The organism is uncultured Novosphingobium sp., assembly GCF_964277725.1.
GTDB classification, from domain to species: domain Bacteria; phylum Pseudomonadota; class Alphaproteobacteria; order Sphingomonadales; family Sphingomonadaceae; genus Novosphingobium; species Novosphingobium fluoreni.
On the sequence record NZ_CAXYKL010000102.1, the window covers coordinates 1 to 57,671 of the forward strand.

A 57,671-nucleotide genomic window follows, 5' to 3' on the forward strand; every position below is an offset into this window, starting at 1 on the left:
AATATTTACGACGGCGTTCCGTGCGGGTGATGACCTCGATCCGGCCCATCTCCTGACCTCCTTATGGAGTCCAGAAGGAGACTCCTATCGGCCCTCCCTCGCCAACGGGGCCGGAAGGCGCAACGCGCCGGAGACCGGACGCTTACGAGCGTTCAAAGGTAACAAGCGAGCGCTACAGGATAACGCATGGCTTGGGACAAACGAGCCCGCTAAGCACGCGGCTTATATCGCCTGGAGAAGGAATGGCGCGCCGGTCTGCTGACGGCAAGACCCGCGCGCCCTTGTGTCTCAAATCAGAATTCGATCTCCAACGTACCTTGGATTTGACGCGGTTGCTGACGCACGCCCCAGTTCAAGTTGGTATCGGTAACGATGTTTTTATTATTGAGAAGATTCAAAGCAGCGAGGCTCAACTTTGCCTTCACAGGCCCCAGCGGCAAATCGCTGAGAGTCACGCGGCTATTCCACACGTTATCCTGGGAACGCAACGTCACCTGACCCACGTTGTAGACCGGTGCCTTATGATATGGCGTGGTATAATTCCAGTCCAGGTGAAGCGCGAGTTCCATGTCACCCACTGGCACGCTGTAGTCGCCGGCCAAGCCGATGATCCACCGCGGCATGAAGGTCAGGAAGCGCCGGTCGCATGTCGGACCGCAGTTGTAGGGCGGTTCCTTGCCGCTCTGGATGGAGCCCGAAGCCGTGAACTTCAGGCCGTCCAATGGGTTGGCCACTGTCTCGACTTCGATCCCGCGCAACTTGCTGGTACCGGGGATATTCTTGGTATCGATGATCGACGGGTTGATCGGATCAACCACGTTGGTCTGGCGATCCTTCACCCAGCTATGCCATGCCGCGATGTTGAATTGCACGTGACGATCGAAAAGCTGAGACTTCAGGCCAAGCTCGACCTGCCGGTTTGTTTCCGCATTGAACGGCGTAAATGCGGGCGACGTTATGGCAATGCCGCCAGCTCGAAATGCCTGGGCGTACCGCGCGTAAAGGTTGAAGTCGGAGTTGGGCTGATAGGCGATGGTGAACGCCGGATCGAAGCGAGACTCGGTAACCGGCGAAGTATAGCGCGGTGGGCTGAGGATAACGCCGTTCAGCGCATCGCGCCGTGCCACTTTTTCGTCGTCCGTATAACGTAGACCCAGTGTCAGCTTCAACTGATCATCCAGTATAGCTGGCGTATATGTCGCTTGCCCGAAGATCGCGAAAGATGTCGCCCGAGCCGAAGCCTGCGTGGCGCCGCCTGCAAGGATAAAGGGTTCGACGGCCACCGGCGGATTAGTACCGTTGTAGACGATCGAAAACATGGTGGTTCGGCGATCAATGACCTTCTCACGGAAATAGAATGCGCCGATAGCGTATTCCAAGCGCGGCAATGAGCCGATCAATTGGATTTCCTGGCTGAACGCCTTGCTGCTGACAAAGCCCTGCCCGATAATGCCAGACACCCGGCGTGTCGGGCTGAGCGTGACGAGGGTGTTCGCACCGTTCAGCGTGTTTGCGCCGTCTTCGGTTACCTTGCGGTAAGCGGTGATGGATTTGACCTGAAGGTTGTCGCTCACGTCATAAGTGGTCGTCAGCGCGTGACCCTGAATGCGGGTCTTGAAGCCACCCACCCAAAGCGGGATCCAGCTTTCCCGAACCCTCGACGGGTCGACCTGGCGCGCGCCCAACGGTAAGCCGATACGATAGATATATTCCTGCGTATAATCCAGCTTGGTATTGTCATAAGAATACTGGGCGCTGAAATCACTGCTTGGTGTCCAGCGCACCTGAACGCGGCCACCGATATTGTCCTGCTCGCCGAAATCACGGTGGCGGCTCAGCGTCTGGCCTGGGGCAAGCGCCTTGTTTTTCACAAAGCCATCAAAGTCGGTCTTCACGCCATCGACGCGGATCGCGATATTCGCGAATTCGGGAAGGTTCAGGCGTACGTACTCCTCGCGCATACCAAAGCTGCCGATCGTGGCGCCGATACGGCCGCCGAACTCTCCGGTCGGACCTGCCGAGGTGATCGACAAGGCACCGCCCTCGGCATTCCGGCCAAAAAGCGTGCCCTGCGGGCCACGCAGGACTTCGATACGCTCCGGATCGATAATCTTGCTGGTCAGGCCCTGCGGGCGCGGGATGTAAACACCGTCGATATAAAGGGCGGTTCCTTGTTCGCGTGTTGCCTCCGTCTGCGCGGAGGTGGAGATGCCGCGGATAACGATTGCGGGCTGGCCGCTGCCCGCTTGTCGGCTGATGCGCAGACCCGCCAGCGCCGTTGTCTCGAGACTGGCAACGCTTTGAATGCCACGCGTCTGGAGTTCTGCTGCCGACAACGCCGAAATCGAAATCGGCACATCCTGCAAACGCTCGCTGCGCTTTTGAGCGGTTACGACGATATCAATATTGTCCGCATCATTTGTCTGCGCAGCGGCGACACCGCTGGTGCATGCGATAGCTGCAACGATCGCGATGGACGAAACCCACATGATTGGCGGAATTGTAGCAGAAAAACGTGTCATATGCCCTCCCCTGGGTGCCGGCTTCGGCGCTGTTTATCGCGAGGGGATGCGCGTTTCACGGCCAGGCCTATGCAAGCGGCACCAAAGGTGGGTGACGCAGCGCAAAAAGCATATCATTCAAACGGCTTGGCCAAAGTCGACGGGTGTTACGCCAACTTCCCATCCTCCTCCGTATCCCGGCGCTTCAGTCCGGTGATTTTGGAAATATGCCTTACTTGGTGCTTGGCGAGAATGGGCAATATCGTCATCATCGGGGGGTAAAACGGGAGAGTGCCATGGCGCGGCCTATCGCAGTGCTAGCTCTGCAGGGATCATTGATGACGAGCATCGGATTGTTTCTCGATTGCTTTCATCTCGTGCAAAACGAGGCGAGCGCCGTGCTTGGCGAGCGAGAGATGGTGAGCATGACTTCGCCTATCCAGTTACTTGGCATGCAGGATGGCCCCGTCAGGTTGCGGGGGGGGGCACACCATCATGGCAGCACAGATCAGCAACACGGACTTGCCGCGTCACGTTCATCTGCCGGACTTCGACCCCGCAGGTGAAGGAGCGGAATTTATCGACGACCAGGCCGCGATCATTCGATGGCTACAGGCTCAGAACGCAGCAGGTTGCACCTTTTCAGCGACGGGCGAATCCATCCGCCTGCTGGCGATGGCCGGTTTGTTGAAAGAAGGGCCGGTCGTCCTGCCCAGAAGGCTCGTGCCATGGTTCCGTGCCAATCATCCTCAAGTGCGGGTGGAACCATTCGCTCCGTTCATTGATCAGGACGGCATTGCCACATGCGGGAGCGTGGCCGGAGAAGCCTCGATGTTGCTGCGGCTGATCGACCGCATGATCGCGCCCTGGGTGGCCCATTCCGTAGGGGCGCATCTGGGTGTCCGTACCGAGCCAGGACCGACGGGCGCCAGCGATGATATCGTCACGACGGCGCAAGTCTGGATTGGACGCAATTCGACGGCAGACGTTAGGTTCTCCACGTTGGCGGCCAACTTGGGTATCAGCCAATCTACGCTGACGCGGCGATTTCGCGAGCAATTGGGAATGACGCCGGGCACATACCTTCAGAAAATCAGGGTGGATGCGGCCATTCAGCAATTGGTGCATACCCGAAGGCCGATCGGCCAGATTGCGAATATCGTGGGGTATGACGATATCAAGTCCTTCCGCGCCGTTTTTCGCGCCCGCACTGGCTCAAGCCCCAAGCAATATCGCGTTGCCTATGGGGCTGAGCCGCCAAAACCGCCGTCATGACATTCTCGACATGGACCAGTGTTTGCGCGATGGTCATCCCGAAGTGCAGGGAGAGACATAATGAGCGATGAGACTTCAAAGACCATGTTCAGCGGCGGTATGGATTGGCTCGAGGATCATCGTCGTCGATATCTGTCTTCAGGCGGCAGTGACGGACATATCATCGACCTCAGCTTCAGTGGCGGTCGCGCGTTCTCACCGCACTTATTGATCCGGTATATTGGACGAAAGACTGGGCGGACCTTCATCACTCCGCTTTTCTACGGTGTCATTGGCGGCGAGGTGGTGATCGCCGCCTCGAAAGCGGGTGCGGACCATCATCCCTCTTGGTATCTCAATCTCATCGCCGATGACGCCATCTGCTTCCAGATCGCCACGCAGGCTTTTTGTGCCACCTGGCGCGAACCGGAGGACGAGGAGAGGGAGCGGATATGGAACTTCATGACGTTCAACAACCCGCCCTTCGCGCAATATCAGGCGACTACGCAGCGCCTTATCCCGTTAGTCTTGATGCGCGCCGTGGAGCCGATCGCTCCTTTTACCGAAGCTGATCTGAACTGATCAGAGCTAAGACAGTGCACCAAGCCCGTCATAGGGTTGAGGAAGCGAAGCGGTGTCGAAGTAATCGCGCCATGCCACGATCTTGCCGTTACGCACCTCAAACGCGCCCATGACGGGAGTGGTGAAGAAGACATTCCCGTGTCCATCAACCATGTCATCCACGCGTTCGGTCAGCACCATGTGACCAGCACAAGCGATCGCACTCGTCCGAACATGCATGATTCCGCCGCCAGTTGTGCGATCGTAATGTCTCGCAAATTCGAGAATTTCGTCGATACCAACCGATTTTGACATGCCGATATTCTCGTAGACGGAATCATCGGAAAAGTACTCTTGCACACCTCGCTCCCAACCTCCGGGGGTGTCCCAAGTCGCCAAGAAAGCCTCAACGATGGCGATTTGGTCTGACATCATCTTGCTCCAGGGGCGAGTTCAGGCAGAAAAGGCAGCTTTTTCTGTCAAAATCGGCGCAACCGAACGTGGTGATCGACCTGATATGCTTTGCGGAAACTTCGAGCTCAAGATGAATGATGCGACAGCCCAGCGCCCTATTCAACCTGTAGGCGGTGTTCTTTGTGCGCCAGCAAAACAAGTGACGCTATCAGAGGCCCCTAATATCGGGCCTGGTTTGCATCAACCGCATCGCGAATTTTCTGCCGACACGTTATGCCATAAAATCCGGGGCGATGGGGCGGACACCATCTTGCCGCTATAAGCCCGCAAAGACATTTATGATCTGTCGACGGGGTGGGAGCCTAGGTAATTGGCCCAGCCTCCCGCCGCGCTCTATGCCTCAATTTGCCGGTACGCTTTCGAAGAACGCCTTACCCTCTTCGGTCGGATATACGTATTCGAGGTAATGACCCAATTCGGGCGCATCGACGTAGGCAAAGCGTACGATATCGGCCTGGCCGCCGAAGATGACGGGCTTGTTCTCCCGCTCAAGTAACGCCTCCATCTTCGCCCACTCAGCATCGTCGTGGATATAATACCCAAAGTGATGCAGGTGTATGGCGAACTCGCCCGTTTTTGGCAGCCAATCGGTATATAGCGGCATGTCCGTGCCCACCGCTTGAATCACTTCGATCTGGTGTCCTCTCACCCATGCAAGGCCGATCTCCATGCCTCCTCCAGGGGCAAAGGACGTCCATTCATGCACGCCATAGCGCTCGCCCAACACCTGCCTCGCACGAGCGAGGTCGGTAGTGACATAGGCGGTCTGGAATAACTCGAAGGCCAAAGACCCGTTGATCAGGGGGGTCTGAGGCGGCCGGACAACATTGACAGTCATAATAACTATCCTTCACCCAATCCAGCGCGGACCTGGTCCGCAGTGATACCATAATCTTCCAGCTTGTAACTATGAGCGCCATGCTTGTCAGCGGGATTGGCTGCCAACCATTTCACCATGGCGGTGGCAACTTCATCGCTCAATGTCAGTCCGAAGTGTTCGTAGATATTGCGCACGGTCTGCATCGGATCGCGATGGAAGTCCAAATGATTGATATCGAGGATCTGGCCTTCCTGACGCTTTTCGCGTGTTGCATCGGTAGCCTTTTTTGCCTGTGTCCAATAGGCCAGTTCGCGCCTGCCGATCATCTCGAGATGGGGATCATCGTAGAACATCTGACGCGGACCGGCCAGGACGCTTCCCAGCGAGCCCAAAGACTTTACCGGGTCACGATGGGTGATGACCACGCGGGCATCGGGAAACGCTGTAAACAATTCGTCAAGATGGCCGAAATGCCCCGGGTTCTTCAGTAGCCAAGTACGATCATCATTCAATCCAATCAGTCGGATGGTATCTGCCAAACGCTGATAAAGCGGCGTTTCATCTTGAGACTGGAACCAGGCATCATACTCGGGAACGATATAGATCGATGTGAAGCGGTTCGCGATGAAATCCAGGCGCAGGATTTCGAGGCATTCATCAACCTCGTCAGCAACGATATCGTGAGACACACGCAACTGCGGCACCATCTCGAAGAGCTTTTCTAGCGCTGCCAAGGCATTCTGGTACCCCTGCTCCTGCGGCCACTTGGCCCGGGACGGGCGCGGCTTGGGCCACGATGTGAGCCAGTGATCCAGTCCTTGGAATTGCGGATCAACTGAAAGCAACTTGTGCAGCGCCGTGGTTCCTGTGCGCGGGATCCCGCAAATCACGAGCGGTCGATCAATTTTGCGCGTGCGCCATTCGGGATTTTTCTTCCACTCGTCTTCCCGTATCAACCGGCCGACCAGAGCGACGATCAGATCGTCGCGCAATGCAGCCCTCCCGTTTTCCGTCAAAAGCGGAGAAGAAAGATGGTCTGCCAACATTGCCAGGGGCTTGCGAAAGCCATCTGGGCCAAAATCAGTCAACCCGGTTCGGCGCGACGCCTCGGCGCACAACTCATCAACCGTGAGGCTATTTTGCACTGTATCGTCTTGCATCATTCTTTACCACTTTGTCCGCATCTGCAAAGACCGTGCGCGCGCTCTGATCCGCGCATCGCGTTCCTGCGCATCAATTACCGGTGTATCGGATGGAAGGTGATCGCGCACTTCGGCAAGCTTCACTTTCTTGAGGGTTGGCACAGGGTGCGACGAGCACTTATACCAACGCCCAACCATAGTACCCTGCAAACGCCCGACGGTATCCAGCCAATTCGGAACACCGGGATCGTCGACGGAAATCACGGCACGAAACTTTCCATCGCTATCGAGATGCGCCTGGTGGCCATTCAAGTGACTTTGCCGCCAGACGTATTCCAGCGTGTTCCAGATTTCGTCGTTAAGCTGGATGTTCCAGTACGGTGCGGTGTCTGGGATCTCTGTCTCCAATATCAGCGCCTCGCCGGGCTCTATCTGGAACATTCCCCACCAATATTGTTGAACGCGAATGCCGCCCAGCTCGGAGAATCCATGATGCTCGATACGGTTTACAATACCCCTATCGCGAATCTGATCCTGATATCGCAACCATTGGCGGGAATGACGCTCCGCATATTCGGCCAGCCCCATTAGGCGTGATTCGACCTGCTCCGCCGATGGTCGCGGCTTGAGAGGCGATACATCCAGCCGTTCGATGGCCAGTCGCGGATCCCGCTCGTTCTGCCAATCGTAGGCACGACGGCGGATCAGGAAGCCGTTTGTTTCCGCCGGCATGCACAGCCATTGGCCGTCATAGCCCTCAGGCCGCTCCGCGCTGAAGAGGCATTCGAAGGTTCCATCCTCCGCGAAGGTCAAGCACTCATCCAGATCGTACTCGGCCGTTTGTCCACCTGGCGTTTCCGTCGTACCGATGACGTCACGGCCAAGCGTGACGGTCAGAAGCCGGATCGTCCCGCGCTCGCCTGAAAGGCGATACACACCCGAGCCATCCACCTCGGTACGGACATAGGTGTCATCGGGATTGGGTTGAAGTCGCAGCACGTTGTTATAGTTTGGGGTGAAATCGGGATGATCGGCAGTGGCGCCCTGATAGAGGAAATAGCCTTGCACGATATTCATGAAGAACTGATCGTGAAGGTCTGCGCGAAGTTGAGCATCTCCAGGATTCCACGTCGTACCTTCAAGCGCGGCACCTTTGCCGATCGCATCAAGGTAGGACTGTAATGTCTGCGTCATGCCACTCTCCATTATCAACGCATAATTTTCACGAGGTCCGGCAAAAATTTTTGTCAGCTTTTTTCAACTTCGTCTAACTAAAAGACAAAGCTGGCGACCATGGCCATCCCGTGACGGCTCTTTTGATTTGGCGACTTGGCGGGCTCGTCAGATCCCGCGAACATCTCCCGTTCCAGACGTGGTCTAGTCAATTTTGAAACCTGATCCGCCGAAAATTGATGGTTGGTTGCACCGACCCGCCCCGGAATCAGCGGCATCCGCAGTCCGGATTCGACGTCAAGAATGAGCACCCGCCCGAACCGAGGCGGGTGCTCCTGATGATCAAAACTTGAAAGTAACCTCAGCGCCATAGGTCCTTGGCGCTCCGTAGACACCGGTATCGATACCGACACTATCCTGGAAAGGGATGGCGCTGTCTACGTAGCGCTTGTTGAACAGGTTCCGGCCGAAGACGGCAGCCGTAAAGCCGGAGCCGGAGATATTGCCCAGTTCGATACGGCCATTGACAAGGGCATAACCCTTTTGACCGAAAACGGTGTCGGTTGGCAGGAAAGGCACCGCTCCTGGTGCCAAGCGCCGAATCAACTGAGCGCGATTCTGAAAATCCTCACTGAAGAAGACCTTTGATTGATAGTAGACATTAGCCGTGATGCTAAGCTGTCCGATATCTCCCACATCCGGCGTCAGGATGAGATTGGCGTTGATCTGATGCTTGGGCTGATACTTGAATTGCCGATCAGAAAAGTCATCGGGCTGAGCAGATACGCCGCCAACGGTGGTTAGCGTGGCATAATTCTTGTATTCGGCCTTCACGTAAGCGTAGTTGAAGTTCAGTTCTACAAGTCGTTCGTATCGCAGGCCAAGTTCGGCTTCGCCGCCGTAGATATTTGCCTTTGCGGCATTCTGGGTCACAGTTCCGACATTGCCGTCAGATTGCAGGACAGAAACGCCCTTCTGCACGTCATTGTACCACTGGTAGTAGCCAGCAAGATTGGCAGTCAGGCGAAGTCCGCCACCCAGATTTGAACTTTGCTTGATGCCAAGCTCCAGATCTTTCACCGTCTCCGGTTTGAAGGACTGTTGGGCGGCGTCGACAGTGGCGGCGCGAAGATTGAACCCGCCTGCACGATAGCTGTAGCGATGGGTAAGATAGACCAGCGTATCTTCACCAAACTTGTGATCGATGCTGACGAGATAGCTTGGCTTGGAGAACGACTTCTCAACATCGACGAAGCAGGCATTGGCCGGCAATGGAACACCGGCGTTGTCTCTGAAACTGCAGACTGTCAGTGGGAAGTTACCGTTGGTGAGCGTGGCTTCACGTTTATCGGTCGTGTAGCGCAGGCCTGCAGTCAGGTTCAGGCTGTCTGTCAGCTTGTAAGACGCCTGAGCAAACGCGGAAAAGCTCGTGTTGTTGACAGACCCGTACACCGTGGAGGGCTGTCCGAAGGTGATGTTGCCTGCCCCAAACCGGGGAATGCCGGCGCCATCCAGGCCTTTGAGAACATAATAGTATGCCCCGAAGATGTAGTTCAGGCGATCGTCGAAAGCTCTACCCTGGAGTTGGGCCTCTTCCGAGTACGTCTTGGTGTAAGTTGCGCCGGCAGAATCGAGCACAGGCACCAGCGTGCCATCGAAGTCGTTCGATGTTTCGTCCTTGGCACGGCGGTAGGAGAAGATATTCTTGAATGTGAGGTTGTCGTCGAGTTCGATCGTATCCGTATGGATGACACCGGTCACGCGCGTGCGGGCAAATTGCGTTCCACGACCATCCTCGGAATCATAGACGCTTCGTGTCTTTGCGCGCGCGTAGGCATCGGACATCGCCTGACCGAAGACGAAACCGGCGGCACCCGCCGGGCTGGGGGTGTCCAGCAGGGTGAATGCGACACCGCCGTTATCCGAACGCGAGTGGTAGACGGTTGTCATTGTGCGCAACCAGTCCGTGGGATCGATCGCTGCGGTGAAGCGCAGATTGAGCTCGTCACGATCGAACAGTCGCTGGCCAGCATTGGCGCCTGCAACGATACGACCGTATCCGTCACTTTTGGTATAGTCCAGCGCGGCTCGCAAACGGATCTGCTCGTTGACAGGCACGTTAAGCACGGCCGTGGCGGTCTTCGTGTCAAAATTGCCGTAGCCCAGCCGGACGCTGCCCTCGAACTCGTTGGTGGGCTTGGCGGTGGTGAACAAGACCGCGCCGCCTGTTGTGTTCCGTCCGAACAAGGTGCCTTGCGGCCCCTTCAACACCTGTACGTTCTCAAGATCGAACATACCCAAGTTGCTGCCCTGCATCGGTGACAGCACTGCTTCGTCCATATAGACGGTGATCGGCTGATCTTGGGTGAGAAGCGTGTCATCTGCACGTTGACCGCGGATCATGTAGACAGGGGTTGCAGCTCGGCCAGCGGAGTATGTGACCTGGAGGCCGGGAACGGCTTGTCGCAAATCGACAACTGTCCGCAAGCCGAGAGAATCCAGTTTGCCACCTTGCACGGCGGTGATGGCAACTGGAACGTCTTGGAGGCGTTCGCTAACGCGGCGTGCCGTGACGACGATATCGTCAGAAACCGGGGCCGGGGCGTCGGCAGGCTGTGGTGTGGCGTCTTGTGCCAGAGCTGGCATCGCCGAAGTACAGGCAATAACACTGGCGGCAGCTAGTAACCGATATGCCGTCACAAATCTCTCCCTAAGCTCGTACGCCTTTTCGCAAGGCTTTACGGTTCCAAGAGCCCGTTAGTGCCCGGAGGGAGTCGGCGCAACACGATGGGAGAGTGGCGATCGTGAATCCACCATATGATTTACGAGAGGGGGATAAGGAGCAGGTTTGCGCGCGACATTCTAGATGCTGCCACCGGAGTACGCAGAGGCGTGGCATCGGAAAATTTCAGACCTGATTGATCCGTGACCAATCAAATCCTGTCAGCGCTCGCGTTGACCTGATCTTATCAAAAAGAGCGGCCGCTCACCTTTGAGCAAGCCGCTCCTTTTTACAGACGAAGCCGATTAGCCGCGACTTTGTCCAAGGACATAACGTTCCAGGACTTGGTGGAAGTTCACGACTTCCAACTCCTGAACCGGGTTTGGTCGCGCGTATTCGAACTTGCTGGATTTCATTCCGGCCTGCACTTCGGTCATGTTGGCGATGTCCTGATCGAGGATCAGGCAAACACTTTCCGACGCCGGATCAGTTATGATGCGCGTTTCGACTTTGGGGGCCGTGCCGGGGGCGAAGCGCTTAAGCGACCAGATTTCGAATGTGCATTTGTCCGGGTTGTCGGGCTCCACGTGGTCAGGGCGCGCGCGGTAAAAGAGCGCGCCGTCGAACCACGGCAAGGTGACGCAATTGGGGAAGATGTGCCAATCGGCACCCGCGCGGCCGAGCGCTTCGTAGTCGAGCTTCTCAGGATAGCCTGCACCATCCTCGTTCGCGGCCTGGCGGCCTAGTTCCACCGCCGTCCCGAACACGGTCATCGCGTCGGCGTCAGCGGGCAGGATGTCCATGATCTTCTTGGCAGCATGATAATCACGATCAGTAAAGATCGCATTGAGGTCCTCTTCCATCTGACGGAAGAACTCCAACACTCCGGGGCGGGAATCAGGATTGGCTTCCATCTTCAAGCGCGGGGAAGGCGTGCCCAGAGGCGTCGGATCCTGCCAGTAGCCGAAATGGGAATGCTTCCCTTGCACGGCGCTGACCGTGTAGTCATTGCCCTGCACCGGCAGCAGTTGCGGGTGAGTGGCGGCGACATGGTAGCCCTCCATGAACGCTTCTAGCGCGACCTTCCAGTTCACCGGGAGGCGCAGCTCCACCTTCCAGCGGTAGCTTAGCTTATCGAATTCGAAGGGATCGAGATATTCCGGGATCGTCTCGAGATATTCAGCGAGAGTTTCGCCCTCTTCCTGCATGTTGATCCAGACGAAGCCCCCCCATGTGTCGACGCGGACAGGCCACAGATCCAGCCGTTCGTCGTCCAGGCCGCCCTGCCAATCCTTCTCATCCTGGACGGCGACATTCTTGCCCTCCAAATTGAAGGTCCAGCCATGGTACTTGCAGCGAAACTGACTGGCGCGGCCACAGCCGTCCGCCAAGCGCCGGCCACGATGCGGGCAGACGTTATGATAGGCGACGATGCCTGTCCTGCCACGAGCCACGACGATCGATTCCCGCGCCACGTTGTACGTTATGAAATCGCCGACGTTCGGAATTTCCTCTTCTCGGCAAGCGACCTGCCAGACTTTGCCCCAAAGCTGCTCATTCTCTGCCTTGGCAAAATCGGACGAGATATAATTCTTTGCGGAGATCCGAGGGATGGCGGGCGCGGGCTTTATCTGTGTGGCCATGATCAGCTTATCCTCGGTATCGGTTGCGCCCGATGAAGCGGGCTTGATCTTTAAATTATGTAGTGGTTGCTCGACGATATAGGTCGAGAGGGCAAAGCCGCAACACTATGGCACCTTCCGTGTCGATGGCCGATCGACTTGCCGACTAACTACTCACCCACGAGCAATGGCGTGGTCGCCGTCAGGATCGAAGAATCGATTATGCTCATAACGGTCTTTTTTAATTTGAGCCAAACCGGCTGCCTTGCAATGCCCTCCAGGGGTGAGGGCGAAGAAATCACGAGGTGAATTTCGTGTCGATCGGCTTGCCCGTCAAAAGAGCGTGCCAGATGATCAATGTTCCGGCCAGGCGAAGGATGGAAGACGATGGCAGATACAACTCCAAACGATCTTGCCGAGCGGTTGGACCGAATGGAGTCGGTCGATGCAATCCGCCAGCTCGCGTCCAAATACGCTCTTGCGGTCGATATGCGCGATACCGACGCCATCGTGAACCTTTACGTAGAAGATACGAAGGTGTCTCGAGAGCAATACGGTCGATCGGCGCTAAAGGCCTCTTTCGGCAGGGTACTCCGGGGTTTCCGCGCCAGCGTTCATCACATCGGTGGCCACGTCATTGAATTTGACGATAGCGAGAATGCTCACGGGATCGTGTATTGCCGGTGCGAGCATGAAATCGATGACAAATGGGTGCCGGTATACCTCTACTATCTCGACACCTATCGGCGCGACGGCGGCCGCTGGTATTTCAAGCGGCGCAATCCAAGCGAGCTTTACGGTGCGGACGTGCTGGAGCGACCGAGGGCGGGTATCGTCCAGTGGCCGGGGGTTGGAGAGCGGCGAGGTTCCTGGCACGGACATTTTCCGTCTTGGGAAACGTTTTGGAACACAACGCCAAATGCAGAGACACCACTGGTCGCTGCTGAACCGCCCCCAGAGGGTTTTATCGATGCCATGCGGCGGGGCAACCGCCGTGTGCTGCCGATGGATTTCAGTTTCAGCGGCTAATGACCTCGTACCGGGGGCACGGGATCATTAGCCGCTAATCGATCAGTCGCCGGTGAAGACAGGCGGGCGTTTCTCCAGGAAAGCATCGACGGCTTCGGCGTGGTCCTGCGTCTCGTGAGCGATCGCCTGGAATGCTGCCGACAGTTCCAGAACATCTGACAAGCGCTGGTTCTGTGCCTCTCGCAGCAAGCGCTTTGTCATGCGCAGCGCACGCGCGGGGTTAGTGGCAATTTTCTCGCCGAGTGCCACGGCTTCGTCGATCAACTTGTCTGCAGGGACGGCGCGCGAGATAAGGCCCATTGCGATTGCTTCATCCGTGCCGAACGTCTCACCGGTGAAAAACAGCTCGGCGGCCTTCGCGTAGCCGACCGCGCGCGACAACGCCCAGGCGCCGCCGTCACCCGGCACGATACCGACCTTAATGAAACTTGCCGCGAACTTCGCATTTTCGGCAGCGATCCGCATGTCGCATAGCGCGGCCAGATCCAATCCCAGTCCGATGGCGTGGCCGTTGACCGCGGCGATCATCGGCAATTCGCAGTCATAGAGCGCTTTTGCCACCTTGTGCACTCCGCGGCGATAGTTGGCGCGGGTGTCATCCGGCGTAGCGAGCCGGCCGATGCCCGTTCGCTCTTTCATGGCCTTCAGGTTTCCGCCGGCGCTGAAAGCCCGCCCACTGCCAGTGATAACCACCGCGCTGATTGCGCTGTCACGCTCAAGATCGGTCAGAGCGTCAACGATGGAAAAGCAATCTTCCAGCGAGGCGAGGGCGTTGAGTGTATCTGGCCGGTTGAAAGTCAAAATGGCGACTTTGCCGCGGCGTTCGATCTTTGCGAATTTTTCCATGGCGGGCAAATGATCCTTGACCAAAGGGAGGGTGATTGGGATTTTGTCAGGCCATGCCTGCAAGCGTTAGCGGCGTCATTCCCTGCGGCATGTACACTGAGCATTTATTACGTTTGGAATGATCCCGCCCAACCGTCCCCTTACCCAAGCCGTTCGAACGCATGGGGCCGGCGCGCCTCATCAAGCTGGCGTCAGGGAAGGGGCGAATAGCGATAAGGTGTATCGTTTCGGCCGCATTTCTGTTGCGAATGATCCGGCGCTAGACCGCTGATTTGCGCGACTCACTTGACGAAAACCGAACAACTGTTAGGAGTCAAATATAAGGAGAGGCTGGAAATGCAGCTTAACAGGTTGTCACGCGCACTTGGCGAACATCATGTTGTAGGATGTGAGGATGAGGACACCGATCGGGTTGTGAAATCCGCTGGTCGAGTGCTGCGCATCCTTGAGCTTTTCGACGTCCTGAAGCGCGAGGCTCTGGTCTCGGAAGTGTCCGAATTGTTGGAGTTTCCGCAATCGAGCACCTCTGTTCTGTTGCGCAGCATGGTGATCCTTGGGTATCTGTATTTCAATCCGGACACTCGTGCTTTCGGTCCGACGACGCGCGTTGCGCTGATGGGCAGCTGGATCAACGGTCCTATGATCAGTGACGGCACGCTGACGCGCCTGATCGACGGCGTCAACAAGCGGACGGGTCAGGCAGTTGTGCTGGCGGTGCGCAATCGGATCTGGTCGGAATACATCCACGTCGCGCAGGCGACCGATCCGCTGCGGATGTTCGTGGTGAAGGGCTCGCGCCGGCCATTGGTCTGCTCCGGTACCGGCTTGTCACTTCTGGCTGAGCTTCCGGACAGCGATATCAAGCGTATCGCGCTCCGCTACAATGCTGAGGCTGACGAGAATGTTTGCCTCAACACGCTGCTGGAACAGGTCAATCATACGCGCGCTCGCGGCTGGGCCTCCAGCTATGATACAGTCACTCCCGGAGGCGGCATGATCGCAATGCGCCTGCCGCAATTTCTCAACGACGAACGGATCGTCTTGGGCATCGCCGGTCTCACTAGCGTGCTGCGCGAAAATGAAGATCGGTTCGTCCTCGCGATGCAGGAAGAAATTGCCGAGAATATCGCGGGCGCCCGAATGGAGCCGCCGCAGCTTCTGGCGGTTTGATCACATCTGATCTGATGCGACAAAGCCGGATCGTAAAAGGGCCATCGGCAAAAATGTCGATTGCCCTTTTACGTTCCGGCTTTTGTCGGTGTCGATGGGTCTCATAGGGCGAACCATCTCCTTCCCGTCTCCATCGGATGCATTGCCTTTTGGGTACTTTCATCATGTGACCTTAGGCCTCGAGAGGGCTAAGGCTATTGCAGCACCTGCCGTCCCGGCCGCCTTTGCAAATAATATGTAGCCGCCTCCGCGGAGTGGGCCGGAATGCCCGTGTGCATCTTCCAGGTAACCGCGAACGCCTGCGCAGCGCATTTTCTGCCCGACTGATTGGTTAGTGCACGTTCGATCGTCGCCCGCCCGGCCTAATCACACCGATGATTTGTCGGCGCCGCGTCGGAGACGAGGTGGTGCGTCCGTCCGCCATTTGTTAGTCGGATTGCCCGGCTGACCAACTGCATTCAGCCTGGTCTAGGACCCCCGCCCAGCCAGAGGTGCGATTTGAAGTTCCGTTTCGACGAGAGTGATGAACAATTTCGCCAGATGATACGTCAGCGGATCGCGCAAATCCTGCCGGCCGACATCAGCGACCGGCATCGCCGCGTCTTGTCCAACTCTTCTTATCTGGAAGACCAACGGCGCTGGTTCGCGATCCTGGACGCGGAGGGCTGGTCTGTTCCGGCATGGCCGGTGGAGTTCGGCGGAACTGATTGGACCGCATTGCAGCGCTTCATCTTCGAAGACGAGATGTATGCCGCCGATGCGCCGGAGTTTCACTGGATTGGGTCGCACATGGTGGGCCCTGTGCTCTACACCTTCGGCTCCGAAGCGCAGCGCGAACGTTTTCTCCCGCCCATCCGCAATGGCCAGGAGGTCTGGGCGCAGGGCTTTTCCGAACCAAGCGCTGGATCCGATCTGGCCTCGTTGCGTACGAATGCCCGGCGAGATGGCGACGATTACGTGGTCAATGGTTCCAAGATCTGGACCAGCGGCGCGTTCGAGGCGGATTGGCTTTTCTGCCTGGTCAAGACCGACACACAGGGCAAGCCACAGCGCGGCGTTTCGTGTCTCATGATCGATCTGAAGTCACCCGGCATCACAGTTCGTCAGATCCGTCAGATCAACAACGAAGGGCATCTGTGCGAAGTTTTTCTCGACGACGTGCGGGTGCCGGTTGAGAACCTCGTGGGTGAGGAAGGCAAGGGCTGGACTTACGCCAAGTTCCTGCTTGATCACGAACGCACGACCAGTTCCTTCATCTTCTGGATCAAGCGTGAGCTGACACGCGCTCGCGAGCTGGGACAGGCGGTCTTCCGGAACGGTCGGCCATTGATCGAAGACCCCGAATGGTCGCGGCGGCTTGCCGTTGTCGGTGCGGAGATCGAGGCGCACGAATGGTCCGTCCTTCGCGTATTGTCTGAAGAGCCGTCGAACTTTCCTATCACTGCGGCGGCATCTGTTCTCAAGGTCAAGGGATCGGAGCTTCAGCAGACCATTACCGGTCTTCAGGTCGATGCACTGGGCACGCAGTCACTGCGGGATTACGGCGATGTGCGGCTGGATGCATCTACGGACCCGATTTGGCCGGACCTGTATCAAGGACGGACGAGCCGGGCGATGATAACGCGGGCATCGACTATTTATGGCGGCGCGCAGCAGATCCAGAAAAATCTCCTGGCAAAGCTTGCGCTGGGACTTTGAGTAAACAAGATGGATTTTGAACTCAGCGAATTGCAGCAGATGATCGTGGACAGCGCGCAGCGTCTGATCACCGCTGAGACGGGTCTTGAGCAATGGCGCGCGCGCCGCGAGCTTCCCGATGGAGTCAACGCGCAGTTTTGGGCGAAGATGGCTGAGCTGGGCTGGATGGCGCTGGCCGTGCCGGAAGATGCCGGCGGTCTTGGCAGCCCGATGGAAGATGTCGCGCTATTGATGATCGAGCTGGGCAAGGGGCTGGTGACGGAGCCGCTGATCAGCACCGGCATCCTGGCCGCTCACATTTTCGATAGCGGCCTTGAAGGCGATGGGCGGGAAACATGGCTGGCTCAGATTGCAGCTGGCGAGGCCCAAATCGCGCTGGCCTATGAGGAGCCGCAGTCGGTGAATGCCGCCGGCACCAAGGCGCGTCGCGATGGCGCCGGCTTCGTCCTTGAAGGCCAGAAGATCATGGCGTTCGATGCGCCGTCTGCCGACCATCTGCTGGTGACGGCGGATTTTGATGGGAAACCGGCTATCTTTATGGTGCCGTCAGAGTGCGCGGGCATGAGCATGAAGGCTTATGCGCTGATCGATGGCAGCCGCGCGGCGGACCTTACCTTTTCGGCAGTGGCCCTACCCGCTGACGCGATGATCGCCAGCGGGGAACGCGCTGAGATGATCTTGGGCGAGGCGCTGGATCGGGCGCGGGTGGCCACGATCGCGCAAGCCGTGGGAGTGATGGAGGTCGCGCTTCTGACCGTAGCCGATTATGCCAAGGAACGTCAGCAATTCGGCCAGCCGATCGGAAAATTCCAGGCGATCCAGCACCTTGCATCGGACATGTTCGTCTCTGCGTATCAGGCGCGATCCTCGCTCTATGCTGCTCTGCGTGATATTGAGGGAAGCGCTACAGTGCGCGCGCGCGCGGTGTCGGTTGCAAAGGTAGTGTCGGGAATGGCCGGGCAGACCGTGTCGAGGAACGGCATTCAGATCCATGGCGGCTATGGCGTGACCGATGAGTATGCGATCAGCCATTACTATCGCCGCTTGCTGGTACTCGAAAAACAATATGGTGGAATCGATGCCCATGCGGCGCTGCTGGCGGATGTCGAACGGCAGGGCGATCCGACGCATCGGACAGCCGAGACGGTTTGAACAGGGAGAAGACGGATGACGCGACCAGCCTCGACGGGGCCGCTGGCCGGCCTGAAGGTCATCGACATGACGCGGGTGATCGCCGGACCGTTTGGAGGCCAGATATTGGGCGATCTCGGGGCGGACGTGATCAAGATCGAGCGACGCGGCGAGGGCGATGACTGTCGCCGCGTCGGTCCACCCTGGATACGCGAACCCAACGAAGAGGCGCCGGGGGAATCCACCTATTTTCAGTCCGCCAACCGGAACAAGCGCTCGCTGTCGGTCGACTTTGCCAAGGAGGAGGGGCAAGCGCTTATCCGCCGGATCGCCTCAGACGCGGACATTCTGATCGAGAATTATCGCACAGGCACGCTGGGCAGGTACGGCCTGGGCTATGAGCAGATGCGTGCCGTCAATCCTCGGTTGATCTATTGCTCCATCACGGGTTTTGGACAGGAAGGGCCCTATAGCGGCCGATCAGGCTATGACTTCCTGATCCAAGGCATGGCCGGCCTGATGAGCGTGACTGGCTATCCCGATGGCGAGCCGGGTGCCGGGCCGCTGCGCGTAGGTATCCCGGTCGCGGACATCTTGGCAGGCCTTAATGCCGTGATCGGCGTGCTGGCGGCAGTCGAACATCGACATAAAACCGGCGAGGGGCAGCACATCGACATCTCATTGTTCGATGCCCAGGCCGCGGCGCTGCTTAATTCCGCGTCCTCCTGGATGAACGCGGGTACCAAATTGGGCCGTACGGGAAATGATCACCCCAGCGCCGCACCCTACGGGGTTTACGAGGTGGACGATGGCCATATCATTGTAGCGACCTTCAACGATCGCGAGTTCAATCGACTGGCCGGCGTGTTGGGGCATCCCGAATGGATCACCGACCCGCGTTTCGCCCGTAATGGGGATCGCGTACGCAATCGACCCGAGCTCAAGGCCGCTGTGACGGAGGCGCTGAGGGGAAAGACCCGCGTAGAGTGGGTGAAGATCCTCAACGATGCCACGGTTTCTGCAGGACCGATCAACGACATAGAAGACATGGAGAACGATGAACACGCGATCGCGCGCAACTTGTTCTTCTCGATGCCGTCGCCAGAGTTCGGCGATGTGAAGATGATCGCATCGCCCTTCCGCATGTCCGGGTCGCCGCCAGATTATCGCATCTCGCCACCTAGCATCGGCGAGCACAACGACGAAATCCTGGCGGAAGCCGGCCTCACGGAACAGGAATGTGCCGCCCTGCGCGAAAAGTGCGTGATCTGAAATCAAGAGGCCGGCGGACGCGTTGTGCCGCCGGCCTCTTTGGTTGTTTTTGAGGCTCAGAACGTCACGACGATCTTTCCGCCGCCGGCGTTGGCATCCATCGTCTGCATCGCCTCCTGCACCTTTTCGATTCCATCATAGACCGTGCCAATCGGAACGGCGAGCTTGCCACTGCCGACCAGCGCCAACAGCCCTTCGATCGCCCGGTTGAAGGCGATCGGCTGTCCCTTCATGCCCATGGCGGCCGAACCGGAATACTGCAGGGTGGAAAAAATGTGCAGCTTGGGCTGCTTGTGGAACCACAACGGCCAACTGATCGTGACGGGGCTTGGATCGAGATAGCCGAACATCAGCCAGTACGCATTCATGGCGCAGGATTTCAAAAGCTCTTCGGTGATCGACCCGCCCACGCAATCATAGACGATATCGGCGCCTTTGCCGCCGGTGATTTCGGCCACTCGCTCGGACAGGCTCTCCTCGGCGGTGGCGACTACGGCGTCGGCACCCAATTCCATCAACCGAGCCCTGCTGGCGCTGCTACGGCTAGTGGCTATAACTTGGGCACCCATAAGCTTGGCCAGCAGTACTGCGCTGTTACCATTGGCACTGGTGGCCCCTGATACCAGCACCGTCATGCCCGGGCGCAGGCCTGCCGCCTCGATCAGTCCCAGCATTTGCGTCAGGTGCGTGAAGATGAAGGACGCCCCTTCCGCATCGCTGAGACAATCGGGAGTATGAACCAGAGCTTCGGCAGCCACAATCGTGTGCTCGGCAAAGTGGGCGTAGGTGAGTGGATGTGGCAGGTTGCTAACGCGATCACCGGGCTTGAACCCGCTGACGCCTTCGCCCACTGCATCGACGATTCCGCAAAATTCCGCTCCGACGCGGCTGGGTAGCGCAGGAGTGAAGAAACCCGCGGTGATCCAAAGGAGATCGGATCGGTTCATCCCGACCGCCTTGGGCTTTACGCGCACCTCGCCCGGACCCGGCTGGGGGATCGGCAGAGTTTCCAAGACGAGCGATTTCGGGCCCTTCGTCTCATGAATGCGCCATGTTCGGCTGGTCATGAATCTTCCTTTCCAGGCAAGCGCGCAGTTCACGCGATGCTGGGGCGTTGTCGCGCAGGCGAATGTGGGGGGCAACAACGCGGGCACACAATTCACGAATATAGTAAAACCAAAGCCCATGCGTTGGAGCGCTTTGCACGCTCGGCCCCAGGACGCATGTTGAGCCAATGCCGATGGGTCCCTGCGCGCAGCCGTGGCCGACCACCGCCGTTCGGGGGAAAAGCGAACTTACCCTTGCCACTCACAGCCGGCCCCACTTTAAAAAAAGTTGTGATGCCTCTGCGATAGGCGCATCGGATCATAAAAAAGCAGGAGAGATACGATGAGCCTGGAACACAACAAAGCCGTGGTCGTCGACTTTTTCGACAAGATCGATCGCGGCGATATTGATGATGCCTTTGCCATGATGACGGATGATGCGACCTGGTGGTTTCCGTCCGACGCGCCGGGGGGCATCACCATGGCAAAGGCGCAGATGTACGCCGCCGTTCAAGCTTTCAGCAAAGTCTTCAAGACCTCGCCCAAACTTGAGCGCGGCCGCATCACCGCTGAAGGTGACCGGGTTTGCCTGGAGCAGGTGTCTCGCGGGGGGGAGACTCATGGTGGGGCGACATATGCCAACGACTATCATCTTCTGATCACCCTGCGTGACGGCAAGGTATGCGAGGTTCGAGAGTATATGAACCCCATGCTGGGAGCGGCGCTCATGGCCGAGATGCAGGCGGCGAACTGATGCCGGAAAATGGCGCCGCGCAGGAGGTGGAGGCGCTGGTCCGCCGCTATATCGAACTTTTTAATGCCGATGACTTCGTCGCGGCGTTCGAGTGTTATCGCATGCCGTTCACGTGGTTGTTCGGCAAGCGAGCCGTTACCGTCAACTCGCGTGACGAATTCCTGGCGATGATGACCGCGACCAAAGCCGCCTTGGTGGCAAGTGGGCTGGGCAGCAGCCGCATCCTCGACATAACCGTACGGATGATGGACGAATACGTGGCGCTTGCAGGGACCGAAGTCGTGCGCAACCGGGCCGATGGAACCGAGATGGAAACGATCGGCGGGACCTATCTCGTTCATGACGACGGGTCAGGCTGGCGTTTTGTGGGCCAAGGCAGCCACTCCCCCGATGCGATCGCGCCTGCGCGGGACTTATGAGTATGGCCACCGGAATCCAGCTGACAGCTGCGCCGGTCGGGATCCCTGCACGCGACGATTTCGACTTTGCTCGATATGACGTGCCTCCTCCGGGGGACGGCGAACTCAGCATTCGGGCGTTGATGGTCTCGGTCGACCCCTACCTGATGATGCCGATCCGCTCGGGCGGCTTTCCCGACGGACGGGTGCGTAGCCGCATCATCGCTCGGGTGGAGACATCGCGGGCGCCTGGTTTTGCCCCCGGGGACCTTGTACTTGGCTTCGCCCGGTGGCAGGATCGAGACTGCGTAGCGGCGGCTGACATGCGACGACTGGATCCCGCCGTGCCGCTCAGCGCGTATCTGGGCATAGCGGGCCATTCCGGCTTCACTGCCATGGTCGGCATGAATCTCCTCGATCCTCAGCCTGGCCAGACAGTGGTTGTCAGTTCCGCTGCGGGCATGGTCGGCCTGGTGGCGTGCCAGCTGGCAAAACGCGCAGGCGCCCGCGTGGTAGCTATCGCCGGTGGCGGCAAGGCGGAACGCGTCGCGCACCTGTACGGGTTGGCGGCAGGCATTGACCATAGTGCCCCCGATTTTCCGGTGTTGTTGGCGTCCGCCTGTCCAAACGGCGTCGACCGCCATTTCGAGAATGTGGGCGCAAAGATACTTGATCCCGTACTCGAACTAGCGAACGATACCGCGCGTATCGCACTGTGTGGCCTGATTCAGCATTACGGCGATGATGGGCCGATCTGCTTGAGCCATTTTCGCAAGATACTGTTGAAGGGGGTCAGCATCCTGCCTTTCAGCATCTACCGCCACGAAGAGGACTATCCGGCGGCGTTGCGCGATCTTGAGGCAATGATACTTTCAGGCGCGCTGCACGCACCGGAAACGATCCACGATGGCTTCGATGCGATACCCGACGCCTTCCTGGCGATGCTGGCTGGTCATGGTATCGGCAAGCATCTTGTGAAGGTGGCCGATTGATCGGGCGGATGGCTTGGCTACATCGAAGGATCGCATTGCGTGAGCCGCCGGGTTCCAAGCGATCCGCCTCGTTGGCGTACTGCAAATCATCGATGTGATCTTCCGGCCGAGCCGGCTGTTTTCACCGTTATGTGTGAGAATAGAGACTAATAGCGTAGGCTATTGCCTGACAATCAAAGGGAAGAGGGACAAACATGACCGTCGATTTCACCGGCAGAACTGTAATCGTGACGGGAGCGGGCGGTGGCCTGGGCCGCGGTTATGCGCTTGATATCGCCCGGCGCGGCGGCAACGTCGTGGTCAACGATCTGGGCGGCAATGTGGTGGGCGACGCCGGTACTTCCGAGATGGCGGACAAGGTGGTGGCGCAAATTCGCGCTGAGGGCGGCAATGCCGTGGCCAACTATGCAAGCGTGGCCACGCGTGAAGGTGCGCAGAGTATAGCGCAGACTGCGCTGGACTCTTTCGGTCGGATCGATGCGCTGATCAACAACGCCGGTAATCTGCGCAACGCGTGGTTTGACGAAGTCAGCGAAGCCGACAGAGATTCCCTGATCTCCACGCATCTGCTCGGCACCTGGAACGTGACGCAGGCCGTGTGGCCCCACATGAAGAAGGCGGGCTATGGGCGCATCGTGTTCACGGCGTCTGCTGTCGCGGCTTTTGGCAACCAGACCCAGGCGGCTTATGGCGCTGCCAAGGGCGGCATCATCGGCTTGATGAATGTCTTGGTCCAGGAGGGGCTGCCACACAACATCTTGTGCAATGGCCTGTTGCCCAACGCCGATAGCCGGATGGGCGAGCAGATGAAGCCCGAGGAGATGGCGCCGGTCTATCCGCACGTCATGAAGATCGGACCGCACACCATCGTGCCCGAATATGTCGTCGCCCCGGTCGTCTACATGGCGAGCGAGGCATGCACCACCACGCATGATCTGTATTCCGTGATGGGCCGGCGCGTCGCCCGCGCGTTTGTGGGTGTCACCGAGGGATGGATTAATTCCGCCGACGCGCCCGCAACGGCGGAAGAGATCGCTGCCAACATCGACACTATTCGCGACCAGACCCGCGGAGTCCATATCCCCGCCAGCTTGATCGACGAATTCCGAATGGTAGGCGAACAAGTGGAAGCAGCAGGCAAGGCCTGAATAACGGTGCCGTCAGTCTGGGCGGTGTACTTGTGGAAGGGCGGCGTGAAGGCGCCGCCCGATCTTCAAAAATATTGCCTGCACGCACCCATCACGGCGAAGTGATTGACCAATCGCCGCGATGGGCGGCCAGCCTCCAGGCCAAGGTACGCCGGACGGCTTCAGCGCATGCGTCAGCGGGCTGAGAGGCGGCTGGCTTGGGCAATCATGGCTGTGATTCCCGGATTCAAGCCCAAGTCGGCGAGCGATTACCCCTGCAAAATTGGCGCGGGTTAAGGCAGACGGGCCGCTCGCCATTACCTGGAGTCTCCTGTTGCAGACGTTCATCGCCAGCCCTGTACCTTGGCCGGACAATGCGACCGCATTGCGTGCAACTGTGCGCGACTTGGTTGCCAGCCATCCCAATCCTGCCGATCCGGCCGACCGTGCGAACAGCTGGTGCGTTGCCGACCCCGCGTTCAGCCGCAAACTAGGAGAAGCGGGCCTGATCGGGATGATCTGGCCCAAAGCCTACGGTGGGCATGAACGGTCGAGCCTCGAGCGCTATGTCGTCCTGGAAGAGCTTCTAGCGGCCGGGGCGCCAGTGGGGGCGCATTGGATGGCCGATCGTCAGCACGGTGGCATGTTGCTTCGCTATGGCACAGAGGATGAACGTCAACGCTGGGTGCCTGGCATGGCGCGCGGCGAGATATATTCGTGCATCGGCCTGTCCGAGCCCAATGCCGGCTCGGATCTGGCATCGGTTCGCACCATGGCGCGGCGTAAAGGTGATCGCTGGATCATCGACGGGCAGAAAGTGTGGACTACGGGCGCGCATTTTTCTCACGTCATGATCGCACTCGTGCGTTCTGAGGAAGGGTCGGAGCGCAACGCAGGTCTCAGCCAGTTCGTCATCCCCATGGATGCGCCGGGCGTCACGGTGAAGCCGATCATCGATCTCACCGGCGGGCACGATTTCAACGAGGTATTCTTCGACAGCGTCGAACTGCCCGAAACCGCTCTGGTCGGAGAAGAGGGGCAGGGCTGGCGCCAGGCGACGGCAGAACTTTCGCTCGAGCGGTCGGGGCCCGAACGCTATCTGTCCTCAACGGCACTGCTGCTGGAATTGATCCGCCATGTCGGGCCGAACGCTTCTTCCGAGGTGCGTGATCTGATCGGCCGCTTGACGGCGGATTTGTGGACGTTGCGGATGATGTCGGCATCTGTAGCCGCAAGACTGGCGGCGGGCGAAGACCCTGCCTTGGAGGCGACGATCGTCAAGGATTTGGGCAACAGCTTCGAACAAGCGATGCCCACCTTGGTGCAGGCCAGCATTGAGCTAGACATGGCCGATCCCGCACCGATCGGTCGCATACTGGGTCATCTGCTTCAGGTTTCGCCCTCCTTCTCGCTGCGTGGCGGCACCAGCGAAATCCTCAAAGGTATCATCGCGCGGGGGCTTGGCCTGAGATGAACGAACAACAAACGATGTTAAGCGACATGGTCGATGGCCTGTTTGCCGAACTGGGCGACAGTGCAACCGTTGCCCAATCGTGGGATAGGGTCCACGAACTGGGACTCGCCTCGTTGCTGCTCGGCGAGGATCAGGACGGCTTTGGTGGAAGCTGGGACGATGCAAGAGTCGTATTCCGTCTTGCAGGCTATCATGCACTGGCACTGCCGGTGGTTGAAGCCGCGCTGGCGCGTCATGTCGCGGCACCGTTGGGCTTGGACGGCCGGGGAACGATCGCCAGCGCAAGTCACGGCGAACTCACCAATGGCTCTTTCACCGGCCGTATCCCCGGCGCCGTCGCTAGCGAGGGGGCGGCATACATCGTCGCTCCGGCTCCGAACGGAGGTGCGCTGATATTGCTTACATCGGATGGCTCATGCGAACCCCATGACAGTCTCGCCGGGGAGGCTCGCGAAGTCTGGACATTCCAAGGCGCGTCAGCCGATCACGCGGAGGCCGACATTTTGCGGCTGGGGGCATTTGCCCGCACCGCTCAGATCGCCGGGGCACTTGATGGCGCGCTGTCGCTGTCTGTTGGCTACGTGAACGAGCGCAAGCAGTTCGACCGGCCTTTGGCCAAGTTCCAGGCCGTGCAACAGAACCTGGCGACCTTCGCCGGCGAGGCTGCTGCCGCAAATTGCGCCGCCGTGGGTGCCGCCCAGGCTTTGGATCGCGGGGAGGGTACCTTCGAGGTCGCCGTTGCCAAGCTGCGCGCCAATCGCGCGGCTGGAACAGGCGCATCCATCGCGCATCAGGCACATGGTGCGATAGGCTTTACGCACGAATACAATCTGCATCCGCTGACGCGCAGGCTGTGGACGTGGCGGTCAGAGTTTGGGGGCGACAGCTTCTGGGCGGCTGTGGTGGGCGCGCACGTGACGACCGCTGGTGCCGAGCGTTTTTGGCCGGACCTGACGGCGCTTACCGATTAAGCGGGGTTATCCCGCGCCATCGGCAAGGGCAGGGCGCGCATAATTGATGCGCGCCATGAACGTCAGTGTGCGCCACTCGTCGCATATTACCTGACGCTGTGAGAGGTAGTCATCAGTATAGGCAATGGAGCGAGTGAAAGCTTGCGCGTGCTCCTGCGTGTCAAACCAAAGCTCCGTCACGGCATCATAATTATAGCCGGGCTGCCGATCGGTCACGATATTCACAACTGCACGTGGACTGCCTTGCGCCATCGTGCCGTGGACCTTCATTAGTTTCTTGGCGAAAGCTTCCATATCGAGCGTGCGGTCACGCTTCAGGAATAGGATCAGGCAATAAGGGCGCATCGGACCCTCCACCACCACATGCTCCTGCGTGGTCAGCGAGAAATGCCGGACATAGCCGTCAAACGTCGCCAACTCGTCGGGTAGCACCAGTTCCAGCACTTCATCGCTTTGCCACGGAATAGATGCGAAGGCGGGATCGACAAGTGTCAGCAGGTTGACGCCATCGTAGTCCAGCGTGGCGCGCGGCACGACCTCTCGGTCATACAGATTGATGCACTGTGCGACTTGGGCAAAACCAGGCCGTATCGAAGGCATGGATCCGGCCAACAGGGAGTGTTGGCGCCAACGGCCGGGAAATTCATCCCGGCTAAGGCGAGGGTTCCGCCGCGCCAGATAGACAACCTTGGTAATCGGCTGACCTGTCATAACCCTCTCCCCATTGTTCGTGATCGGCGTTCAGGCGGTCTTTTCTGCCTCGCCTTCGGTCCACCCGGAAGCATAAGTCGAAAGAGTGCCGCCAAAGCGACGGCGACGTGATGCCATGGGGCCGCGCACATGGACCGGCAGAAGCTCAAAATCAGGATCTTCGCCCAGCTTCTGCGCCGCGTCTATCGCCCAGTTGGGATTGTAAAGCATCTCGCGGCCGAGCGCGATGATGTCAGCTGCGCCTTCCTGCAGGATCGCTTCGGCTTGCTGTGCGTGGATGATGTGGCCCACGGCCATGGTGGTGATGCCCGTGTCGGCGCGCAATTGCCGGGCATAGGGCACCTGATATCCAAACTCATCGGCGTTGACGCCTGGAATATCGCGCATGTCGTCTCTCAGGCCGCCGCTGCTGCAATCGATTACGTCAACACCAAGGGCCTTCAGCTTTGCGACTAGCGGAATGATCTGTTCCAATCCGACGCCCGCCTGATCCTCGCAAGATAGTCTTACGAATAGTGGCTTGTCCTCAGGCATCTGCGCGCGCACCGCTTCAGCCACCTCCAGCATGAGCCGCTGGCGATTTTCCTCGCTGCCGCCGTAGCGGTCGGTGCGCTGGTTCGCGATGGGAGAGAGGAAGGCGTGCAACAGATACCCGTGCGCACCGTGAAGCTCGACAGTGTCGAAGCCGGCCTCCATGGCGCGGCGCGCGGCCGAGGCGAAAGCATCAATCACGCCGGGGATCTCATCCAGTTCCAGCGCTCGCGGCATGATCTTGTCCGGACCATGCTGGATAGCACTGGGTGCGACCGCTTCGTCGGGAACGGTGCTGGAAGCGCTGCGTTTACGACCCGTGTGACCTAACTGGATGCCGATCGCCGCACCGTGGCTATGTGCGAAATCCACAATCGGGCGAAACAGCGGCACTACAGCGTCGTCCCATAGCCCCAGATCGCCGATGGTCCCGCGCCCGCGCCGCTCCACCTTCGTCGATTCCATCATGATCAGGCCCACCCCACCGATGGCGAAGCGGCCGATGTGGACATGGTGCCAAGCCGTGGGCTCGCCCTCGACAGCAGCAGCCTGCAGCATCGGCGCGACAGCGATGCGGTTGCGTAGCGTCAGTCCACGCAAAGTTAGAGGAGAAAACAGTATCGACATAGTATTTAGCGCCTTTTTTCGTGGAGGTGACAGCGGGCGCCTTCAGGCGTCCTTCCCCCTTTGCCTTCCATCGCCAGTCGCTTCAGCAGCTTGCCAGGTGCCCAGCGTGGGCCGTTCCGTTCCGCCGCCGCCACCGCCGCGTCGTAGATCTTGTCCAATCCCACCTGCTCACCCCAGAACATCGGCCCGCCCTTGTGCGAAGGAAAACCGTATCCGTTGACCCAGGCGACATCGATATCGCCGGCGCGCAGCGCCGTACCGTCTTCGATCTCCTTGGCCCCCTCGTTCACCAGGGGCGCGAAAAGGCGGAACTCGATTTCCTCATCGGTGAAAGTGCGCCGCTCAATACCCAGTTCGTTGGCGACATCCTCGATGATCTGCGTGGTTTCGGGATCGGGGGACTTGTCACGCCCTTCGTAACGATAAAAACCTTTGCCGGTTTTCATCCCGCAGCGCCCCTGCTCCACCAGTCGCTCCAGTATCGGAGAGAAACGCTCGCCCGGCGGCAGTTTCTTCAGCCGTTCCTTGCGGACCAACACGCCAATATCGAGGCCGCTCATGTCGCGCATGGAGATCGGCCCCATGGGCATTCCAAATTTCTCGGCGACCCGGTCGATTTGCTCCGGCGTCGCACCTTGCTCCATCAGGAACCCCGCTTCGCCGGTATAATACTGCAGCATCCGGTTGCCGATAAACCCGTCGCAATTGCCGGCCAGCACCACGTTCTTGCCCAGCGTCTTGCCCAGATCCATGACCGTGGCGATGACTTCGTCGGATGTTCGAGCCCCTCGGATGTTTTCCTGGAGCTTCATGACGTTGGCGGGCGAGAAGAAATGAACGCCGATCACATCTTCGGGCCGCTCCGTCACGGCGGCGATCTGATCGATATCAAGCGAGGACGTGTTGGTCGCCAGGATCGCACCCGGCTTCATCACCGCATCCAACCGAGTGAAAATGTCTTTCTTCAAGTCCATCTTCTCGAAAACAGCTTCCACGACAATGTCGGCCTGCGCAAAATCCGCGTAATTTATAGCGGTCGAGATGCGCGCGAGCGCTTCGTCCATTTTGCCTTGCGCCATCGAGCCGCGGCTGACCGAAATCTCGTAGTTCTTGCGGATCGTCGCCATGCCCTTGGCCAAAGCTTCGTCGCTGATGTCGGCCAAGGTCACCGGAATGCCGGCATTGGCAAAAACCATGGCGATGCCGCCGCCCATTGTGCCAGCACCAATCACCGCAGCCGACCGGATCGGCTTTGCAACTGCTTTGAGGCCCGGAACTTTTCGCGCCTCCCGCTCTGCAAAAAAGTAATGCATCAGGGCAGGGCGTTGATCACTGGCGTACAACTCGGCGAATTTTTCCGTCTCGAATGCCAGGCCTTGCGCGGCGGAGCTGCTGCAGGCCGCCTCGACGCAATCGATTATGGCCATGGGCGCGATCTTGCCTCGCGCCTTTTTGCCAACAGTAGCGCGAGCCCGGGCAAATACAGACGGGTCGACGCCGGTAATCTTGTCGTCCCGCTGGGTAACCGGCATGAAGCTACGACCCGAAGCCACCACATCGCGGGCAAACGCCACGGCCCCGGTGCGGGCATCGTCAACCACAGCATCGATCAGGCCCATTTCCAACGCTTTGTCCGCTGAAATGTGCTTGCCGGTCGTCATGATATCGATAGCCGCATCGACCCCAGTCAGGCGTGGAACGCGCTGCGTCCCTCCGGCGCCTGGGAGAATACCCAGATTAACCTCGGGCAAACCGACCTTCGCGGATGCGACTGCGACGCGGGCGTGGCAAGTTAGCGCCAGTTCGAGCCCACCACCCAGCGCCGTCCCGTGGATCGCAGCGATCACTGGTTTGGGAAAGTCTTCCAGGATATTCTGAATGTCCTGGATCGAAGGGCTGGCCTTGCTCTTGTCCGTGCCGAATTCGGTGATGTCGGCGCCGGCGATGAAGGTCTTGCCACCGCCCATGATCACGACGGCGCGGACGGCCTCGTCGCCCCGTGCGCGTTCCAGCGTTTCGGCCAGGCCTGTGCGCACCGCCAAGCTTGCGGTGTTAACAGGTGGATAATCCACCGTCAGCACAGCCACTTCGCCATCGACCTGGTAACTCACCGCGCTCATACGTTCTCCGATCACCCGCACGCTCCCGATCCATGGCGCCAAGTAACGTGTGGAGCGTGGGCAGCAATGCGATAGCGGCAATATCGCCCCGCACCGATGGTGCACAGCGCTCATCGGCCGATCGGACATCATATGGGTAATTTGCCCGTGCAAGCCGTGATGGTTTGTTATCCGAGATGGCTCAACCGCTGTTACCTCGCGGCCGCCTTGGTGATCCAAGCTAACGCGATCCGTGCGATCTTCGCTTGCAGTTGCCTTGAGTGGCCGCCTTCCACTTGTCATGCCATTCCAGCCGATCCCACAGAAGCGGATCGAAGACCCAGCGAAAGCCTGGCCCTTGTGGATCGTCGGCCGCAAGCCGTTGCAGAGAATGGCGCGCGATCCACTCGAGGTAGAACGGATTGGGGCAGGGCTGCGGCGGCGCAAGCCGAAACCGCGCGAGAGCCTCCGCCAATGTGCGATAGACGCGACGGTTGGGTGAGGGTGGAAATCGCATCATCTCGCGCTGATGCTCGATGATCGTATCAAAGAGGATCGCGCCTGCCAGAGCCATGCCATGATGCTGGCCCAAAGGCAGCATCGGCCTCCCACCATAGCTGTGCGCAGCAATCACGGGTGGCCTTGCATTGAGAAAATCCGCCGCCTTTGCCGCCGCTCAAGCCTCGCGCGCATGGGCGGGGTCGTTGGCCGCATCCTGCCAAACCGTGTTAGGGGCGCCTACATGTATTCGTTGGTTAGAAAGGCCACGCTATTTAGCCATGATTGGATAGAGACAAGTTTTGTTGCAGCAAACTGCCAAGCTTCACGATGTTACAAAATTGCCGCGGACTAGCTTTTTTGGTGTTTCTACTTGGCAAATCATAACCATAATCATCCCTCCGCAGCCTCCCTACGGATTGTGGTGCGGGAAGGCTGTGCATAGAGGGCGTGGCAGAAGAGGAAGAGGAAGAGGAACGGGACGCAAAATGCGCCCTGTTCGCTCTACTGTCGTCCTGGTTTGAAAGGTGGAGGATATTTCGCGCATGGACCGTTCCCTTTTATTTTCCGGCGTCAGCGCCATCACCATGCTGGTGTGTGCTCCGGCCGCGTTCGCGCAGGAGGCTACTGCTCAGGACGCTCAGAGTGGGATCAACGACATCGTCGTAACCGCGCGTAAGACGAACGAAAACCTTCAGTCCGTCCCGATCGCGATCACGGCGCTCAGCGGTGATGCGCTGCAAACCAAGACGGTGCAAAGCGTTACCGATCTTCAATTCAACGTACCGGGCCTCGTCAACTTCCCAGAGCCCCAGGGCGGGGCACCCAGCTTCGCTATTCGCGGTACCCGCCAGCAGGGCATCACAGGGTCGCAGGGCGGCGTCGCCGTCTATCTGGGCTATGTTCCGCTCATCTCCAGCGTGCCGATCAAAAACGCCAATTTCGATATGCAGTCGGTTCAGGTGCTGAAGGGTCCGCAGGGCACGTTGTTCGGCAAGAACACCACGGGCGGCGCAATCATCTTCACGCCAAATGCGCCCAGCGATCGGTTCGAGGGGATGGCGACCTCCCAGTATGGCAACTGGAATCGCAAGGACTTCACCGGCATGGTCAACGTGCCGGTTGCAGAGGGTGTGGGCCTGCGTGTCGCTGGGCGCATTGTCGCGCGTGACGGTTGGTTGAAGAATATCGAGCCCGGTCAACGCGATCTGAATAACGAGAAGAACCAGTCCATTCGCGTTTCGCTGCGCTTGCAGCCGACCGACACGCTCACGAACGACACGGTCTTCGATTACTATCATCAGAACGAGCGGGCCAATCAGGCGGGTATTCTGGACGCGACTCTGGGCCTGGATGGCGCTTTGCGTTTCGGCAACGGCAAGACGGTTCGTAATCCCGCCTACGCCTCCTTCGCACCTTGCGACGTGCTGTATTCCGATTGTTCGGCCCAGTTCGCCGAGCAGAATGCGATTGGCTACAAGAAGGTGCGGCGTACCTTCCCCATCTATGTGAAGGGTGACTGGTGGGGCGTTTCCAACACCACCACGCTGGAGCTTGGCTCGGTCACGCTGCGCAATATCTTCGGATACCGCGATGATCATTTGGAAAACAGTGAGGATGACGACGGCACGACCAATCCGGCTCTCGATGGCTTCAACGAGCTGAAGTCAAAGCAGTACACGAACGAGCTAGATATTATTGGCAAGCTGTTCAATGATCGTCTCGATTATACCGTTGGACTCTATTACTCGGATTACAAGGGCGACCAGTTCCTCAACTATATCGCGATTGGCGATTCTCCGACCCGCAACCCGTTTGGTGTCCTGCCGCCGTCTGGGGCGATCTCGCCGAACCTGACGGACAGCATGTATCGGACCAAGAGCTACGCTGCGTTCGGACAGATCAACTACCAGATCGATGACAAGCTGACATTGACGCTGGGCGCGCGCTACACGCATGAGAAGCTCAATTACGCGTTGCAGCAGTTCTCCGGTACGCCGCTGACGTGCACCACGCCGATCTACGCACAGACTGACGCGGCGGGTAATGTCACGGAAGACTACGATGCTGGCCAATGTCGCGTGTTCCGTGACACATCGTTCAACAGCTTCATCTTCAACGGCAGCTTGAACTTCAAGGTCGATACCCGCACGCTTATCTACGTGAACGCGTCGAAGGGCTATCAGGCGGGTGGCTTCAACGCGCAGATCCGGGAGCCGGAATTCCATACCTTCTCACCCGAGACGGTCATGAGCTTCGAGGCGGGCGTCAAGAAAGACTGGTTCCTGTCTGGCACGCCGCTGCGCACGAACCTGGCGCTGTTCTACTCGAAGTACGACAATCAACAGCGCTCCTTGAACGGCTCCTATAGCGACAACCGCTCATGGGTCGCCGTATTCAATGCGGCATCGTCCACCGTATGGGGAGGCGAGATCGAGATGAACGTCAACCCGACTGATCGTCTGCAACTGTCGGGCTTCTATAGCTACGTGAATGCCAAGTACGACACCTTCACGGCACCGATCGTAGGTGGCAGGGTTCCTCAGACCACCGATCTGTCGGGCTTCCCGCTGACATCGACGCCCAAGCACACCCTCAACGCCAGCGCGATCTACACGATCCCCGTGGGTGGAAACGATGGTGGCCTGCGCCTGACCGGATCCTATTACTATCGTTCAGGCGTCAACACCGACGATCTGTACTTCCTGGACGACACCACCAGGATCCCGGGCTACGGCTTGGTGAATGGCCGTATCGATCTGGTAAAGACGCTTCCTTTCGACATCGGCTTCTGGATGAACAACGTGCTGAACAAGAAGTACGTTTTGTTTAAGACACAGCAGCTGGCCAACTATGGCACTGCGCGCGCCGGCTACGGCGAGCCACGCAGCTACGGCCTGCAGGCGACGTATCGCTGGTAACCAGCTAGACGTTGCAGGTCATGTGAAAGACCGTCGTTGCGCCCAAGCGTGACGGCGGTCTTCGCTTTTTTAGATACGCCAAGAAGGGCGATGATGCGCCCGTTCATAGATTGGGGGCAACTCTGTCCTCGCGGCATCTGCTCACAAAACGTGGACGTGGTTCGCCTCCTCATAAATAGTCACGTAGAGCGTGGGGGCTTGGACGGCTAACTCTCCAAATGGCAATATACTTCCACAGGGTGGCGCGGGAGGCTGTTGTTAAAGGAGAGCGATGATGAAAATCGGGTCCCATCTGCCGCCAGCACGGCTTCGCCGTATAACGGATTGGCCACGCGAGCGGGAAATTTTTCCAAGCGACGTCTCCTTCCCGAATGAGGAAGGAGCTATCCAATGACCATCGCGAACAACAAAGGTTTCGGTTCCGATCAGCCTCTGCAACTCGTCCAGCACATCGTGAAAGGCGAACTTGCCGATGGTGCCGAAGAGGTTTATGCGGGCCGGACACCGTTCGCCACACCGAAGATCGACATGGGCAGCCTCGTTTGGTCGCGGATGGAGCCTTGCCCGGCTGCTGATGTAGGCATCACGGAAATTCTCGATATTCTCGAGCGGACGGGCGAGGCTTTACGTGCCGACGTCGACGGCCACATCGCCGTTGCGCTCGACCGAATGACAGGCTCCTGCAGGCTGGAGCGGCGGATCATCGAAAACCTCTACGATGATTTGCCCGCCATGTTTTCGGACAAAGCGGGCATCACCTACATGCTCAAGCGTGAGCTTGGATCGCTGGAGATTCTCGACGGTTGGCAGCGTGAGGTGCTGACGAACGGCAAAGTGATCAAGGTTCGCGCTTTCCCCCCGCGTATCCTGCACGTCCTGGCAGGGAACGTACCCATGGTGGCTGCCGGAGCGATTATCAAAGGCGCGCTTACGAAGGGCGTGCACCTTCTTAAGATGCCGACAAACGACCTGCATACTGCGCCCGCGATCCTGCGTACGATGGTGCGCATGCCATCCGCTCCTGAGATCCTTCACGGCGGTTTATTGGCGCGGTGGAGACGAGCGGGTGGAGGGTGCCATCTGTCGCCCGCAGTATCTCGATAAGATAGCGGCTTGGGGCGGCGAACGCGCGATTACCGGTATCAAAAAGTATGCCGGGCCGGGGCTGGAACTCATCACCTTCGATTTCAAGACGTCGATTTCTTTGATCGGGCACGAGGTGTTTGAGAGCGCAGAAACTTTTGAGGAAGCCGCGGAGCTTGCGGAAATCGATGTTTCCAACTTCGACCAAAGCGCCTGCGTGTGCTCCCGCTTCATCTTCATCGAAGGCAGCGTGAATGATGTCGATCGTTTCTGCGCGGCGCTGCACGGAAACATGCTGAAGGAAGGCGCTATACCGCTGCCAAGTGCGCGCCGGTCCCATCCGCGCTGCGCGAGGAGATCGAGGCTTTCGCGATGCTTGAGCCGGACTATCGCGTTTGGGGTAGGTATGACGGTTCGGGAATTGTGGTGCGTTCCGACGAACCAGTGGAATTTCATCCCGACGGCAAGATCGTCAACGTTGTGCGCGTGGCCAGGCTCGCTGACGCCGTGCGCCACGTCGACCGCAGGTGTCTACCCCTTCGTTCGCAAAGTCGAATTGCGCGATCGGCTGGCAAATGCCGGTGCTCAACGGATCGTCAATCTGGGTATGGCGATGTCATTCGGCACGGGTGCGCCGCATGACGGCTTTTATGCGATGCAACGGTACATGAAGTGGATTAGCGACGAAGGTGAGCCGTGACCGAAGCGGGCATTCCCGCAGATTGTTCCGATAATCTCGGTTGAAAACATAATCTGAAGGTTAGGGTGGAGCCAGCAAGCCGCCACCCTAACCTTCGAAACCTAAGATTTAGAAATCAATACTTGCTTGCAGGCCATACTGCCTCGGCGTTTGTAAAGATTGAAAACCATTGTTTGTATCAAAAGTTACGTTGTCATTGTCAAAGATGTTTTCGACATAAGCGGCGATATTGGCGCGAACTCCGCCAAGGTCGATACCGTTCAAGCCGATACGCGCATTTGCCAAGCTAACCTTCGATGCGGGCCATACCTCACCCGGAAATGCCTTGGGCGAAGTATGATAAGCTGACAGTCGCTTGTAATCAGCATGGATAAAGCCTTCGACGTCTCCCATCACGGGTCTGGCGTAGTCGATACTTGCACCAAGGCTGGTCTTAGGCAGGAATACGATCGCCGTTCGATTACAGCCACCGCATTCGTAGGCGGGTTGCTTGCCATCCATGAGTGCGAGATTGCCCGAAATCGTCAACCCTTCGGTAGGTACGACGGTGGCCTCCGCTTCGAAGCCCCATAGCCGAGTCGTGCCAGGCACATTGACGATGTCCTGTAATGTCGGGTCGTTTGGAGGCGTGACGTTGATCTGCTGATCCGAGACCCAGCTATGATATGCCGCCATATTCAGGCGAAGCCGGCGATCAAACAGTTCACTCTTGAAACCAAGCTCAACCTGCTTGTTGATTTCCGCGCCGAAAGTGGAAAACGTTTCGGATCGGACGGTCGCGCCACCATCCCGGAAGGCCTGAGCATATCGAACATACACGTTGACTGCCGGGGTGAAGTCGTAGGCTACCGTCAAAGCTGGATCGAGACGCGAAACACTGGGGATTTGTCGCAGGATGGGATCTGCGAGGACGGTGCTATTGAAGACCGTACGAACGCCCGACTTGGTTGCTTCGGTATAGCGCAGGCCGGGCGTTACTTTGAGTTTGCCATCGAGCGCACTGGGAGTCCACGTGGCTTGAGCGAAGGCGGCAAAAGTGCTTGAACGAACGCTTTGAAAACGCCGGTCACCCAACGGGATTGGCTGAATACTGTAAGGAGTACGGCCGGGCTCTGCTCGGATCGAGACCAAGTTTTCGCGGCTATCATCCGCTTTTTCCCGGAAGTAGAAGGCGCCAAATACATAGTTGAAATCCCCTGCCGTCCCCAGCAGCTGAACTTCTTGGCTGAATGATTTGCTCTTCACTAGCGACTTTCCGTAAAGGCCGGAAAGAAGTGTGCCCGGAATGTCGTTCGGGAAGAAGGACGGCAGTGCGACGAAGCTCTGCAGGTTGACGCCGCCGTCTTCCTTAACGCCTCGTACCGATGTAATAGATTTGACCGTGACGTAATCTGATACGTCATAAGTCAAAGTGCCGACAACGCCCTTAGCCTTCGATTTGATATATGGCAGAAAGTACGAAAACGGCGTTCTCTTGACATAATTTCCCAACTCAGCCGCTGGCAGGAGCAACGTCGGCGAGTCAAAATGGAAATAAGAGGCGGTCTGTTTAAGGTCGCTGTAATCAGCGGCAACAACGGCTCTGAAAACGTCAGACGGCTCCCAGAGTACTTGGCCGCGAACGCCCCAGCTGTTCTCCTCGCCGAAATTGCGCCGCTGGCTTTTCCTTAAAATCGCGGCAGTCGTCTGATCGTCGGGACCATTTTTCGTGAATCCGTCAGACTTTGTATAATATCCGTCAATCTTCGTGGAAATCGTGCCTAGCTTGGGCGTGTTGATATGGGCGTATACTTTCTTTCGCCCGAAATTGGCAAGTGTTCCGCCAATAGATCCCTCAAATTCTCCGGTAGGCTGCTTCGTCACAATCGAGAGGGCACCACCTTCGGCGTTACGGCCAAACAGCGTTCCCTGGGGACCACGGAGAATTTCCACACGCTCGATGTCCAGGATTTCCGATCCCAGGCCAACGGAACGGGGAATGTAGACACCATCCACGTAGACCGCGACAGGCGCTTCAATCGTAGCCGACGAAGGATCCTGAGTAGAGATACCGCGAATATTGAGCGATAGAGTAGGGCTGCCGACGAACGCCGTGGAGACCAGGCCAGGCACGGCAAGCTTGGTGAAATTGGTAATTGATGTGACGTTCTGCTTTTCCAGATCGGCAGATCCGAAAGCGGTGATCGCGATCGGCACATCTTGAAGGCGTTCTGCTCGCTTTTGGGCCGTCACAACGATGTCTGCCACACCGGTATTGCTTGCGATGGCCTGATCGGATTGGCTGGCGCCACCATCCTGAGCATATACCGACGTCGAGCCAACAAGCGCTGAAACTACAATCGTGCCGATTACGCACGCGGCATAAGGCCTATACCTAGACATATTCCCTCCCCTTAACGATCAAAGCCGTTTTCTTATGAAGACGACTCATAAAAGGGGTGAGATCGAATAGATAGAACGGCACCTCCCGTAGCTTGCGTAATCACATCGGTGATTTGAGGCGATGCTCCGAGCAGTTGAGTAAGTCGGCCTCGACGCGTCGCCTGCTGATCGGGTCTGATTGTGACGATTGATTTAAGGGGAAAGATGATGCGCCGCAAAAGTATCTTGGATGATAAGGCAGGCATGCCACAAGCAAAAATCGCCTAGTCGAGAGGGCTGAAGAAGGTGTTGGAGCGGTCACGGCCGAAACGATCACCCATTTCCGATGGCTTGCCGAACATTCCTGTCTCCCAATCGGATGCCTTGTCACCCACGCGAAACCAGTCGATCAAAACATGCCTATGCGCGATCCGCCATTGCCCTTCGCGCAATTGAAAGCGATCGAGGTAGCGGCCGGCGGCATGAACGTCCTGTTGCTCGCCCTGGCGCTCCTCTTGATGCACTGCCCAAAAGTAACTTTCGCACTTTGCCTGCGAACCATCGATCCGGATCAGGACGTTAGTGATTTGGTGCTGGGTGACGCGCATCGTTTTGAGGATCGGAATTACCCGCTCGACGAAATAATAGGCGTTGAGCGGTGGCTTGTGGGGCACGGCATGACTGTCAAGCGCATCTGGCCAGTACACACTGCGTAGCAGATCGGCATCGCATCGGTCGATGCCCCGGCAATAGCGGTAGAGACAATCGCGGATCGCCTCGCGATCGGGCATCTCTTCCAAGACGCGTGCTCGATCAGGCACCGTCAGGAATGGGTCGGGGGCGCTCGTCTGTTCGGTCATGAAGCAAAGCTTGGTCTTACAAGGTGCTCCGGACAATGGCCCAGCACCGACCTTGCATGGCCTTGCCCAACGATCACCTATTTGATGCAGTCGCCTCTCTGCCTTGTCTGGGCCGTCATGCTAACCCTAGGTCAAGAAGAGGAGTTTGGGGTTTATGAGCGATAGCAAAACGGCCGTGATAATCGGTGCCACAGGAACCGTGGGCCGCGGCATCACGCGGGTACTGGCGGGGAGTGGCTGGAAGGTCGTGGCGATTGCTCGTGACATGGCAAAACTGAATGCCCTCGAGAGTGAGGTACCGGGCATCAAGATCGTGGCAGGAACCGTAGATGGAGACGCGCCCGCAGAGCAGCTGGCGGCACAGGTAAACGGCGTGGCCCCGCAAGTCGATGCGGTCATCACCGCGATCAACGGCCCCCTTTTCACCACGCGGCTATTGGATTGCGATGCAGAGAAGCTGATGGAGACGATCCAGGGCAATCTCATCACCCATCATTGCGCCGCACGATGGTTGAGCCCGCTTCTTGCACCGGGCGGTCATTATATCGGGATAGGCGGCGGCATGGCCGACTTCACGTTCCCGGGCGTCGGGCCTGTTTCGCTGTGTCAGGCGGCGCAACGCAACATGTTCCGCTTTTTTGCGATGGAGGTTCAGGAGCAGGATATCTCCGTGGTGGAGCTTATGCTGTTCTCGCACATCGTAGATCCGGCTGACGAGGACGGAGCCAATCCTCGCGAGATCAGGGCCGATGAAGTGGGCATGCATATCCGCGCCATACTTGATCGGCCTGAAGACTTTCCCGGCCCCATCTTGGCGCTGAAATCACGCAAGCAGATCGGCCAGCCCGAGCGCCAGTGAAGGTTGTGCCGATTGAGTTGGATGCCCGAACGATCGAACGCATCTATGCTGGGGCGTTAGCGGATGCGCCTTGGCAGGATGCTGTCGACATGTTGTGCGAGGGGCTGGACGCGGTAATCGTCGCCCTGGCCTTTCGCACGGTTCGTGAGGGATTGCCGTCGGTGGGCGTCCAATCCTTTCGAGGCAATGGCCGCCGGATGTGGGACGGGTTCTTCGAACATTACCGAGACGTAGAGACCTTTCCCTATGATCGGATGGAGCCGGGCGTCATCTATCCACTGAATGAGTTTATCGGGACGGGGTCGATTGAATTGGAGCGGCTGCGCGCGGAGCTGCAGCAGCCACTGGGCGGCGGCGAAACCTATGGGTTGGCATTGTCGGATCGTGGTCACTCCGTCGCTTATCTGATTTGGGTCATGCCGGCGGAGCGCTCCTTGACGCCCGAGCAGTCGCAATGGGTCGAAGCGGTCGCCGGACCGCTCGCGCGTGCCGTGGGTGGCTACCACCGCATGCGGGTGGCGGAACTGTCCGGGCGGCTAACGGCGGACGCATTGGGGAGGCTGGAGGTTGGCGTGGTGGCGATCGATGCGGAAGGGCGCGTCCTTTTCAGCAACGCGATCGCGGCGGACCTGATCGCGCAATGCGTGGAGATGGGTATTCATGGTGGACGGCTGGTGATGACCAGGCCCGACCTGGCCGTTCGGCTGGACGCCAGTCGGTCCTCGCCGCAAGCCGCGCAAGTCGCCGGATCGGGAGAAGTCACGATCGGCTTGATGATGGTGCCGGTGGCCGATGGGCGGGACGAGCTGGGCCCTGGCTCCCGCCCCGAACGCGCCATCTACCTGCACGAGGTCTCGCGTTCCGCCCCCGTGCCTGAGCGATTGATCGCAGAGCTGTTCGGCCTTTCCCGGGCCGAGGCGCGATTGGCTTCGTTGCTTTGCACGGGGCTGACCTTGCGCGAAGCGGCTGCACGAATGCACATCACCGAAAACAGTGCACGCACCTATTCCAAGCTCGCCTTTTCCAAGCTGGGCGTATCTCGCCAAGCCGAACTGGTGCGGCGCGTGCTGAGCAGCGTGGCGATTTTCGGAAGTGTCGGCGCGGACTGACCAGCCCGTGAGAGAGAAGTCCCCATTTGGTAAGTGCGGGGGCATGCCGGACATGATCTTTAAAGGACCAATCGCGAAAGACGATGGCCAAATAAAAACAACGATGGAGAGATGCAGCATGGCGACGCTTGCCGAAGAGACGAACACCGGCGCAGCTTCACTTATGCCGACCCGCGATTATCTGCTGAACGGTGTCGAGAGCATTGGATTGATCGATGCGTTCACGATGCCCTCGGAGGAACTGGAGCCATTGCAACTGCGCGCCGCGCAGGAAATCTTCTCCGTGCGAAGAAGCCAGATCGCCGTGCGCGTGATGCCGATATCGAGGAAATTCGGACGATCGAAGACATCGTGCCGCTCTTTTTCTCTCATACGACGTACAAAAGCTATCCGATGTCTTTCGTCACCGATGGCCGTTGGGACCGGCTGCTGCGCTGGTTCGGGACATTGGTGACGACGCCGGTCGACGACGTGGACCTTACCGGCGTTCATGACTTCGATAGCTTCATCGCGGCTTTGTGGGCGGCGGGCCATTGTGCTGTCGTCACAAACGGCACGACCGGGAAGGTATCGCTGCTAAACCGCACGCCCAGCGACAACGATCGCTATCGCGCATTGGTGGGCAAGACCATGGCATGGCCTGATCCCGCAACGCCGACGCACGCGCATCGTGTGTTCAAGTTCATGCCGAACGGTGGCCCCTACCTGATGATGATTGCCAGCGCGGCGCAGGAATACTGGTTCGCGCGGCCCGATTCCATTTACGCGCTTTCCGATAACCCTTTGGAGGTCGGCAGCGTCGTGCGCATGGCGCAGATGCGAACCCGCATTGCCGAAGGTAGCGCCACTCCCGACGAGATTCTGGATTTCGAAGATGAGATGAAGGAAAAGGCGGAGCGCACGACGGCGCGGGCGGCCGAGATGATCGATATGCTGATCGATCTGCGGCATGAACCGATGATCATCGGCGGTCCGTGGCTCCAGATGTGGAACGTGATGCTGCGCGCGCGTGAACGCGGCGTGCAGGATGGAGAATTTCACCCCGACACCATATTGGTCTGCGGCGGCGGAACGAAGAACGCCCCGATCCCGCCGGACTATCGCGAACAGATCCTCGCCTTCCTGGGCCCGGTGCGAACCAACCAGGGGTACGGTATGTCAGAGATGTCCTGGCATTATCCGATGTGTGAAGCTGGAAACTATCACGTCAATCCGTGGACGATCCCGATGCTGCTGGATGAGACTGGGGAGAGCCTGCTTCCGCGCGAGGGGGTCCAAACCGGCCGCTTCGCCTTCCTGGACATGGGCTTCGACGGCCGCTGGGGCGGCTTGATCACGGGTGACAGGGTGACGATGGATTTTCGCCAGACCTGCGGATGCGGACGCAAGGGCGCCGTGATGCTGCCTGATATCACGCGCTTCGCCGCATTGGGCGAAGAGGACAAGATCGGCTGTGCCGGAACGATTGACGGCTATATCCGCGGTGCGCTGGCACAGTGAACCAGTCCGTCAATACTTATCGCTTGTTCCGCTCCGGCAAGAAGCACTGAGCGATGTTCGGTAGGGGCGGCGGTCACGCCGCGTTTTTGAGCGCGCTATTCTCGCTGGAAGGGCAGGTGGCCCTGGTGACCGGCGCGGCGCGCGGGTTGGGCTTGGAGATGGCGCGTGCGCTAGCGGCAGCCGGGGCGACGGTGCTTCTGGGCGGTCGCGATCCCACGCGGCTGGAGGCGGCGGTGGAGCAGATTACGCAGGACGGAGGTATTGCCGCGCCGATCGTCTTCGATTTGGACGATGCCCCAGGTACGGCGGCGGCGTTGCAATCCATAGCATCGACATATGGGCGGCTGGATATTCTGGTCGCCAATGCCGGGGTGCGTAACCGTACGGGGTTTGCAGGCTTCGATCGGGGATCTTTCACGGATCTGCTGGCCACCAATCTCGTCGCGTCGGGGGACATATGCCACCGGGCAGCGCAGGCCATGGCGAGTGCAGGGCGTGGTGGGCGGATAATCGTTATCGGTTCGATGGTTTCGTCGATGGCGACGGCGGGGGATCCGGCTTATCTGGCGGCAAAGGCGGGGCTAACCGGCCTGGTCCGCGCTTTGGCCGCCGAGTACGGGCCAATGGGTGTCACCGTGAACGAGATCGCTCCAGGCTCTTTCGCCACGGAATACAACGCCGCGCTCGCTGCCAACCCGCAGGCGAATTCTGCGGTGCAATCGCGTACCCTGCTGGAGCGTTGGGGCAAGCCGGAGGAGATCGCCGCTGCGGCACTCTTCCTCGCTTCTCCCGGTGCGGCCTATGTGACCGGGCACCGGTTGGTCATCGACGGAGGCATGTCGCTGAAATTATGAGCAGTGGTTTATCTTATGTACCCGCAACGCAGGCCCGGGATCTTCTGGGGCTGCGTCTAGTCCTCAATGCAGGCGTCCCTGGCCCGTGGAGCGAGGCGGCAAAGGCCCTGTTCTATATAAAGGGCATCCCCTTCGTCCCCGTCCCACACAAGGGCGGCATGCCGAACGAGGAACTGGTCGCGTGGACCGGCATAGCCAACGCGCCCGTGGCGATGCTGGACGACGAACGGCCCCGCGCGCATTGGAGCGAGATTTTGATGCTCGCAGAGAGGCTTGCGCCAGAACCGCGCCTGATACCGCAAGACGAAGCGTTGCGAGTGCAAGTGCTGGGTTTGTGTCACGAGATATGCGGCGAAGATGGCCTGGGATGGAACCGGCGCCTCCAATTGCTGGAACGATCCGAAATCACTGCCAGGCGCAAGGCGGCGGAGAAGGATCCGACGGCTCTGGACCGACCCAACGTACCGATCGCACGAATGCGCTTTCGTTATTCCCCCAACGGCGATTTGGCGGCTGCCGAGCAACGGATTCTGGCGATCCTGGCGCATCTCGACGCGGCGCTGGCGGCGAACCGTGCCAAAGGGGCCGACTGGCTGGTGGGGGAAAGGATGACGGCGGCCGACATCTATTGGACTGCGTTTTCCAACATGTTCGTACCGATCCCCCACGATCGTTGCCCGATGCCTGACTTCTATCGAGAGGCAGCGCTCGTCCAGTCTGCCGCCGTGTCCAGCGCCGTCACGGCCGATCTGCTGGATCACCGAGACAAGGTGGCGGCCATCTGCTTTGAAAACCCCATGCGGTTTTGAACGGTGCGGCTCCGTCAACGCCGCAGGAGCATGACATGTTCGACACGGTAATTCGCAACGCCACCATCATCGATGGTACGGGCGCGCCCTCCCGCGTCGGAGACGTCGCCATCACCGGCGACAGGATCACGGCGGTGGGCACCGTGGCGGGATCAGGGCTCGAAGAGATCGACGCGGCCGGCCTGACTTTGACGCCGGGGTTTGTCGATATTCACACCCATTACGATGGACAGGTATCGTGGGATAGCGAACTGGCGCCATCGTCGCTGAACGGCGTCACCTCCATCGTCATGGGCAATTGCGGTGTCGGCTTCGCACCTGTTCGGCCGGAACATCACGGCCGGCTGATCGAACTGCTTGAGGGCGTCGAAGATATCCCCGGCACGGCCTTGCACGAAGGCCTGACCTGGGAGTGGGAAAGCTTCCCCCAATACATGGACGCCATCGATCGACGACGCTTCACCATCGATATCGGAACCCAGGTGCCTCATGCGGCGCTGCGCGTCTATGTGATGGGCGATCGCGGCATCGATCACGACGCCATTCCCACCGACGCAGAAAGAGAGCGGATGGAGGCGCTGGCGCTAGAGGCGGTGCAGGCCGGCGCGCTTGGCATCACCACTTCCCGCAGCGTTGCGCATCGGGCCATCACGGGGGAACTGATCGGCACGCTGACGGCGGAAAACGACGAGATCATGGCGCTGGCCCGCGCGCTGAAGACGGCGGGAACTGGCGTGTTCCAACTGATCACCGATGCCTACATGAAAGGCGATGCAGACTTTGTAGACGCCGAGATGGGCTTGATCGAGCGGATCGGACGCACGACCGGCCGGCCGGTTTCGTTCGCCCTGATGCAGACCGACGCGTTGCCCGATCACTGGAGGGAATTGCAAAGGCGAGCGGAAGGGTGGGCTAGCGAGGGTCTGGACATCCGCACGCAGGTGGCGGCGCGGCCCGTAGGCGTGAACCTGGGTTTCGCGACCACGCTCAATCCGTTCGCGTGGACCCCAACCTACCGCGCACTCCTGGGGCTGTCGGTCGAGAACCGAGTGGCAGCCCTTGCCACGCCGGACGTGCGTACGGCCATCATCGCCGAGCATCGCACGATGGCCAAGGACGCGATGACGGCCCAGACACAAACCGCTCTCTCAAAGATGTTTCGCATGCGCACGCCTGTCGACTACGAGCCCCAGCCGGAGCATTCGGTCGGTGCGGAAGCGAAGCGACTGGGCAGGGATCCTGCCGAACACACATACGACGTGTTGCTGGAAGAGGGCGGCTATCGCCTGCTCTATTTCCCTGTGATCAATTTCGCCGATCACTCGCTCGACGCCGTCCACGCGATGATGGCATCAGATCGTGCGCTATTCGGCCTGTCTGACGGCGGCGCGCATTGCGGCACGATATGCGATGCCAGTTTTCCCACCACGGCTATCGGATTCTGGCGGCACGGCAATCGGCATGGCCATGCCTTCACCGTCGAGGCGATGGTCCATGGCTATAGCCAACGCAACGCTCGCTATGTGGGTTGGGAGGATCGCGGCGTGATCGCGCAGGGCTATCTTGCCGATCTCAATCTGATCGACCTGGATGCGCTTGTCCTGCCTCCGCCAGAGATCGCGCGGGATTTGCCCGCCGGGGGTGCACGACTGTTGCAGCGCCCGACCGGTTACCGCATGACCATGAAGTGCGGGCAGGTAACGTTTCGAGACGGAACTGCGACCGGTGCTCTTCCAGGGCGTCTGATACGCGGCGCGCAAACTTTAAATTAGAAAAAGAACCGGAGAGGACAGTTGATGGGGGGAGGGTCGGAATGGAGCCGGGGCTGGCGCACGGTCGTCAGTGGTACGTTGGGGATGACCGCGATGGCGGGTGTCGCCAGCGTCACCGGAGTTGTGATGGAGCCGTTGCAGCAGGAGTTCGGGTGGCCACGCGCCGTGGTGGCCGTCAATGTCTTCCTTTGCTCGGCCATGGCGCTGCTGCTCGCTCCGGTCGGTGGCGCACTCACTTCCAGATTGGGCGCGAGAAAGGTAGCCATTGGTGGTACGATCGGTGCGATCCCTGGCTTGCTGCTGATCAGCCTGACAGGTGGCTCACCCTGGACGTGGTATGCCGCCTGGACAGCGTTTGCCGTCGTCAACGTCGCGATCGGTCCGATGGTCTGGTCGGTGGCAGTCAGCGGATTGTTCGAGCGTGCGCGAGGATTGGCCCTCGCCGTGACACTGAGCGGTGGCGGCCTTGCCCATCTGCTCTTTGCCCCTCTCGCCGTCATGATGGAGGCGCGTTACGGATGGCGGGGGGTCTACATCGCCATCGCCGCGATTTTCCTGATCGTGCTGTTGCCGGTCCTCGTGTTCCTGTTTCGCGCGCGCGAGGATTTGGCCGACACAAGGCCGGTCGAGGCAATTGCGGCAAATAACTTGGGTCGCGCGGATGAACCGCCGGCGACCGGCCTGTCCTTGGCGCAAGCGCTGGGCACACGCCATTTCTGGCAACTCGCGTTGCTCGCGCTCCTGGTAGCGTTTGTCGAGGGAACCTTGATGGTGCACCTTTTCCCCATCCTCAAGGAAGAGGGGTTAAGCGGGGCGACGGCGGCCGGCATCGCATCGGCCATGGGGCTGTCGTTGATCGTCGGGCGGCTTGTCACCGGCATCCTGCTGGATCGCCTGCAGAGTTCGCACGTGTTTGCCGCATCGATCCTTTTCCTCCTGGTTTGCTGCTTCATGGCCCGCGTGGTGGCCGGCAACGCAGCGATAGGAATAGCTGTCGGCATTTTGCTTGGTCTGGGCTCGGGGGGGACCACCGGGACGCTGGCCTACATAGCAGGGCGCTATTTCGGGTTGCGCGCATATGCGGCGATCTTCGGCATGCTGATGGGCATTTTCGCGCTGGGTTACGGGATCGCCCCGTCTGTTGCAGGGTACGCCCGAGACGCGGCGACAAGCTATGCGCCGCTTTTCCTCTATCTGGCATTTGCCTGCGCGGTCTCGACCGTACTGGCCTTCACTTTGGGCAAAGGGCCTCACGCCGCGAAGGTATCGTGACCACGCAGGATTAACACGTATCGGTGAGGTGCAGGTTCTGGTTTGACCAGCCCCTTGCGCCTCACCCACAAAGTTTGCATCCTAGGATCGCGGGTAAGCGACGATCCGTGCCACCCCTGCTACTGATTATGACAGCGCCTTCAAGCTACTTTCGCGGAAAGCCTGGTTCGGACATCTTCCCCAAGGTGACTTCCACTTTTTCGATGTTCCCGGCGAATGCGCCATTGCCAGTAGTCAACGGGCTGACCGGCACGCTGCTATCCAACCCGATGTCGAAGGTTTCGTTCGTGTTGGCATGGCCCCGGATCGACCGGTCAAGATGGCCTCGCCCCACTTCCTTTCCGTTGATGAAGATGATGATGTCTCCGCCTTTGCCCGCGCCACCGCCGGCATAGTCGAAAGCGAAACGCAGATGCGTGGTCTTCCCCACCGGAACGGGTTGCGAGCCGGCCACATCAGTTTGATCGGCAGCCACGGGGGCATAGGCGTGCGCGACATGCGGGATGCCGTCTTTCAAGAAGAAGCTCCATCCACCCATGGCACTGCCCACCGCGGCGATGACGCCGGCACCTTGGGCGGGGTCGATGCGGATGTCGGCGTCGATGGTGAACCCTCTATTGAAGATGGACGGCCATACGTCATGGCTCAGCGTCATGCCCTTCCCGAAATAGACGTAGCGATCCTGCTTCTTGACCATCGCGCTGCTGAAGGCACTCATTCGATTGAACGCAGTACGATCATCTAGCGGATAGACGCCGTTACGCTTAGCCTCCTGGTCGAACAGGGTTTTCATTTCAGCCAGCCTGACAGGGTAACGCTTGGCCAGATCGCGGCTTTGCGTGAAATCCCTGGTCAGGTCATAAAGCTCCCACGAATAGCTGAGCGCCAGATTGTCGGCCGCGTCAGCGCCGGTCACCATATCCCAGGGTTTTTTACGAGGTGTCGTCGCCGCCAGCCAGCCGTCGTGATAGATCGCCCTATTGCCCAGCATTTCGTAGTACTGGGTAACACGACGCGAAGGGGCGTCGGGGGTAGCGAAACTGTATTGCAAGGCAATGCCGTCCATCGGGCGCTGAGACACCCCGGCCACTGTTTCAGGTTCCGGCACTTTGGCGGCGGCCAGGATTGTGGGCGCCACGTCGATGACGTGCGCGTATTGATCCCGCATGCCCCGCGCCTTTATTCCCGCAGGCCATGAGAGAATAAGCCCGTTGCGCACTCCGCCAAGATGGGATGCAACCTGTTTGTACTGGGGAAAAGGGGCATTCATCGCCAGCGCCCATCCGGTACTGTAGAGGATGGCGGCGTCCGGACCACCGAATGTCGGGAGCGCTGCGAGCTTTTCGGCATCAGTCGTATGACGATTGGCGATCTCACCGGACTCGCTGAGTTTGCCTTCCGGTGAGCCGGCGGAATCCGCTCCGTTGTCCCCTTCGATGAAGGCAATCAGCGTGTTATCGGTTAATCCCATGCGATCGAGCTCGTCGAGCATGTAACCAAATTGCGCATCTTGATAAGCGAGCATCGCGGCGAACGTCTCGATGTAGGCCTGTTGGATCCGCCGCTGATCTGCGTTCAAGGCGCCCCAGCGCGGCACATCTTCGGGCCATTGCGCCAGCCTTGCGTTGGCGGGTACCAGGCCCAGGCGTTTCTGGCGAGCCAGCGTTTTTGCTCGCACTGCCTCATAGCCTGCGGAGAATTTGCCCTTGAACCGCGCGATCCAGTCCGCCGGAGCCTGAAGGGGCGTGTGGACCGATCCAGGGGCAAAATAGAGGAAGAACGGCTTGTCCGGCGCCGCTGCCTTTTGGGCATGGATCCAATTGACCGCGTCGTCCGCCAATCTCTTGTCGAGAACGTCACCGATCGGCGCGTCGGGGACCGGGGAATTGTCACGATATAGGTTGGGGCGCCATTGGTCAGTCGCCGCGCCGACGAACCCGAAGAAATGGTCAAAGCCCAGCCCCAAGGGCCACTGATCGAATGGGCCGGCGGGCGAGTTTTGTCCGATGGGGACGTTGTGATGCTTGCCGACAAAGGCCGTGCTGTAGCCGTTGTCTTTCAGCACTTGCGCAATCGTCGCGCTGTCGCGGGGGATGATGCCAGTGTAGCCATCATAGCCGCTGGCAAAATCGGTGAGTGCACCGGTTCCTACTACATGGTGATTGCGCCCCGTCAGCAGCGCCGCACGCGTCGGTGAACACATGGCAGTGGTGTGGAAGCGGTTGTAAAGCAGGCCCCGCGCTGCCAGTCGATCAAGATTGGGCGTCGGGATCGGCCCACCGAAAGTTGATGCGGCACCAAAGCCGGCGTCGTCGGTCAATATGACGATGATGTTCGGCGCGCCTGCGGGGGCGGTGGGTAGCCTGGGATAGACCGGAGAGGTCTTTGCCGCGTCCGGATCGCCTATCGTCTCGCGCGCAGGAAGCGGTATCGGTAAGGTCAACCGCCCGGCATCCGACCTTGCCGTCTGGGCGTAGACGAGATTTCCCGGTGCCATCAAGGCTATCAGACTGGTCATCAGCATTGCGCGGTATCTTGTCATGGCGTCGCCTCCTCGGTCGCGCATCCGCCGCTGGCAGTGCACCTTTTGTTGTCATCAGTCATAGGTGCGGCCAGAGCAGCGGCGGCCATGCTCATCAGGTCGTTGAAATCGGGGACCCGAACACGCCCTTCGCTGCCATCGTCCATCATCGCGATCGTCATGTGGATCATCGCGGCGGCAACTTGCAGGCGAGCATCGAAACTGGGACGCGTCGCGTCTGGCATCGCGCTTCGCAGGGCATCGATCAATTGCTGCGTCACGGGGAAATATACGCTCAATGCCGAGCGCACGGCCATCCCGCCAGATCGCCCGATACCTGCCAGGAACCGCGCATAGCTGCGCATCCCTTGCTCATCCGTCTGCTCCACCAGCGGACGATAGAGAATGTCGAGAAGGCCCACGATCGACAGCGGCCAGCCTTCGCTTGCCTTCAGCAACTCGGCGCGACGCGCTTCGATCGGGGGAAGGCGATGGAGTATGACTGCGGCGGCAAGTTCTTCCTTCCCGCCAAAATGGTAGGCGACGACATTGCTGTTCGCACTGCCCGCCGCGCGTGCGATCTGGCGCACGCCAACCCCGTCTATCCCATGATCGGCAAAGAGGATTTCGGCGGCGCGGATCAACGCCAGTCGCGTTTCGCTTCCTTGCGCTTTCAGGCCGCTTTCCGGCCCTGGCGCGTGCGTGATCCGGGAGCGTTCAGCGGAGGTCAGGCAGATCACCTTTCAAGCACGATCGCGGAAGGCGTGATATCGCGTTCGCTTAATACGACTGTATTAGAACTCTAGTTTGCGAGTGACAGCAAGGTGTTCGTGATCGAGAAACGAAAAATGGCCGGCATCTCTGCCGACCATTCAATATGTGATGGCCAGTCGCAGGACTGGCCCGGTCGAGGGTCAGTTTTAAGCAGCTAGCCCCGCAGCGGCGATGCCGGCCAATGCGCATGTCTCGTCGTTGTCGGACGTGTCACCCGTGATCCCGACCGCACCCACGATCGCTCCGGCTGAGTCCCTGACGATCACACCACCCGCTGCCGGGATGATCCCGCCCTGCGAGATCGGGCCCAGAGAGGCAACGAACGTGGGCCGGTCCGCCGCCATGTCAGCTATCGCGCGCGAGTTCACGCCCAATGCCAACGCGCCCGACGCCTTCCCCGTAGCGATCTGAGGCCGCAGGGTCGAAGCACCATCAGCCCGCTGGAACGCGATCAAATGACCGCCCGGGCACAGGACCGCAACCGAAAGTGGCTTCAGGCCCAATTCCTGGCCCTTTGCGAAGGCAGCGGCAATGATCGTGTTGGCTTGATCGAGGGTAATGGCACCCATGGTCTAACTCCTTTTGAAAACGGAATGATCGCTAAGCGCGGGTGGCACCGGACCACCAGTGGCCCAGTCCAGCAGTTCGATGGTATGAATGACCGGGGTGCCGGAGCGACTGCCGATCTGTACCGCGCAACCGATGTTGCCCGTGGCGATCACATCCGCCCCCAGCTTCTCGATCTGGGCGACTTTACGATTGCCCAACTGGTCGGCGATTTCGGGCTGGAAAATGTTGTATGTGCCCGCTGATCCGCAGCACAGATGTGACTCGGCCGGCGTCCTCACGGCGAAACCAGCGTCTCGTAGCAGGCGCTGTGGTTGGGACGTAATCTTCTGCCCATGCTGCATCGAACATGCGGAGTGGTAGGCCACGGTGATGCCCGCGCTGCGCTGTTCCACGACGGCTGGCATGGCGATATCTGCCAGCAGTTCGCTGATGTCGCGCGCCATCGCCGAAACCCGTTCGGCCTTCGCTGCATACGCGGCGTCGTTGCGCAGCATGAAGCCGTAGTCCTTGATCGTCGTGCCGCAACCCGATGCGGTAATGACGATGGCATCTAGGCCCTTCTCGATCTCTCGTGTCCAGGCATCGACGTTGCGCCGTGCCGCTTCCAGAGCTGCCTGCTCCTTGCCCATATGGTGAACGAGGGCGCCGCAACACTGCTCACCCGCCGCGAAGGAAACGCCATAGCCGCAGCGTTCCAGCAGCCGCACGGTCGCAGCGCGGGTCTGCGGGCTCAGGACCGGCTCGGCGCAGCCCTGTAGCAAGACGACGCGGCCTTTGGGCGCGACCGGCATGACGCTGCGGGGCGGAACGGCGGCCGGGAGCTTTCTGGGCGCGAGTTCCAGCATGGCGGCCATCGGCTTGAGTGCTGCGATCTTGGCGATCCAGGGCGCCAGAGGTCGACCCAACTTGGCGGCGACCAACGCGGCACGGAAACGAGCGGGATGGGGCAGAACGAAGGCCACAAGGGCGCGCAGCATCCGGTCAGCCGGGCTGCGATCATGGTGCTCCTCGATATAGGATCGCGCATGATCCACCAGATGCATATAGTTCACGCCCGACGGGCACGTGGTCATGCAGGACAAGCACGACAGGCAACGATCGACATGCTTGACGACTTCAGACGTCGGCTTGCGGGCGTTTTCCAGCATGTCCTTCATCAGATAGATGCGGCCGCGGGGACTATCCAGTTCGTCACCGAGCAGGACATAAGTGGGGCAGGTGGCGGTGCAAAAACCGCAGTGCACGCACTTGCGGATCACGCTCTCGGAGGAGGCCATCGCCGGATCGGCCAGCAGTTCAGGTTGAAATTTAGTCTGCATGTGGCTGATCCAAGAAGCGGCCGGTCTCGAACAGGCCTGCAGGGTCAAAGGCGCGGCGGATGCGCGCAGCCAAGGCCGCCTCGCCCTGCGGAAGAGGATGCTGGGCGGGAACATGCGCCCGAACGTCATCCGGCGCCCGCAGCAACATGGCATGGCCACCTGCTGCCGTGACGGTGGCGCGCACCATGGCCGGATCCGATTGCGTATCATGGTGGATAAGGCCGCCCGCCCAATCGGCGAGCCACTGGCCGCCGTCGCGCGCCAAAGCGTGCACAATGCCAAGCCCTTCCTTGCGTGGCACGCTCAGCCGCCAGATCGTTGGCGACTGCCCCAGCGCCGCGGCGTTCGCGAAAGGATGCCAAAGCACGGCCCCTTCTTGGGCTGCGATCTCCTGCGGCACGCCGAAACGGGCCAAAGCCCCCTTCAGCAGGATTGCCCGCGCACCGACCGAAGGACCAAAGCCTTCGATGCGCAAAAGCGTAACGCCACGCTGTGGGTCGTGGGCAGCCGCAGCGACATCGGCCGGCAGGCGCATCGCCTCGCCCATCAAATCCCACGCGGCGGCATCGTCCAGCGCAGTCCAAACCAAGGTCAGGCTCTGTGTGGGGTTGGGCAACACCTTCAACGTGACTTCGGTCAAGACCGCAAGCCGGCCCCACGCGCCGCACATCAACTTTGACAGGTCGTACCCGGTCACGTTTTTGACTACTTTGCCGCCCGCCTTGAAGCGTTCCGCCCGGCCCGATACGGCCTCGAAACCTAGCAGGTGGTCTCGCACGGCTCCGCCCGACACGCGCCGTGAGCCTGACAGGCCAGCACCGATCACCCCGCCGATGGTCGATCCGGGTGCCGTATTCGGTTCGAACAGAAAGGCCTGGCCGCATTCGGCAAGCGCTGCTTCCAGTTCCGCCAGTGGAGTGCCGGCCTTAGCCGTCAGCACCAACTCAGCCGGATCATAACTGATGATACCTGACAGGGCGGTCGTCGCAAGTTGCTCGGCATCAGGCGTGGACGCGCCGAACAATCGGCGGGTTCCGCCGCCGACGATCTCGACCGTGGCTTTTCGCGCCGCCGCATCGGTCAGGATGGCAACGATGTCTTCGGGGGTCTGGGGCTGGTGCATCAGAAGCGCGGAATGTCCGGAAAAGGAAGCTGGCCATGATGAACGTGCGTTCGTCCCAGCTCGGCGCAGCGATGCAGCGTGGGGAACACTTTGCCCGGATTCAGCAGCGATGCCGGGTCGAACGCGCACTTGACGCGTTGTTGCTGCTTCAGGTCGATCTCGTCGAACATCTCCGGCATCAAATCGCGCTTTTCCACGCCCACGCCATGCTCGCCCGTCAGCACCCCGCCCACTTCGACACAAAGGCGCAGGATGTCGTTGCCGAACGCCTCGGCCTTGTCGAGCTGGCCTGGCTGATTGGCATCGTAAAGGATCAACGGGTGCAGGTTGCCGTCCCCGGCGTGAAATACGTTCGCCACGCCAAGGCCGTATTGCTGGGACAGTGCCTCCATGCGCTGCAGCACTTCAGGAAGACGACGGCGCGGGATGGTCCCGTCCATGCAGTAGTAATCGGGGGCCAATCGCCCGACGGCCGGGAAAGCGGCCTTGCGCCCGGCCCAGAAAGCAAGCCGCTCATCCTCGTCACGCGAGATTTGCAGAGTGGTTGCACCATTGCGCTGTGCGATCGCGGCCACTTCGTCAATCAGATGGTCGCACTCGGCCGCTGGGCCGTCCAGTTCGACGATGAGCAGCGCCTCGACATTCAGCGGATAGCCGACTTTCACGAATGCCTCGGCAGCATGGATCGCGAGCCGGTCCATCATTTCCATGCCGGCGGGGATGATGCCCGCCGCGATGGTATCCGCCACGCATTGTCCGGCCGCCTCTACCGCAGGGAAGCCGATCAGCAGGGCGCGCGCCGTTTCGGGCTTGGGCAGGATGCGCACGGTTACCTCGGTCACGACGCCCAACAGGCCCTCGGACCCGACGATCACGCCCAGCAGGTCCATCCCGGCACCGTCAAGCGCCTTGCCGCCAAAGCGCAAGACTTCGCCCTCAATGGTTACCAATTCCACGCCCAAGACGTTGTTGGTGGTCAGCCCATATTTCAAGCAATGCACGCCACCCGAGTTCTCCGCGACGTTGCCTCCGATCGAGCAGGCGATCTGGCTGGAGGGGTCGGGCGCGTAGTAAAAGCCCTCGTCCTCCACTGCACGCGTGATGGCCAGATTGGTGACGCCGGGTTGCACCACGACCAGGCGATCGTCGTAGTCGATCTCTATGACGCGGTTGAATTTGCCCATGCCCAGCAGCACCGCATCGGCCAGCGGCAGCGCACCACCCGATAGAGACGTACCCGAACCACGGGGCACGACCTTCACACCTTCGCGATGGCAATAGCGCAAGATCTCCGCGACCTGCTGCGTCGTTTCGGGCAGAACCACGACCATGGGCGGTTGCCTATAAGCGGTCAGACCATCGGATTCGTAGGGCGTGAGTTCCGTTTCACTGTCGATCACGCCTTCGCCCGGCACGATAGCGCGCAAGGCGGCCACGATGGCATCCCGCCGGGCGAGGACGGCCTGATCCGGTTCCGGCATCTTGATCGACATCGCGGTTCAATCCTCCTTGGGCTGCCGCCGGCGGATCAGGGCTTCCTGAACCACCGAGGCCAACATGTGGCCGTGCACATCGTACATGGCGCCCCGATTGTATCCCAAACCTCCGCCGGAGAACGGGCCGTCCAGCGCGTAGAGGACGCGCTCGATCGGGCGCGGTCGGGCGTGAAACCATATGGCGTGATTGAGGGACACAGACAGCAATTGTCCGTCATACAAGCTGTCGGCATGAGTGGTGCGTGAAGGGAAATTCGCGCACGCATCGGTCAAGTAGGCCAGCGTGGTGTAGTAGGCGATGGGATCGTCAGCCGGCGGGGCAGGGTGGGGCTGTACCCAAGCGATGGTTTCAGGACGTGCACCGGGCTTGCCCAGCCCCTCGTCCGGATCGAGGAAATAGGTGTCGAAGCTGGACCGGTTCAGCACCCGGTCGCTTGTCTCGAGATTGATGATGTCTGCGAGATCACGCACGTTCTGGCGCAGCGATGTCAGTTGTTCCATCGGCGGGACCGATGGGGGGGGCGTATTATGCTCCGCCTCGCCCTCTTCCCAATCATGGAAACTGATCTCGGCGCGGAACACTTCCTTGCCGTCCTGCATGGCGGTAACCCGCCGATGCGCAAAAGCTCGGCCATCGCGGGTCCGCTCGACATGGTAGTCGACCGGCCTGGCCGCGCGAGCGCCGCGAAGAAAATAGCTGGTCATCGCATGCGGCGACCTGGCGGGCGTGCTGCGCATGGCAGCGCCTACCGACAAGCCAAGGTATTGACCGCCGAACACCTCTCCGCCGAAGTTCCTGTCGGGTTCGAGCGAGCGCCAGACATCCGCCTCGATCTGCTCCAGCGACAGCAACGCGCCCATGTCGCCGATCTGAAGCCCTGGCATTTCGCGTGACCCGGTTGAAGCGCTCAATTGCCGCCGCCATGATCGGCGCGCAGGATCTTCTTATCGATCTTGCCACTCGCCACTTTGGGCAACTCGGTGACGAAGATCACGTCCTTGGGTTTCTTGTAGCCGGCGATCAGCGTGCGGCTGTGGGCGATCAGTTCCTCCTGCGTGGCGGCCTTACCGGGCGCCAGCACCACCACGGCGCATACGGTTTCGCCCCATTGTTCGTCGGGTCGACCGATCACGGCCACTTCGGAGACTGCCGGATGCTGTAGCAAAGCCTCCTCCACTTCGCGCGAATAGATATTCTCGCCGCCCGAGATGATCATGTCCTTCTTGCGATCGACCAGATAGAGATAGCCCTCGTCATCGAAGCGGCCGACGTCACCGCTGAAGTACCAGCCATCGCGGATGGCTTCCAACGTGGCCGCGGAGTTGTTCCAGTAACCTCTGAACATAACGGGAGATTTCAGCACGACCTCGCCCACTCCGCCGACCGGGCAATCGTTTCCGTCTTCGTCCACGATGCGGACCGCCGTGAAAAAATACGGAAAACCGGTCGAGGCCAGCCGCTGTTGCTCTGCCGGGGTTCCATCGGGGCGATGCATGTTCATCGGCAGCCATCCGATGCTGCATCCTTCACTAGAGCCCAGCATCTGCAGAAACACCTGGCCGAATATCGACATGCCCTTGCGCAGAACGGTAGTCGGCATGGGGGCCGCACTATAGATGATCATGCGCAAAGCGGAATAGTCGCGCTGCTCCACGCCGGGCGTTTGCAGGACCATATGCACCATGGTGGGCGCCAGTAGCGTATGCGTGATCCTGTTCGCTTCCAAGGAAGCGACAACCTCGGCCGCATCGAACTGGCGGTGAACGTGCACGGTGCCGCCGTTCGCCAATATGCCAAGCGCGATTGCCATACCGCCGATATGAAACAACGGCATCACGCACAGGAAACTGTCACCCGGATTGTTGCCCATGGAGGGCACCAGGACCTGCGTGTTAAACGCCATCTCGCGCTGACCCATGATGCAACCCTTGGGCCGTCCGGTAGTCCCACTGGTGTAGATCAGGCTGGCAACATCATCCTCCGCCGCGCGCGCGATCGGCCGTCCGTCCGGCACATCGGCGAGCAGTTCGGAATACGCGATCGCGTCAGGCGCGCCGGCACCGATCACCACCACTGCCTCGATCGTTCGCACTTGCTCGCGAAGCGCGGGGATGAGCGCGGCATATTGATCCTCGATCAACAGCACGCGTGGCGCGATGTCGTTCAGGATCCAGACGATTTCGGGCAGGGCCAGCCGGAAGTTCACGGTGGCGACGACGAAACCGGCAGTCCACCCGGCAACATAGGCTTCGATGAATTCTAGGTTGTTCATCGACAGGACCGCCATGCGATCCTGCTTGCGCATGCCTAGGCGTTCGAGCGCCGTGGCCAGGCGGCAGCCGTTCTGAAACAACTCTCTGTGTGTACGCGTCTGGTCGCCGCAGACCAACGCCGGATCATCACCGAAACGGCGGGCGTTGTTTTCCAAAATATGGCCGATGGTCAGCGGCGTGCCGGACTGGATCATGCGGTTATTCCTTGAGCTCCGCTACCCAGCGAGGCTCACGCTTTTCCAAGAACGCGGCGGAGGCTTCCTTGGTTTCATCCATGGACGAGGCGAGAGTGGTGAACAACTGTTCCACACGGTAGCCTTCAGTGATCGACATGTCTTCGGTGACGTTGATCGATTCCTTCATCAGCCGGATCGCGGCCGGGCTCTTGCGCGCGATCTCGTCCGCGATATCGAAGGCCGCGTCCATCAAGTCACCGGGCGCGACCACTTCGTTGACGCCGCCGTACGATTGCAGAGTGCGCGCATCTATCTTTCTGCCGGTGAGGGCGAGATAACGCACCAGCTTGTCAGGCAGCAGACGTGCGGTGTGCCGGGTGCCCCCCATAACGCCGACGTTGATCTCCGGCAGCGAGAAGACCGCGCTTTCCGAAGCGACCATCATGTCGCAGGAAGACGCCACGACGAGGCCCGCACCCAGTGCAGCGCCGTTCACTGCGGCGATGACCGGCACTTCGCATCGACGGATCGCATCGAAGCAGCCGCGCGAGACGACCGATCGAGCCAGCTGCCCCTCCGTCGTGCGTTGGTTCAGCTCCTTCACATCGGCTCCGGCGCTGAACATCTTGCCCATCGCCGTCAGCACGACAGCCCGTACCTTGGGCTCCTGCCCAA

47 protein-coding genes and 2 pseudogenes (1 of these 49 running past the window's edge) are annotated in these 57,671 nt (G+C 59.6%); 25 read left to right on the plus strand and 24 right to left on the minus strand.

Annotated features, from left to right (window positions below; translation table 11 throughout):
• Window positions 1-293: 293 nt before the first annotated feature.
• Window positions 294-2,522 carry a TonB-dependent receptor gene (locus ACHWRX_RS05940; protein WP_394658471.1) on the minus strand — a complete coding sequence of 743 codons (2,229 nt, stop codon included), beginning with the start codon at window positions 2,520-2,522 and terminating at the stop codon, window positions 294-296.
• A 474-nt stretch (window positions 2,523-2,996) separates the two neighbouring features.
• Here ACHWRX_RS05940 and ACHWRX_RS05945 point away from each other — a divergent pair, with 474 nt between their 5' ends.
• On the plus strand, window positions 2,997-3,776 hold the full coding sequence (locus tag ACHWRX_RS05945) for a GlxA family transcriptional regulator (protein ID WP_394658472.1): 780 nt from the start codon (window positions 2,997-2,999) through the stop codon (window positions 3,774-3,776).
• A 60-nt stretch (window positions 3,777-3,836) separates the two neighbouring features.
• Complete coding sequence (locus ACHWRX_RS05950; protein WP_394658473.1) at window positions 3,837-4,337, plus strand: nitroreductase/quinone reductase family protein; 501 nt, start codon at window positions 3,837-3,839, stop codon at window positions 4,335-4,337.
• Window positions 4,338-4,343: 6 nt separating this feature from the next.
• Here the strand turns inward: ACHWRX_RS05950 and ACHWRX_RS05955 are convergent, their stop codons facing one another.
• On the minus strand, window positions 4,344-4,748 hold the full coding sequence (locus ACHWRX_RS05955) for a limonene-1,2-epoxide hydrolase family protein (protein ID WP_394658474.1): 405 nt from the start codon (window positions 4,746-4,748) through the stop codon (window positions 4,344-4,346).
• Between ACHWRX_RS05955 and ACHWRX_RS05960 the strand changes: the two genes are divergently transcribed.
• Window positions 4,729-5,052: a hypothetical protein gene (locus tag ACHWRX_RS05960; protein WP_394658475.1), complete on the plus strand. Its 324-nt coding sequence runs from the start codon at window positions 4,729-4,731 to the stop codon at window positions 5,050-5,052. The genes ACHWRX_RS05955 and ACHWRX_RS05960 overlap by 20 nt on opposite strands.
• Window positions 5,053-5,130: 78 nt before the next feature.
• Here ACHWRX_RS05960 and ACHWRX_RS05965 read toward each other — a convergent pair whose 3' ends face one another.
• From ACHWRX_RS05965 to ACHWRX_RS05985, 5 genes are all read right to left on the minus strand, one after another.
• On the minus strand, window positions 5,131-5,628 hold the full coding sequence (locus ACHWRX_RS05965) for a hypothetical protein (protein ID WP_394658476.1): 498 nt from the start codon (window positions 5,626-5,628) through the stop codon (window positions 5,131-5,133).
• Between the two features lie 5 nt (window positions 5,629-5,633).
• Window positions 5,634-6,773 (minus strand): sulfotransferase family protein, encoded by a 1,140-nt coding sequence (locus ACHWRX_RS05970; protein WP_394658477.1) that lies wholly within the window; start codon window positions 6,771-6,773, stop codon window positions 5,634-5,636.
• A gap of 3 nt (window positions 6,774-6,776) precedes the next feature.
• Entirely contained in the window at window positions 6,777-7,958 is a 1,182-nt protein-coding gene (locus ACHWRX_RS05975) for a DUF1214 domain-containing protein (protein ID WP_394658478.1), read from the minus strand.
• A gap of 309 nt (window positions 7,959-8,267) precedes the next feature.
• Window positions 8,268-10,625 (minus strand): TonB-dependent receptor, encoded by a 2,358-nt coding sequence (locus ACHWRX_RS05980; protein ID WP_394658479.1) that lies wholly within the window; start codon window positions 10,623-10,625, stop codon window positions 8,268-8,270.
• Between the two features lie 327 nt (window positions 10,626-10,952).
• Complete coding sequence (locus ACHWRX_RS05985) at window positions 10,953-12,290, minus strand: SRPBCC family protein (protein WP_394658480.1); 1,338 nt, start codon at window positions 12,288-12,290, stop codon at window positions 10,953-10,955.
• A gap of 366 nt (window positions 12,291-12,656) precedes the next feature.
• Here ACHWRX_RS05985 and ACHWRX_RS05990 point away from each other — a divergent pair, with 366 nt between their 5' ends.
• A complete protein-coding gene (locus ACHWRX_RS05990; protein WP_394658481.1) occupies window positions 12,657-13,298 on the plus strand; it encodes a nuclear transport factor 2 family protein in 642 nt (213 codons plus the stop codon).
• Window positions 13,299-13,340: 42 nt separating this feature from the next.
• On the opposite strand, the gene ACHWRX_RS05995 is transcribed toward ACHWRX_RS05990, so the two are convergent.
• Window positions 13,341-14,144 (minus strand): crotonase/enoyl-CoA hydratase family protein, encoded by an 804-nt coding sequence (locus ACHWRX_RS05995; protein ID WP_394658525.1) that lies wholly within the window; start codon window positions 14,142-14,144, stop codon window positions 13,341-13,343.
• A 336-nt stretch (window positions 14,145-14,480) separates the two neighbouring features.
• On the opposite strand from ACHWRX_RS05995, the gene ACHWRX_RS06000 reads away from it, so the two are divergent.
• The 4 genes from ACHWRX_RS06000 (at window position 14,481) to ACHWRX_RS06015 (ending at window position 19,415) form a co-directional block, all read left to right on the plus strand.
• The gene (locus tag ACHWRX_RS06000; protein WP_394658482.1) at window positions 14,481-15,314 is read left to right on the plus strand and encodes an IclR family transcriptional regulator; all 834 of its coding nucleotides are present in this window, start codon (window positions 14,481-14,483) and stop codon (window positions 15,312-15,314) included.
• Between the two features lie 498 nt (window positions 15,315-15,812).
• Window positions 15,813-17,012, plus strand: coding sequence for an acyl-CoA dehydrogenase family protein (locus ACHWRX_RS06005; RefSeq protein WP_394658483.1), 1,200 nt, complete (start codon window positions 15,813-15,815; stop codon window positions 17,010-17,012).
• Window positions 17,013-17,021: 9 nt separating this feature from the next.
• Entirely contained in the window at window positions 17,022-18,164 is a 1,143-nt protein-coding gene (locus ACHWRX_RS06010) for an acyl-CoA dehydrogenase family protein (protein ID WP_394658484.1), read from the plus strand.
• Between the two features lie 15 nt (window positions 18,165-18,179).
• On the plus strand, window positions 18,180-19,415 hold the full coding sequence (locus ACHWRX_RS06015) for a CaiB/BaiF CoA transferase family protein (protein ID WP_394658485.1): 1,236 nt from the start codon (window positions 18,180-18,182) through the stop codon (window positions 19,413-19,415).
• Between the two features lie 56 nt (window positions 19,416-19,471).
• Here ACHWRX_RS06015 and ACHWRX_RS06020 read toward each other — a convergent pair whose 3' ends face one another.
• Window positions 19,472-20,482 (minus strand): zinc-binding dehydrogenase, encoded by a 1,011-nt coding sequence (locus tag ACHWRX_RS06020; protein WP_394658486.1) that lies wholly within the window; start codon window positions 20,480-20,482, stop codon window positions 19,472-19,474.
• A 322-nt stretch (window positions 20,483-20,804) separates the two neighbouring features.
• Between ACHWRX_RS06020 and ACHWRX_RS06025 the strand changes: the two genes are divergently transcribed.
• From ACHWRX_RS06025 to ACHWRX_RS06055, 7 genes and pseudogenes are all read left to right on the plus strand, one after another.
• Window positions 20,805-21,215, plus strand: a complete 411-nt coding sequence (locus tag ACHWRX_RS06025; protein ID WP_394658487.1) for a nuclear transport factor 2 family protein — start codon at window positions 20,805-20,807, stop codon at window positions 21,213-21,215.
• Entirely contained in the window at window positions 21,215-21,634 is a 420-nt protein-coding gene (locus tag ACHWRX_RS06030) for a hypothetical protein (protein WP_394658488.1), read from the plus strand. The genes ACHWRX_RS06025 and ACHWRX_RS06030 overlap by 1 nt, the downstream gene beginning before the upstream one ends.
• A 2-nt stretch (window positions 21,635-21,636) precedes the next feature.
• Window positions 21,637-21,927, plus strand: a pseudogene (locus ACHWRX_RS06035) (hypothetical protein); the annotation flags it as partial.
• 30 nt (window positions 21,928-21,957) lie between these two features.
• Window positions 21,958-22,605 carry a zinc-binding dehydrogenase gene (locus tag ACHWRX_RS06040; protein ID WP_394658526.1) on the plus strand — a complete coding sequence of 216 codons (648 nt, stop codon included), beginning with the start codon at window positions 21,958-21,960 and terminating at the stop codon, window positions 22,603-22,605.
• 194 nt (window positions 22,606-22,799) lie between these two features.
• Window positions 22,800-23,753: an SDR family NAD(P)-dependent oxidoreductase gene (locus tag ACHWRX_RS06045; RefSeq protein WP_394658489.1), complete on the plus strand. Its 954-nt coding sequence runs from the start codon at window positions 22,800-22,802 to the stop codon at window positions 23,751-23,753.
• A 313-nt stretch (window positions 23,754-24,066) separates the two neighbouring features.
• Window positions 24,067-25,206 carry an acyl-CoA dehydrogenase family protein gene (locus ACHWRX_RS06050; RefSeq protein ID WP_394658490.1) on the plus strand — a complete coding sequence of 380 codons (1,140 nt, stop codon included), beginning with the start codon at window positions 24,067-24,069 and terminating at the stop codon, window positions 25,204-25,206.
• The gene (locus tag ACHWRX_RS06055; RefSeq protein WP_394658491.1) at window positions 25,203-26,177 is read left to right on the plus strand and encodes an acyl-CoA dehydrogenase family protein; all 975 of its coding nucleotides are present in this window, start codon (window positions 25,203-25,205) and stop codon (window positions 26,175-26,177) included. The genes ACHWRX_RS06050 and ACHWRX_RS06055 overlap by 4 nt, the downstream gene beginning before the upstream one ends.
• A 6-nt stretch (window positions 26,178-26,183) precedes the next feature.
• On the opposite strand, the gene ACHWRX_RS06060 is transcribed toward ACHWRX_RS06055, so the two are convergent.
• From ACHWRX_RS06060 to ACHWRX_RS06075, 4 genes are all read right to left on the minus strand, one after another.
• On the minus strand, window positions 26,184-26,777 hold the full coding sequence (locus ACHWRX_RS06060) for a hypothetical protein (RefSeq protein WP_394658492.1): 594 nt from the start codon (window positions 26,775-26,777) through the stop codon (window positions 26,184-26,186).
• Between the two features lie 141 nt (window positions 26,778-26,918).
• Window positions 26,919-28,046 (minus strand): NADH:flavin oxidoreductase/NADH oxidase, encoded by a 1,128-nt coding sequence (locus ACHWRX_RS06065; RefSeq protein ID WP_394658493.1) that lies wholly within the window; start codon window positions 28,044-28,046, stop codon window positions 26,919-26,921.
• A 5-nt stretch (window positions 28,047-28,051) separates the two neighbouring features.
• Window positions 28,052-30,181, minus strand: coding sequence for a 3-hydroxyacyl-CoA dehydrogenase NAD-binding domain-containing protein (locus ACHWRX_RS06070; RefSeq protein ID WP_394658494.1), 2,130 nt, complete (start codon window positions 30,179-30,181; stop codon window positions 28,052-28,054).
• Window positions 30,182-30,386: 205 nt separating this feature from the next.
• Entirely contained in the window at window positions 30,387-30,779 is a 393-nt protein-coding gene (locus tag ACHWRX_RS06075) for a hypothetical protein (protein WP_394658495.1), read from the minus strand.
• Between the two features lie 409 nt (window positions 30,780-31,188).
• On the opposite strand from ACHWRX_RS06075, the gene ACHWRX_RS06080 reads away from it, so the two are divergent.
• Entirely contained in the window at window positions 31,189-33,564 is a 2,376-nt protein-coding gene (locus tag ACHWRX_RS06080) for a TonB-dependent receptor (protein ID WP_394658496.1), read from the plus strand.
• Between the two features lie 552 nt (window positions 33,565-34,116).
• Window positions 34,117-35,347: pseudogene (locus tag ACHWRX_RS06085) on the plus strand (acyl-CoA reductase).
• Between the two features lie 108 nt (window positions 35,348-35,455).
• On the opposite strand, the gene ACHWRX_RS06090 reads toward ACHWRX_RS06085, so the two are convergent.
• A complete protein-coding gene (locus tag ACHWRX_RS06090) occupies window positions 35,456-37,594 on the minus strand; it encodes a TonB-dependent receptor (RefSeq protein WP_394658497.1) in 2,139 nt (712 codons plus the stop codon).
• A gap of 398 nt (window positions 37,595-37,992) precedes the next feature.
• A complete protein-coding gene (locus ACHWRX_RS06095; protein WP_394658498.1) occupies window positions 37,993-38,568 on the minus strand; it encodes a nuclear transport factor 2 family protein in 576 nt (191 codons plus the stop codon).
• Window positions 38,569-38,722: 154 nt separating this feature from the next.
• On the opposite strand from ACHWRX_RS06095, the gene ACHWRX_RS06100 reads away from it, so the two are divergent.
• From ACHWRX_RS06100 to ACHWRX_RS06135, 8 genes are read left to right on the plus strand one after another with little or no spacing between them, the layout of a single operon-like run.
• On the plus strand, window positions 38,723-39,427 hold the full coding sequence (locus ACHWRX_RS06100) for an SDR family oxidoreductase (protein ID WP_394658499.1): 705 nt from the start codon (window positions 38,723-38,725) through the stop codon (window positions 39,425-39,427).
• Window positions 39,428-39,432: 5 nt separating this feature from the next.
• Complete coding sequence (locus ACHWRX_RS06105) at window positions 39,433-40,536, plus strand: helix-turn-helix transcriptional regulator (RefSeq protein WP_394658500.1); 1,104 nt, start codon at window positions 39,433-39,435, stop codon at window positions 40,534-40,536.
• A gap of 43 nt (window positions 40,537-40,579) precedes the next feature.
• Window positions 40,580-40,990 (plus strand): hypothetical protein, encoded by a 411-nt coding sequence (locus ACHWRX_RS06110; protein ID WP_394658501.1) that lies wholly within the window; start codon window positions 40,580-40,582, stop codon window positions 40,988-40,990.
• On the plus strand, window positions 40,930-42,036 hold the full coding sequence (locus tag ACHWRX_RS06115; protein WP_394658502.1) for a hypothetical protein: 1,107 nt from the start codon (window positions 40,930-40,932) through the stop codon (window positions 42,034-42,036). The genes ACHWRX_RS06110 and ACHWRX_RS06115 overlap by 61 nt, the downstream gene beginning before the upstream one ends.
• A 53-nt stretch (window positions 42,037-42,089) precedes the next feature.
• On the plus strand, window positions 42,090-42,890 hold the full coding sequence (locus ACHWRX_RS06120) for an SDR family oxidoreductase (RefSeq protein ID WP_394658503.1): 801 nt from the start codon (window positions 42,090-42,092) through the stop codon (window positions 42,888-42,890).
• Window positions 42,887-43,699, plus strand: coding sequence for a hypothetical protein (locus ACHWRX_RS06125; RefSeq protein ID WP_394658504.1), 813 nt, complete (start codon window positions 42,887-42,889; stop codon window positions 43,697-43,699). Before ACHWRX_RS06120 ends, ACHWRX_RS06125 begins: the two co-directional genes overlap by 4 nt.
• 35 nt (window positions 43,700-43,734) lie before the next feature.
• Window positions 43,735-45,471, plus strand: coding sequence for an amidohydrolase family protein (locus tag ACHWRX_RS06130; RefSeq protein WP_394658505.1), 1,737 nt, complete (start codon window positions 43,735-43,737; stop codon window positions 45,469-45,471).
• A gap of 24 nt (window positions 45,472-45,495) precedes the next feature.
• Window positions 45,496-46,743 (plus strand): MFS transporter, encoded by a 1,248-nt coding sequence (locus ACHWRX_RS06135; protein WP_394658506.1) that lies wholly within the window; start codon window positions 45,496-45,498, stop codon window positions 46,741-46,743.
• A 145-nt stretch (window positions 46,744-46,888) separates the two neighbouring features.
• Here ACHWRX_RS06135 and ACHWRX_RS06140 read toward each other — a convergent pair whose 3' ends face one another.
• The 9 genes from ACHWRX_RS06140 to ACHWRX_RS06180 form a co-directional block, all read right to left on the minus strand.
• On the minus strand, window positions 46,889-49,267 hold the full coding sequence (locus ACHWRX_RS06140; RefSeq protein WP_394658507.1) for a sulfatase-like hydrolase/transferase: 2,379 nt from the start codon (window positions 49,265-49,267) through the stop codon (window positions 46,889-46,891).
• A 14-nt stretch (window positions 49,268-49,281) separates the two neighbouring features.
• Window positions 49,282-49,908: a TetR/AcrR family transcriptional regulator gene (locus tag ACHWRX_RS06145; RefSeq protein WP_394658508.1), complete on the minus strand. Its 627-nt coding sequence runs from the start codon at window positions 49,906-49,908 to the stop codon at window positions 49,282-49,284.
• A 276-nt stretch (window positions 49,909-50,184) separates the two neighbouring features.
• Entirely contained in the window at window positions 50,185-50,607 is a 423-nt protein-coding gene (locus tag ACHWRX_RS06150) for a heme-binding protein (RefSeq protein WP_394658509.1), read from the minus strand.
• A 3-nt stretch (window positions 50,608-50,610) separates the two neighbouring features.
• On the minus strand, window positions 50,611-51,927 hold the full coding sequence (gene glcF / locus ACHWRX_RS06155) for a glycolate oxidase subunit GlcF (protein ID WP_394658510.1): 1,317 nt from the start codon (window positions 51,925-51,927) through the stop codon (window positions 50,611-50,613).
• Entirely contained in the window at window positions 51,917-53,050 is a 1,134-nt protein-coding gene (locus tag ACHWRX_RS06160; protein WP_394658511.1) for an FAD-binding protein, read from the minus strand. Before ACHWRX_RS06160 ends, glcF begins: the two co-directional genes overlap by 11 nt.
• On the minus strand, window positions 53,050-54,543 hold the full coding sequence (locus tag ACHWRX_RS06165; protein ID WP_394658512.1) for an FAD-linked oxidase C-terminal domain-containing protein: 1,494 nt from the start codon (window positions 54,541-54,543) through the stop codon (window positions 53,050-53,052). Before ACHWRX_RS06165 ends, ACHWRX_RS06160 begins: the two co-directional genes overlap by 1 nt.
• Before the next feature lie 6 nt (window positions 54,544-54,549).
• A complete protein-coding gene (locus tag ACHWRX_RS06170; protein ID WP_394658513.1) occupies window positions 54,550-55,458 on the minus strand; it encodes an acyl-CoA thioesterase in 909 nt (302 codons plus the stop codon).
• Window positions 55,455-57,014, minus strand: a complete 1,560-nt coding sequence (locus tag ACHWRX_RS06175; RefSeq protein ID WP_394658514.1) for a long-chain-fatty-acid--CoA ligase — start codon at window positions 57,012-57,014, stop codon at window positions 55,455-55,457. The genes ACHWRX_RS06170 and ACHWRX_RS06175 overlap by 4 nt, the downstream gene beginning before the upstream one ends.
• A 4-nt stretch (window positions 57,015-57,018) precedes the next feature.
• Window positions 57,019-57,671: the 3' portion of an enoyl-CoA hydratase-related protein gene (locus tag ACHWRX_RS06180; protein ID WP_394658515.1), read on the minus strand. Its footprint extends 133 nt past the window's final position; only the last 653 of its 786 coding nucleotides appear in the window; its start codon lies beyond the right edge, outside the window — the gene reads right to left on this strand; its stop codon occupies window positions 57,019-57,021.

What these genes read in the sequence shown, in the direction of transcription:
- ACHWRX_RS06135 (WP_394658506.1), top strand. Translation starts at nt 45,496, where the DNA reads ATGGGGGGAGGGTCGGAATGGAGCCGGGGCTGGCGCACGGTCGTCAGT.
- ACHWRX_RS06000 (WP_394658482.1), top strand. Translation starts at nt 14,481, where the DNA reads ATGCAGCTTAACAGGTTGTCACGCGCACTTGGCGAACATCATGTTGTA.
- ACHWRX_RS06010 (WP_394658484.1), top strand. Translation starts at nt 17,022, where the DNA reads ATGGATTTTGAACTCAGCGAATTGCAGCAGATGATCGTGGACAGCGCG.
- ACHWRX_RS06120 (WP_394658503.1), top strand. Translation starts at nt 42,090, where the DNA reads ATGTTCGGTAGGGGCGGCGGTCACGCCGCGTTTTTGAGCGCGCTATTC.
- ACHWRX_RS06020 (WP_394658486.1), bottom strand. Translation starts at nt 20,482, where the DNA reads ATGACCAGCCGAACATGGCGCATTCATGAGACGAAGGGCCCGAAATCG.
- ACHWRX_RS06100 (WP_394658499.1), top strand. Translation starts at nt 38,723, where the DNA reads ATGAGCGATAGCAAAACGGCCGTGATAATCGGTGCCACAGGAACCGTG.
- ACHWRX_RS06165 (WP_394658512.1), bottom strand. Translation starts at nt 54,543, where the DNA reads ATGTCGATCAAGATGCCGGAACCGGATCAGGCCGTCCTCGCCCGGCGG.
- ACHWRX_RS06060 (WP_394658492.1), bottom strand. Translation starts at nt 26,777, where the DNA reads ATGCCTTCGATACGGCCTGGTTTTGCCCAAGTCGCACAGTGCATCAAT.
- ACHWRX_RS06160 (WP_394658511.1), bottom strand. Translation starts at nt 53,050, where the DNA reads ATGCACCAGCCCCAGACCCCCGAAGACATCGTTGCCATCCTGACCGAT.
- ACHWRX_RS06080 (WP_394658496.1), top strand. Translation starts at nt 31,189, where the DNA reads ATGGACCGTTCCCTTTTATTTTCCGGCGTCAGCGCCATCACCATGCTG.
- ACHWRX_RS06055 (WP_394658491.1), top strand. Translation starts at nt 25,203, where the DNA reads ATGAACGAACAACAAACGATGTTAAGCGACATGGTCGATGGCCTGTTT.
- ACHWRX_RS06095 (WP_394658498.1), bottom strand. Translation starts at nt 38,568, where the DNA reads ATGACCGAACAGACGAGCGCCCCCGACCCATTCCTGACGGTGCCTGAT.
- ACHWRX_RS06015 (WP_394658485.1), top strand. Translation starts at nt 18,180, where the DNA reads ATGACGCGACCAGCCTCGACGGGGCCGCTGGCCGGCCTGAAGGTCATC.
- ACHWRX_RS06045 (WP_394658489.1), top strand. Translation starts at nt 22,800, where the DNA reads ATGACCGTCGATTTCACCGGCAGAACTGTAATCGTGACGGGAGCGGGC.
- ACHWRX_RS05985 (WP_394658480.1), bottom strand. Translation starts at nt 12,290, where the DNA reads ATGGCCACACAGATAAAGCCCGCGCCCGCCATCCCTCGGATCTCCGCA.
- ACHWRX_RS06030 (WP_394658488.1), top strand. Translation starts at nt 21,215, where the DNA reads ATGCCGGAAAATGGCGCCGCGCAGGAGGTGGAGGCGCTGGTCCGCCGC.
- ACHWRX_RS06065 (WP_394658493.1), bottom strand. Translation starts at nt 28,046, where the DNA reads ATGTCGATACTGTTTTCTCCTCTAACTTTGCGTGGACTGACGCTACGC.
- ACHWRX_RS05995 (WP_394658525.1), bottom strand. Translation starts at nt 14,144, where the DNA reads ATGGAAAAATTCGCAAAGATCGAACGCCGCGGCAAAGTCGCCATTTTG.
- ACHWRX_RS06125 (WP_394658504.1), top strand. Translation starts at nt 42,887, where the DNA reads ATGAGCAGTGGTTTATCTTATGTACCCGCAACGCAGGCCCGGGATCTT.
- ACHWRX_RS05990 (WP_394658481.1), top strand. Translation starts at nt 12,657, where the DNA reads ATGGCAGATACAACTCCAAACGATCTTGCCGAGCGGTTGGACCGAATG.
- ACHWRX_RS05975 (WP_394658478.1), bottom strand. Translation starts at nt 7,958, where the DNA reads ATGGAGAGTGGCATGACGCAGACATTACAGTCCTACCTTGATGCGATC.
- ACHWRX_RS05960 (WP_394658475.1), top strand. Translation starts at nt 4,729, where the DNA reads ATGGCGATTTGGTCTGACATCATCTTGCTCCAGGGGCGAGTTCAGGCA.
- ACHWRX_RS06140 (WP_394658507.1), bottom strand. Translation starts at nt 49,267, where the DNA reads ATGCTGATGACCAGTCTGATAGCCTTGATGGCACCGGGAAATCTCGTC.
- ACHWRX_RS06110 (WP_394658501.1), top strand. Translation starts at nt 40,580, where the DNA reads ATGCCGGACATGATCTTTAAAGGACCAATCGCGAAAGACGATGGCCAA.
- ACHWRX_RS05945 (WP_394658472.1), top strand. Translation starts at nt 2,997, where the DNA reads ATGGCAGCACAGATCAGCAACACGGACTTGCCGCGTCACGTTCATCTG.
- ACHWRX_RS06130 (WP_394658505.1), top strand. Translation starts at nt 43,735, where the DNA reads ATGTTCGACACGGTAATTCGCAACGCCACCATCATCGATGGTACGGGC.
- ACHWRX_RS05965 (WP_394658476.1), bottom strand. Translation starts at nt 5,628, where the DNA reads ATGACTGTCAATGTTGTCCGGCCGCCTCAGACCCCCCTGATCAACGGG.
- ACHWRX_RS05955 (WP_394658474.1), bottom strand. Translation starts at nt 4,748, where the DNA reads ATGTCAGACCAAATCGCCATCGTTGAGGCTTTCTTGGCGACTTGGGAC.
- ACHWRX_RS06175 (WP_394658514.1), bottom strand. Translation starts at nt 57,014, where the DNA reads ATGATCCAGTCCGGCACGCCGCTGACCATCGGCCATATTTTGGAAAAC.
- ACHWRX_RS06150 (WP_394658509.1), bottom strand. Translation starts at nt 50,607, where the DNA reads ATGGGTGCCATTACCCTCGATCAAGCCAACACGATCATTGCCGCTGCC.
- ACHWRX_RS06025 (WP_394658487.1), top strand. Translation starts at nt 20,805, where the DNA reads ATGAGCCTGGAACACAACAAAGCCGTGGTCGTCGACTTTTTCGACAAG.
- ACHWRX_RS06115 (WP_394658502.1), top strand. Translation starts at nt 40,930, where the DNA reads ATGTCTTTCGTCACCGATGGCCGTTGGGACCGGCTGCTGCGCTGGTTC.
- ACHWRX_RS05950 (WP_394658473.1), top strand. Translation starts at nt 3,837, where the DNA reads ATGAGCGATGAGACTTCAAAGACCATGTTCAGCGGCGGTATGGATTGG.
- ACHWRX_RS05940 (WP_394658471.1), bottom strand. Translation starts at nt 2,522, where the DNA reads ATGACACGTTTTTCTGCTACAATTCCGCCAATCATGTGGGTTTCGTCC.
- glcF (WP_394658510.1), bottom strand. Translation starts at nt 51,927, where the DNA reads ATGCAGACTAAATTTCAACCTGAACTGCTGGCCGATCCGGCGATGGCC.
- ACHWRX_RS05970 (WP_394658477.1), bottom strand. Translation starts at nt 6,773, where the DNA reads ATGATGCAAGACGATACAGTGCAAAATAGCCTCACGGTTGATGAGTTG.